Source organism: Saccharibacillus sacchari, from assembly GCF_037722395.1.
Taxonomy (GTDB): Bacteria; Bacillota; Bacilli; order Paenibacillales; family Paenibacillaceae; genus Saccharibacillus; species Saccharibacillus sacchari_A.
Map to the genome: position 1 here is coordinate 230686 of NZ_JBBKAR010000045.1, position 57671 is coordinate 288356.

The window sequence follows — 57671 nt, forward strand, 5'->3', positions numbered from 1 at the left end:
TCCGAGCCGTTCGGCGAGCCGCTGCACCGCTTCGTTGGCTTGGGCGAGCGTTCTGTTGTTGCGGCGCGAAAAAAATTCGGCGGCTCCCGCAGGATCGACGCCGGGAAACTCCGCTTCCGCGTTGACCGGATAATACTTCAGCAAAGCGATGCGACAATCGGGCAGCCACTCTTGTACCCGCCGCAAAATCTCCTCGTAACGCTCGACCAGTCCGGCAACCGTATAATCCGGTTCGCCGAGGTCGTTGGTTCCGATATTGATAAATAGACGCGACGGCTCCAGCTCCAAAATACAGGCGTCGAGCGAAGCCGACAGCTCCCGTGTCACAAATCCGGCAACGCCGCGATTGTATACCGTAAACGGCTTGCCGGACGCCTGCTGAAGCTCATGAATCGGAAAAAATTCCATCAGCGAAGACCCCGCGAACACTGTCTGTCCTTTGACGGCATAGCGGTTGAGAATGCGGTAGGCTTGGATTTTGGCTTGTTTGTCGGGTGCGAGTTCCGGTTGGTCGGTCGGGAGATTCGAGGTCATGGGAATTCCTCCTTTGGGTTGGAAAACTATAAGGATCAATAGATTTACAAGAAAAAACTTTAATTTTTCTAAAAAAAAATCATTTCTAAAATCAGTAGTATGCTTTAAACTATGGGTAGCTTTTGAGTCCAATTATGATCGGAGCGATTGAGATGGATCAGTACAGATTTAATCCAGAGCATAGCCAGATGATCGTCAATGCAATTGTAGAAGGATACCACGACTATATCGAACACCGCAAAGATCGTAAAGCCGCGATGAAGATTAGCTCTGCATTTGCTTGGACAAAGGGTAATTTTATTGAAAGTCGCATTGCCGAAGATTCTGCGGGTGAAGGTTTCACTTATAAAAAATCGAAAGCAGGCCTGACCTGGGACTACTTGCAGTTTATTCACCGCGAGTCCAAGATTCTTTTTTTAGTGAAAAACGCAAGTTACTTTAACGAGAACGCTTTTTCGCTGGCTACGCTTCCCGGCGAGACTCGGCCAAGCGGCAAACGGCGTACCTACTTGCACGAACTTTCCAAAATCAATGATGCGTTGGAGTTTCCGGACATCCCTCCTGCAAGGAAAGGCAAAGAAAAAGTGGAACAACTCACTTTATTTATGCCGGAAGAACAAATCAAAGATGAATTGGCAAGCTTCAAATCCTCCTATCAAGAATTCCACATCTTGACTTATAAGTTGGACGAAGCTTATCAAGTCGCCGAAATTATTCATTACCTTCCTAACCCCAAAGACAATGTTGCTTATATGGTAGAAGATCTCTCTGGATTGATCTCCGGAGCTACTCTGACGGATGAAGATCTCGAAGTATTTGCCAAAGAATCCAGCGAAGAGATCGTGGACCCGGCAGCATTCGATATCGGAATTTGGGAAGAAGAACAAACAAACGATTAAAAAGGAGCCTGTGGAAGTTCCAAAACTAGGAGGGAACAGGCATGTTCATTGGTGATAACTTAGCCAATCTACGAATCATGCATGGGTATTCGAGAAAACAGCTCTCCGAAATGCTAGGGGTTACCGAGCAGACGATTTGGCAATATGAGAATGGTTATACGTCTCCTAAAATACAAATGGTGAACGAGCTAAAACGAATTTTCAATGTGAGAAGCAAGTACTTTTATGAACAAGATATGCTTTTGAGCCACAAACATTCTACGAATATCGACATCACAAACATCGCGTATCGTTCCAAACTTTTAAATACGATATCCAAAACTCAATCCGAGGCGAAACATATTGAATTTTTGGATGCCTTTATTGATTATATGACCGCCAAAATCCGAATGCCGTTACTCAAGATTATCCAACTGCGAGATGAAATCATTGACGATCTACAGCATTCTACAGAAGAACGGGTCGTTCAGATCAGAAAAGCAGCCCGTATCGCACGCGAAAAACTGGAGCTTGCGCCCGATCACAATGACGACTTGTTGTTTGCGATTGAGAAAAGCGGCGTTTTTGTTTTTGAAAAAGCGATCGGCGAAGAGATTGATGCCTATAGCCTGTGGACTCAAAATAATCGCCCGTATATCATTCTCGGTAATTTAAAATACTCAGCGGCCCGACGTAACTTTGATATTGCGCATGAACTGGGTCATTTACTGCTGCATTATCGACTGGAATTCAGTAACCTGGATCGAAAAGAGCACAAGATTATCGAAAATGAAGCCAACACCTTCGCCTGTGCTTTTTTGCTTCCGAAAGAAGAATTCTCACGAGACATGGGTAGAATCGCTCGAATCACTAACCCGGATAGCTACCTGGATCTGAAGCAAAAGTGGAAAACATCGCTGCAAGTATTAGGCTATCGGGCTGCGCAGTTGGAATTTATGGAGTCCAAGGAGCACCGGAACTTTTATGCTGCGCTTCATCGAAAAGGATACTTGCAATTGGAGCCATTGGATAGTGACATTTCTGTGCAAAGACCGATGAAAATGAAAAGTATTATTGATTTGGTCGCCACCAAAGACATCATTGATATTCGAAAAATGCTTGATCGGGATTGGAAAGTAGACATCGCATTCTTCTACAAACTGACCGGCATCGAATTTAACTTTTTCAATAAATATCTACGCGCAGAGCAAGATTTCGAATTATTTAGTGTTGCTGACTTTCCGAGAAAATCATCTTATGGAACAAATTAAGCATTCTTTTTGAATGTCCCCACTCCGCTAATTTGGAAGTGGGGATTTTTGCATGAACCTATATACGCATCCTTTGAAGCTGACGCTGAAAAGAAAGTTCCATTTTAAACTTAATTTCTTCGCTCTTCGCAACCTTTTCCGAAAACGGTTCGTCTGGGTAGGCAAGAAAAAGAAAATGACGCTTTCAATCTACTGATCCCATAGGAGGTTTTATCCATGAAAAAGAAATTCGCCGCTTCCCTCATGTCCGTGTCGATCCTGACTGCTTCGCTCGGCGGTTCGATCTTTGCTGCCGCACCTACGGCGTTTAAGGATCTGAAAAACGTAGCCGGACAAGAAAAAATCCAATCGCTGCAAGAGCAAGGTATTATCAAAGGCGTAAGCGCAAGCTCTTTCGCTCCGAATGCTCCGGTGACGCAAGCTCAAGCCGTTCAGTTCATCTCGACCGGTCTTGATCTGGCTTCGCTCGACATCTCGGATATGGACCCGAACGAAACCGCGAACGACTTGTTCCCCGCCGTAAAAAATGACGCTTGGTACGCGGACGCTTTCCTCAAAGCGGCGCAAATCGGCGCAAGCATCCCGGCAGACGTCGATCCGTCGGCCAAAATCACGCGCGAAGCGTACGTCGACTACCTGATGGACACGTTGAAAATAGCGGGCAATCTGCCGATGATCAATATTCTCGTACCGGAGATCGCAGACGAAAGCGACTTCGACATCTCTTCGCTCGGTTCGACGCAACTGGCGATCGCGCTGGACATCGTGCAATTGGACGCCGACAAAAAGTTCCATCCGCAAGAAGAAATCACGCGCGCCGAAGCCGCCGTTATGCTGTATAACGCGATCGGTTACATGAACCAACTGAAACAGCCGATCACGATTCAACCGATCGAAGAAGACGGCGAAATGCACATCCTGCCTATCCCGGTCGAAAAGTAAACTTGACTACCTACACGCCGGATAGCCAGATTGATCGGCATTCTTTCTTATAGCGCTACAAAAAAACGACCGATGCGTCCTTACCCTCGCATCGGTCGTTTTTTGTGCGCTTGCCCGTTTTGTCCTAAAATACAGGTATTCAGTATTCTGCGAAAAGGCGGGTTCTTCATGACAAACAATCGTTCATCCTCTGCGCTTGGCGAATTCATCAAATCGCGTCGTCAGCGGCTTCAGCCTGAAGACTCCGGTATCGACCCGCTTCCCGGACGCCGGCGCACGCCGGGGCTTCGTCGGGAAGAAGTCGCGTATCTGGCGAATATGAGCGTCACCTATTACACCTGGTTGGAACAAGGCAAAGACCTCAATCCGTCCCAGGAAATCCTGCTCAATATCGGCCGCGCGCTGAAGCTTGGCGATTCGGAGCAGAATTACCTTTTTTCATTGGCTGAATCGTCATTGGCTCCGGCCTATGTCGCGGATGCCCGAACCGACATTCCGCTATTGCAGGCATTGGCGAACCAACTGGTCTATCCGTGCTTTATTACGAACGACAGCACGGATGTGCTCGCATGGAACCGCTCCGCCGAACTGCTGATGGCGGACTTCGGCAACACTCCCGAGCCGGATCGGCATGTGATGAACATGGTTTTTTCGAATCCGGGATTTCGGGAACGGCTGTTGAATTGGGATCAGTTTGCCCGTTATACGGCGGCTTGGGTACGTACGAATTTCGAACGCAACAAGCACAATCCGCGGTATATGGAACGATTCGAGCGGCTGAGCCGGGACAGCGGGGAGTTCCGGCGCTGCTGGGATCTGTTCGAGGTCAAAGAAAACCATGTGTGCCCGATGCACTTCCGTCTGCCGGATGGTCAGCGGCTGGATTTCGATATCCACTCCGCCTCGCAGATCGATCAGGACCCGAGTCTGGTCTGGTCGATCCTCGTTCCCGCGCCCGGCACGGATACCGAACAGCGGCTGACCGATTTGCTGAAGCAAAATACCGAATAGCCTTTTTTCTGCTGCCGAACGGGCTTTATTCACGCAAGCGTTTCTTGTAAGGAATAAGCTACGACCCGACAATGCGTATTTTTTGCCGTCTTTTCGCCTTTGCCTTCTGTCGGGCTTGGATCGCGCGGTCCGGCGCCGAGCCTATTAACGCCGTTACCCGTATCAGCCTGCTCTGGTTGGCTTTTCTGCATGGCGGTATGCTGGGCAGGAGTTCAACTACGAGAGGATGATACAGATGCAAACCTGGTTCATTACGGGCGCTTCGGGCGGCCTGGCTATTCATATGACGCGCAAACTGCTGGAACGGGGCGACCGGGTCGCGGCAACCGTACGCAAAGACGGAGTATTGGACGAGTTGAAAAACACGCACGGGGATCGGCTATGGTCCGCGCATCTGGATCTGACGGATGCGGCGCAGATCGAAGAAGTGATCTCGCGCGCTTTTGCCGAGTTGGGAACGATCGACGTGTTCGTCAACAACGCCGCTTACGGCTTATACGGCGCGGTCGAGGAAGCGAGCGACGCGCAACTGAAGCACCAGTTCGATACCAACGTGCTCGGCTCGCTCCGGGCCGCGAGAGCCGCCATGCCTTATTTGCGAAAACAGGGACATGGACATCTGGTGCAGATCTCCAGCTCGGCCGGACATTATTCGATTCCGGGCATGGGCCTGTATTGTTCGACCAAATGGGCGGTGGAAGGCGCCTTTGAAGCCCTTGCCAAAGAAGCCGCGCCGCTGGGCATCCGCTCCACGATGGTCGAGCCGGGCGGCATACGCACCGGATTCCTCGGCGGCAACGCCGCGTACGGCGAACCGATGGACGCCTACCGCGAGCAGGAAGCCGGCCAATTCACCCGCATGATGAAAGGCGAGCTGCCCGGCATGGACACGCCCGAAGCTTTCAACCGCGCCGTCGTCGGCGATCCCGAGAAGATGGCGCAAGCGATCCTCGACCGCTCTGATGCGGGCGAAGGCCCGCTGCGTCTTGCGCTCGGCAGCGACGCCTACGCGGTCATTCGCCAGTCCCTGCTGGAACGGCTGGCGACGCTGGAAGCGCAAAAGGAGCTGGCGTATTCGACGGATGCGGACGATGCGGGGGCGTGAAAGATTGGTGGGAAAACGGAATCGGAACAGACAAAAAAGCGGCCCGGAACGCTCCGGACCGCTTTTTCTCAATAGCATAACTTGAAAAAATCAGATTACGCATGATCGGAAATATTCAAATTTTCCAAAGTCTTTTTCACCGTTTTGCCTTCTTCGACTTGCCGGATCGATTCTTTCAGCCTTTTCATGTTGGTCGGATTATAGAAAGAATCGGTCTGTGTGGTGATATCAAAAGGAATACCGCCTTGACGGATCGACTGTCGGATAAAGATATTGACGGCGGTCGTCATATTTAACCCAAGCTCAGAAAAAAGAAGTTCGGCTTCTTTTTTGACTTCTTCGTCCACTCGAATATTGATATTGGCTTGTGCCATGCTTGTACCTCCTTGAACTGTTTTCTTCTTAATTATAGCAAAAAATATAACGATGTAACAAAAAATGCGCACATGGTAAATACCCTGTGCGCATTTAAAAAGTTAATTCAGTTAAACGATGTTCACTCTGCCGCTGCCGCGATATCCGCCAGCGCCCAGTGCCCGGACGGAACGTCCGGCCAGCGGGAAGCTTCCGGGGCGGTCGGCAGCGCCCGGCCCAATACCCGGTTGAAGACCGCCGCCGCTTCCGCGCGGCTCAGGGCGCGGTCCGGCTCGAAGCGGCCGTCCGGCAAGCCGAGCAGATAGCCGGCTTGCCGCGCGCGGGCAATATCGCCCGCGGCCCAGTGATCGGCCGTGTCGGTGAACGCGGCCGCTCGAAGCGCGGCATCGTCTGCCGCGTTCAGCGCTTTCCAGCGCGCCAACACCGCGGCCAGTTCGCCCCGGGTCACGGGCCGGTTCGGGCCGAAAGCGTCCGCGCCCGTGCCGCGCATCCAGCCGGCTTCGCTGGCGGCGCGCACCGCTTCGGCCGCCCAACTTGCGGCCGCCACGTCGCGGTAGCCGCTGCCGCTCGCAGCTTCGCCGCCGGAAGCTTGCGCGGCTGCGCCTGCGGCTTCTCCCGCGTTTGCTATCGCGTCTGCCCCGGCCGAGGCCGTTCCGGCGGCGCTTTGCCCGCCGCTCAGACGCAGCAGCATGGCAGCCAGCTCTGCCCGCGTAACCGCTTTGCCGGGACGGAAGCTGCCGTCCGGGTAGCCCTGCATATACGATTTGCCGGCCGTGGCCGGATCTTCGCCCGGCGCGCCGTTATGTTGCCCGCCCGAAGCGGCCGGATCGGAAGGTTGAACGGTTCCGTTGCCGCCCGTTGCCGGGTTCGGAGAAGCCGGAACCGAAGGCTGCGAACCCGAAACCGACGGATTTTGCGGCGCCGACGGCGAAGGTGTCGGCGCCGGCGCGTTCCCTCCCGTCGAACCGCCGTTTTCCACGCCTTCTCCCGGCGGCGTCGTGTCCAAAGGGCGGACGAACGTCAGCGTAAAGTCGTCCAGCGTTCCCCACGCTCCGGCATTCGCTTGCACCGAAGCGCCGACGGTCAGGCTGCCGTTTTCCACGCGGATATCCGCGATCTTCGGCTCGTTCCACTGCGCCCAGCCTTTGACCCCGGTCAAGGCTTCGCGTTCCTGCCCTCCGCTCGACGCCAGCAGTTTCATCTCGCTTTGCGTCACGTCGCCGCCCTGGATCGACATAGACAGATCGTAATAACCCGGTTCCAGTCCTTCCACCACCTGCCGTACCCGGAAATTCACGCCTTCGGACGAATAGAAGTGCAGCGAATAATTGCCCGATTTGGCGTCGGAAGCTTTGTTCTGATAAGCCGTATGCGGCACGCTTCCTTCGCCGTACGCGATGGTCCACATGCTGCGGTCGTTATTTTCGAAGCTGCCGTTCAGCAGCAGATTCCGTTTGCGGATCTCCAGCGTAGCTTGCACCGGAATCCCTCCTTCCGCCAGACCGTCGATGCTATACGTGCCCGGTCCTTTTTCCATAGCCGCTTGAAGCGCCGCCTCATTCCAGCTCACGCCGAGCGAACCGGTTGTTCCGTCGTTGTACACGGCTTGCACCACGGTCGGCAGCGTTGCGGGTTCGCCGGCATTGACCGTCACGCGAACCGGAGTAATGCCGTCAACCTTCAGCGGCGCCGTCGCGCCGGTCTTCACGTACTTGAACACGTTGAGCGAAGCCAAAGGCTTGCCCGAAAAATCGAACAACGCCTGGTTATCGACCGCGCTGCCTCCGTACCATTGTCCGGCGTCATGCGGATCGTATTCGGCCGCGAAGCTGGACGCCCAGCCCGATCCGTACGTTTCCCACAGCGTCTTGTTGGCTTCCGCGTTCGACGCAGAACCGACAGGCAGCCAGGCCGGTTCCCAATAAAACACGCCGAGGCCCGCATCCCCGACTTTGGCGACCGCGTCGATCACGTTGCGCACCGACGTGGCCTGCCCTTGCACGCTGACCGGGTAATCGAGCGTTTGACCCGAAGCCTGCGGAGCCGTGTTGCCGTGACCGTCGCCGTCTTCCGAGGTGTACGCGTAGGACGTCTCGGCGACCATGACCTTTTTGCCCGTCGTGTCGGCCACCTGCTTGAGCACGCTCGTCAGATTGCCGAGCGTACCGTGCCAGAACGGATAATACGAACTCGCGAATACGTCGTAATCGACGCCGTATTTCGTCAGTTCCGCCGCGTAACTTGCGTAACGGCCCGCCGATTCCGGATTGGTAAAATGCAGCGCGACGAGGATCGACGGATCGACTTCGCGCACCGCTCCGCTGCCCGCGTTGAACAGCGCCGCGATCGACGCCCAATCTTTTTCGCCGACAAAAAAGCCGTTCGTTTCGTTGCCGATCTGCACCATGCCCACGTCGACGCCCGCCTGGATCAACTGCTCCAAACTGCTTTTCGTATAGTCATGCAGCGCTTGTTCTTTCTGCTCGACCGTGTAGGCTTTCCAAGCTTTCGGCGCCTGCTGTTTGGCCGGATCGGCCCAAAAGTCGGAGTAATGGAAATCGACCAGCACTTTCATGCCGTTGTCCGTGGCGCGCTTGCCGATCTGGATCGCTTTCGCCAGATCGTTGTCTCCGCCGCCGTAGCCGCGTCCTTGCGAATCGTACGGATCGTTCCAAACGCGCACGCGCACATAGTTGACGCCGGACTCATGCAGCGTGGCGAACAAGTCTTTCGGCGCTCCCTGTTCGTCCCGGAACACGACGCCGCTTTGTTCGAGCGCGATCACGCTGGACACGTCGACGCCTTTGATAAACTCATCGCTCAGCCCGTCCACTTTTTGCACGAAAATATCCGCCGCGACCGGCTGGGACGTATCGCTGCCGATTCGCGTCAAACGCACGTCGTCCAAATACCCCCAAGCCGCCGCTTTGCCGCCGAGGGTAGCGCCGACCGCCAATTTATCGACCGGATCGGGCAGCACAAATTTCACGGAGACTGTGCCCCAGTTGTTGTATCCGGTCGTCGGAGCGACAGCCGCCGATTGTTCCGTGCCCGCGAACAGCGCCACCTGACCGGCTTCGTCGCCCGATCCGCCCATCGATTGAGCGGTCAGCTCGTAGCTGCCTGCCGGAAGGTCGTACACGTTCTGACTGACCGTGATCGACTGCGGCGCGGGCGCCGAACTTTTGATCCAATATTTGAACGCATGACCGCCTTCGACCGGATTGATCCAGCTATCGTCGGCATACGCGAAACGGCTGATCTCTACCTGATCCCAGTCCGACGGCGCCACGTTCCAGGATAACCCGTCCCAAAAATCCGCTTCGAACCCTCCGTTGACGACCTGCGGTTCGATCGAAGACGCGGCCGGATCGGCGTTCGCTTTCGACGGTTGGAACGGCAGGCTGCCGAGTATCGTCACCACAGCCAGCAGCAACGGCCAAACCCGTTTTTTTCTACCCATTTCACTCATCTCCCCTCTGTCTATGAAGCGTTTACATTTTAGACTGTGATCACTATATCAACTGCCGCAGGGAAGCGGATACGGGATTATTGCAACATTTCGTGTGTTTCGGAAAGGGATTGCGCTTTTCGGAGAGGATCGCTATAATCGTCATAATCCATGCTGAAGGAGTCGGTTGCCATGCAGGCCATCTTATTTACTCAACTTCATCATCACAAGCAGCGTTAGCACCCCCGAGCAGAAAATCCGGGGCGGGCTAACGCTTCTCGCGTTGGCCTCCCTGCGGCATAGCAACACGCGCAGGACCAAGAGGTCCTGCGCGTTTTTTTGTTTTCCGGCATCACCTATCACAATCACGGAGAGGACGAACCCCTATGCAAAACGTAAAAGGCACGTATGATTTTTTCGGTAACGAGCAGGCGATCCGCCGCAAAGTCGAGACGACGCTTCGGACGCTTTTCGAAAGCTACGATTTTGACGAGATGAATTCCACGATTCTGAACGAACTGGAGCTGCTGGCCTCGAAATACGCGGGCGGCGATGAAATTCTGAAAGAAATGTACCAACTGACCGATCAGGGACAGCGCAAACTGGGACTCCGCTACGATCTGACGATTCCTTTTGCCAAAGTCATCGCGCTGAATCCCGGTATCGAACTGCCGTACAAACGCTACGAGATCGGCAAAGTGTTCCGCGACGGCCCGGTCAAAAAAGGACGCCTGCGCGAATTTCTGCAATGCGACGCGGACGTGGTAGGGATTGCCGGGCCGCAGGCGGAAGCCGAATTGATGCAGCTCGCCGCCGAAGCTTTTCGCAGGTTGGAGATTCCGGTCGTGATTCGCTGGAACAACCGCAAGCTGCTCGGCGAGACGCTGGAATCGCTCGGCGTGCCGGCGGAATCGCGCTCCTCGGTCATGCTGACGTTGGACAAGCTCGACAAGATCGGGCGGGAAGGCGTGCTGCGGGAATTGGCGGGAAAAGAACTATCCGCCTCCGCCGCCGAGTCGATCGTTCGCCTGACCGAAGCGCCTGTCGGGAATTTCGAAGCCTGGGTGACAGCCTGCGGCATAGCAAACGGCGACGGGGCAAACGAAGCTCGTGCGCTCGCCAAACTACTGGAACGCCTGGGACTACACTCCGTTTGCCGCTTCGATCCTTTTCTTGCCCGGGGGCTGTCTTTTTACACGGGTACGGTGTACGAAATCTTCGACGCTTCCGGCCGTTTCACGTCCAGTCTGGGCGGCGGCGGACGGTACGACAATATCATCGGACAGCTCGTGGAACGACCGGACATCGCGTACCCGACCGTCGGCCTGTCGTTCGGAATGGAGTCGATCATGGCGATGCTGGCGGAACGGCCGGCGACCCTCCCTCAACCAAGCGTGCTGGTGGTGCCGATCGGCGAAGATATGCTCGCTCCCGCGCTGGAAACGGCTGCTTTGCTGCGTGCGGACGGGATTCGGACAGCCGTCGAACCGATCGGACGCAAGTTGAAAAAATCGTTGGCTTCGGCGTCGGTGCGCGGGATTCGCTGGGTGGTTCTGATCGGAGAGAACGAAGCGGCGGCAAGGCAGGTTCAGCTCAAAGATATGACGGAAAAAAGCGAGCAACGGCTGACGCCGGCGCAAGCGCTGGACTGGGTCAAAGGCGCAGCAGCGCCGAACGGCGAGGATACAAGCAGGTAACGAGTCTTCCCGATCGGCGCTCCCCGCCGCTTCGGCCCCGCCGGTTCCGAGTTCCTTTTCGAGCCGAATACGGATTGAGCGCCACGCCACAGAAGGGGTAAAATAGGGATCAGCAAGCAAAAGCCTACAAATCCGAAAAGGAGACGGTTGCCGCTATGAAAGTCACTCTCCGCATGATCGACCGACAGCTCAGGATAAAAGGCGTCATCATGAAAGCTCTCACGCAAAAATCGACCGAAGCCAAGTACATCGCGTCGGCCAAAAGCGCCAAAAAAGCGCTGGAATCGCGAAAAGGCAAAAAGATCGACGGGCTGCGCTGCGACGAGCTATGGATTCCCGGCCGCGACGGCGGGCAGATTCGCGTTCGGATCTATCGTCCGCTGCACGAAGCCGCGAATATGCCGGGCATTCTGTGGCTGCACGGCGGCGGTTATTCGCTGGGCCTGCCCGAGTTGAACACGGATATGTACAAAAACCTGATCGCTACCCGGGATTGCGTCATCATCGCGCCGGATTACCGGCTGTCGATCGACGCTCCTTATCCGGCCGCGCTGCACGATGCCTACGACACGCTGCTGTGGATGCAAAAAAACGCGGCCGCTTTCGGTATCCGCGCCGATCAGCTGATGGTCGGCGGCGAAAGCGCGGGCGGCGGTCTGAGCGCGGCTTTGGCGTTGTACGCCCGCGATCTCGGCGAAGTGAAGCTGGCGTTCCAGATGCCGCTTTATCCCATGATCGACGACCGGATGCAAGGACAATCGGCGAAGGACAACAATGCCCCGATCTGGGATTCGCGTTCCAACGAATGGGCTTGGAGATTGTATCTGGGCGAATGGTACTGTCGGGACGACGTTCCGCCGTACGCCGCCGCGGCCCGGGCAACGGACTACACCGGATTGCCGCCCGCCGTGACGTTCGCCGGAGAGTTGGAGCCGTTTCGCGACGAAACGATTCGGTACGTGGAACATTTGCGCGCAGCGGGCGTAACGGCGGAGTTCGAGCTGTATCCGGGGTGCTATCATGCGTTCGACATGATGTGTCCGAAAGCGGAGGTGAGTAAACGGGCGACGGCGTTTTTGATGCGGGCGTTCGGGGAGGCGGCGTATCGGTATTTTGCGGCGCAGCCGCCGGACTTTTCCTTTTCCGCGACTGGACGGATCGACGCAAGCCGGGAATGAAGAGGTCGACGCAAATGAAGGGATTGGATAGAAGCATGATGAAATAAGTGCGTTTGTGCAACTATTTCGCTTCATTTTTTCGCAAATTCTAAATTAAGTGCTCAGATACAACTATTTGAGCAAAAAAGACGTAAATCGGCGTCAGATCGAGAAAATAGATGTATATACGCACTTATTTGATTTAGATCGCTAAAATCGAAGAAAATAAGTGTACTTTTGCACTTATTCGCAAAAATCATGTCTGCTATCGGATACGTGATTGGCGAATGCCTAACCTGACCCAAACTCCTTCTCTTTCAACAGAAAAGGCTGTTCCGCAACCGAGTAACGGTTTCGCGGACAGCCTTTTTTCAAATCCTGCTTTCTTGTTAAGCACTTATTCTAATCTTGTTCGTTACCGGTTCGCCGCGATCGGACGCTAGCTTCGCACTTCCGCGATCTTCTCCAACCCCAGCGCCTCCGCCGTCGAATCAAAGATCTCCTTAAACAACTCCGGCTCGTCCGACAAGCGCACGCCGTAAGAAGGAATCATCGCCTTGATCTTCTCCTGCCACTGCGGCATCTGATCCGGGAAGCAGCGCTGCATCACTTCGAGCATGACATGGACCGCCGTCGAAGCGCCCGGCGAAGCGCCGAGCAAAGCCGAGACCGAACCGTCCGCGGCGCTGACGACTTCGGTGCCGAATTGCAGCGTGCCTTTGCCTTGCGGCGTGTCTTTGATGACCTGCACGCGCTGGCCCGCTACGACGACTTCCCAATCTTCGTCTTTCACATCCGGGATAAACTCGCGCAACTCCGCGATCCGCTGGGCGTTCGAGAGCATGAGCTGCTGCACCAGATATTTGGTCAGCCCCATTTCTTTCGCGCCGGCCGCCAGCATCGTCAGCAGATTGCTCGGCTTGACCGAACCGATCAGGTCCATGTTGGAACCGGTCTTCAGGAACTTCGGCGTGAAGCCCGCGAACGGGCCGAACAGCAGCGCTTTTTTTCCGTCGATATAACGCGTGTCCAAGTGAGGCACGGACATCGGCGGCGCGCCCAGCTTGGCTTTGCCGTATACTTTCGCATGATGCTTTTCCGCGATCGCCTGGTTTTTGCAAACCATGAACAGACCGCTAACCGGGAATCCGCCGATATGCTTGGATTCCGGAATGCCCGTTTTTTGCAGCAAAGGCAGACTGGCGCCCCCCGCCCCGATAAATAGGAACCGCGCCTCGTGCTGCTCGACCTGATTGTTGTTCAGATTCTGCACCTTCACGCGCCAACCGCCGCCTTCCGCGCGTTTGATGTCTTTGACCGCGTAGCGGTAGTGCACCTCGACGCCTTGCGTTTTGAGGTGATCGAACAGCAAACGGGTAAGCGCGCCGAAGTTCACGTCCGTGCCGGAATCGATCTTGGTCGCCGCGACTTTTTCCGACGCTTCCCGGCCCTGCATCATCAGCGGAATCCATTCCTGAAGCTGACGGTGATCCTCCGAATAGTCCATGCCCTGGAACAACGGATTTTCTGATAGCGCTTTAAATCGCTTGCTAAGGAATTCGACATCCTTGTCTCCGGCCACCCAGCTCATATGCGGAATCGGACGGATAAATTCGCCTGGATTGCGCAGCAAGCCTTGTCGCACCAGATGCGTCCAGAACTGCCGGGATAGCTGGAACTGCTCGTTGATATTGACGGCTTTCGTGATATCGATCGAGCCGTCCGCTTTTTCCGTCGTATAGTTGAGTTCGCATAATGCCGCATGGCCCGTGCCCGCATTGTTCCATTCGTTGGAGCTTTCTTCGCCGGCGCTCGGCAATTTCTCGAACGTTTTGATTTCCCATTCCGGCGACAGTTCTTTCAGCAAGGTTCCGAGCGTCGCGCTCATGACTCCGGCCCCGATTAAGATCACGTCTGTTTTTTTCACTACGCTGCTCATCACAAAACCTGCCTTATCCAGTATATTTGCCAAGGGAGCATTCTCATTTTCAAAAAAATCGTGTCTATGTTTACTATAAACCAAAATCCAGCCAAATCCTATTGCTTTACCGTATAAAAGTGCGCAGTCTCTTTTCCATTGTACACCATTTCCGCCAGCGCCTTGAACGCATTTCCTTTTCAACCCCATGAATGAAACCGATGCCCGCCGCGCTGCGTATCAGCAGGGATACTATCTTTCCGAAGGAGACTTCCTTAATGATGCTCAAAAAACACAACCGTTCCATCCTCCGCTTTGTACTGGCTATTCTTATGATTGTGGTGGGCATTCTGATGTCAAAAGATAACCTGATCGCCGGCATTTTCAGCTTGGCCGTGGCGACTTACGCGCTGGTTAGCGGCATCCTGTGGCTGCGGGTAGAAAGACGCCCTCAAGTCAGCACGAATCCCAGCAAACCTGTCAAACGCAAAAAGTAATCCTCCTTGCACCCAAACCATAGATTCCATACGAAAACCGGACAGGAACGGCGAGCCTTTCGCCGACTCTTGCCCGGTTTTTTGGGCTGTTACTCAGCCAGTCCGAACCGGTCGCCCAGATCCTGGATCGGATATACGTAACCACGCGAATCCGGCATTTGGAACGGACGATGCAGGATCAACCGCCAATCGCCTTCAAAAGTACGGAAGAACATTCCATGCCCGCTGTCTTCTTTGACCAACGGATCAAGCTGTTCCCACGGGCCTTCCAGCTTGCCGCTCGTCGAGCGTGCGATCGTCTGCACATAGCTGCCGTGCTCGTAGCTGGACCAGAGCATATTCAGACTGCCGTCCGATGTGCGGTACAATTGGCAACCGTCCGTGACATAGACGAGCGGTTCGGCATCGGCGGACGGCTCGCTTTTTTCCGCTTCGTCCGTCGTTTCCGATACCAGCCACGGCGCCGCCGAACCTTTCAGCAGCAGAATCGGCTCGCCGACTGCGGAAGACAGATCGTCACTCAACCGAACCGCCTCGATCGTTCCGTCCAGCGTCTGCACCCATTCATGGCAATACACCATCCACGGATGGCCTTCCTCGTCGAGATACAGCGTCCCATCCAGCGTCATATAATCGGAAGGCACCACCGGACTTTCCGGATTCAGCAGCTCGAAAGGCCCTTCCGGCGAATCGCTCACAGCCGTCGCGGTCCCCCGCCAATGCTTCGCATAACCTTGCACCGGATCGCCTTCCAGCGGACGGCCTTCGTTATGCAGCGTCACGAACAAATAATACCGGCCGTTATGCTCATGCACCTCCGGCGCCCATGCCCCATGCTGCGGGTCCGCCCAGCAATCGTCCGGGATCGCGAATACGACGTAGGGACCTTCCCATTCTTCCAGGTCTTTGCTCTTGTAAACCAGTACGCCGTGGCGGTCGACCCCGTTCAATCGGGGAGCCGCTCCGCTGTACAGATAGTAGGTACCGCTGTTCGGATCGGCAAGGACAAACGGGTCATGAACCGGCATATCGGCAAGGCGATGGCCTCCCTGCGGATTCTGCACGTCGGAAGCGGCATTGTGGGCGGGCTGGACAGACATGGGATCAGCTCCTTCGGAATTTTGTTTACGCTTACAATTATCTCTACTATAACGGTGAAGTTTCTTGGGATGCAAGTCCGGAACATCAACCTAACCTTTTTTAGAAAAATGGTTTCCAAATCGAATACCAATTTCTTTATTAAAGATAATAATGATTGAAATTATCTGTTTAGTTGAATATAATTTAAATGCTAGATTGCTAGGTTATTTAAACCTTTATTGTCATGAACAACTACTTCATTGAACGCTTCGTATTTGATATACTGAATCGTTTTAATAGATAAAAAAAGAGGGATGATCGACTTGAAAAATGCTTTGAAAAAATCTTTTCTGGCTCTGCTCGTCGTTTTATTTTGTAGTGTTGGCTTTAACAATTCCGCGTATGCCGCCAGTGTAGGCCAAAAACTTACAGCGCCGGAAAGTGGCTGGCAGCGATACGACTCTATTCATCAAAATATTAAATACTCGGAAAACTGGGGCAATCACAGCGTGGCCACATATTACCAAGGTTCCATTCGGGCAACGACAACGCCAGGCAGCACAGCTTCTTTCAAATTCGAAGGCTCCAAGCTCAGAATTATTTCCGATTCTACGGACGATGGAACGCATAGCGATAAAATAGAAGTTAAAATTGATGGTAACGTTGAATATTTTTCAGTTTGGCGTAGACTCGGTCATCAGTACCTGGTATATGAAAAAACAGGCTTGACTCCTGGTGTTCACGAAGTCGTGATCACATCGTTGGATAGCCGAAACGCTACGCTGGACGCTTTCGACATCGACGGTACGATATTGCCGATTGAAGAACAACAGCCGCCGCAAGAGGAGCAACCCCCGCAGGAACAGCCTCCTCAAGAACAACCTAGCAACGAGCGTGCGATTTTGACGGTTACATTGACTACCGGTTTGGAAAAAGAATTCGACCTGTCTAAACAAGAAGTGGACGATTTCATCAACTGGTATAGCCAAAAAGGGCAAGGCGTTGGATTGAACCAATACGCAATCAGCAAACACGACAATAACAAAGGTCCGTTCAAAAACAGGAAGACTTATATCATTTTTGATAAAGTTCTTACTTTCGAAGTCGACGAATATACCCCAGACGACGATAATTAATCTTTCAAAATAAAAATGACTGCTCCCAAAGCCGTAAAACGACTTTAGAGCAGTCATTTTTTGATTTAAAATAAACTAAAAATCGAACCATTTCACAAAGGAGCCCTCCCCCATGAACATGCGCAGAATCCGTTACCTTATCGATCTGATCGAATGCCGCAGCTTTACCGAGACCGCCCGGAAAAATTTCGTATCGCAGACCACCGTCAGCCAGCAGATCGCGACGCTGGAAGACGAATTCGGCGTGCTGTTGATCGACCGGAAGCAGACCCCGATCGAGCCGACGGAAGCGGGACGCGTTTTTTACCGGGAAGCCGTGCTGCTATGGAAGCAATACGCGCGGATGCAGACCAGCATGGACAACTATCGCCAGCATCGTACCCGTTCGCTCAGCATCCAATATTCGGCGGTGACGGATATGCAAACCCTGCTTCGACGCATTCCTTCGTTTCGGGAAAAGTATCCGGACATCCGGCTTGAACTCAACAAAGTGCTGCTCAAGGATGCCGCCGACTATCTGCTCAAAGGCATCTGCGACGTCGCGATCGCGTTCGATTCGGAATTTGCCAACCGTCCGGAAATCCGTACCTTTTCGCTGTATCACGGACGCTACTGCGCGGCAGTCGGTCCCGGTCATCCGCTGCATACTTATTCCACGCTTTCAAAAAAAGAACTTTATCGCTACCCGCTCGTCATGCTCAATCCCGACGCGATCGGCGGCTCGTACGAGCTGATGATCGAACATGCGGCGCAGGACGGTTACCGCCCGGATATTGCGCGCAGCGTGGACGATGTGGAGACCGAGCTTTTTTATATCGTGACGGAGCAGTTGATCGGCTTTTTCCCTGAACATTACAAGCTGCCCGCGCTCAGCGAAGAGATTGCCCTGATCCCGATCGAAGACTCTCACCACACTTTTCGAATCGAGGCCGGGTATCTGAAGCATAGCGAAAATCCGGCGCTTGAGGCATTTTTGACCCATTTGCGAGAACCGATCTAATTCTGCATTGCGTTCTCCAATAGGTCATTATGTTTTCGCGTTAGACTTTGTTATTTTTTTCACATATCATGAACTCATAAGAACCCCAGCGGTTCCGCAAGCGAAAATTCCGAAGGAGTGACGATGGAGATGGGTAAACTTTTGCTGACAGGCGTAGACGGTAATCTGGGCGGGCAAGCGGCTGAATATTTGGTAAATCTGGTGGATCGCGATCGTCTGATCTTTTGTGCATACAATCCGGCTTCGCTGCAAAAATACGCGGAGATGGGCATCGAGACGCATGTGACCAACTTCAATCATATCGACGGATTGGCCGAAGCTTTCGCGAAGGCGGAAAAAGTGGCGCTGATCTCCATGCCGTTCGTCGGCGAGAAACGCCAGGCGGCGCACCGCAATGTCGTGGACGCGGCCAAACAAGCGGGCGTAAAGCAGCTCGTGTACACGTCGCTGGTGAACGCGGCCGACGAGACGAATCCGAGCGTGGAAAAGCTGGACCATGTGTACACCGAAGATTATGTCAAAGCCGCCGGATTGGACTACATCTTCCTGCGCAACTCGCAGTACGCGGAAGCGATGGTCACCAACTACTTTACGTACGCGAAAAGCGACGGCGTGTTGAAAAACAACCAGGGCGACGGCAAGATGGCCTACATTTCGCGCAAAGACTGTGCCAAAGCCGTCGCGTATGCGCTGGCTTCCACCGATTACAGCCAAGCGACATTGAACATCAACGGTCCCGAGCTGATGACAATGACAGACTTTATCCATATCGGCAACGAGGTCACGGGCAGCGCGGTCACGTATCAGGAAACGACGGACGAAGAAAACTACGCCGTATTCGACGCAATGGGCGTGCCGAGAACGACGGACGGCGTATTCGCGAAAGGCTCGGAAGCTCCTTTCTCGTCTGAAGGCATGGTCACGTTCGGCCAAGCGATCCGGATGGGCAAAATGGACGCGTTTACGGATGATTTCAAAAAGCTAACCGGGCAAGATGCGTTGACGGTACGGCATATGTTCGAACACGCGGACGAGTTTCAGGTCGGAGAACGGCATTCGCAAGATCAGTAACAGACAGGTTGAAAAAGGCCGACGTTCCGCATAAGGAACGTCGGCCTTAAGTTGTCGAGAAAGTCACGCAAGTGCGGGATGCGCGGGGAGCAAGGGATACGCATCAAGCGCGTCAAACGGGAAAAGCTAAGCCCGAAAAGCTCAAATTCAGACCATCCATAATTTGATTTTTGAGAATAAGTGCGAATATACACTTATTTTCTTCGTATTTTTCTATTTCGAGAGAATAGATGCAGATATGCACTTAATTCCTCTGTATTCTACTCTTTTACGCGTTTTTTCTTCAAATAAGTGTATATACGTACTTATTTGAAAATTCGGGAGCGAATCGGACGAAATAAGTGTATTTGTGCACTTATTTCAACAAATCCCGCTCCCGTCGGGATTCCGCAGCGCTTCCAGCACCAACTGTGCTTCGTACCCGTCGCGGAAATCGTACACCGTCCCTTGTTCCCCGTTCAAAATCCGCAAAATCTGTCCGAAAATCGGTAGATGCGCGCCTTCTTCATCGTCTGCATCCACCGGGACGGCTTGCGGTTCTTCGCCCGCTGTTCCGACGAACAAATTCCCCCAGTTTTCCAATGCGACCGTTCCTTCCGATCCCTGAACGACCAGCGATACGCGCTCTTCGCCTTCGCGACGATCCGTGCCGGACAGGTGAATCTCCAGCCCGCTATCCAACCGCAGCACCGCCTTCGCGACCGTCTCGCACAAGTTCTCGTCAGCCGGGAATTCCACTTCGCTGCGCACCGCCACGATCGGGCCGAACGTCTGCTGGATCATGTTGATCCAATGAATGCCGACTTCCAGCAGATAGCCGCCTTCGCGACGCGTGCCGATCCAATCGTTCTGCTGCCAGGCTCTCGGCCAGCTCGGAAACTCCAGATACAGATCGGCGCGTTCGATGTCTCCGGCTACGCCTTGCTCGATCAGCTCCCGAAACTTCAATGCGGCCGGTTCCAGCGGGAACGAGAAATGGACCACATTCAACCGATCCGACTTTTTCGCCCACTCCGCCATTTCTTTCGCTTCTTCCAGACTGTTCGCTAACGGCTTTTCGCAAAAAATATGGATGCCCCGCTCGAAAGCCAGCTTTACCGCTTCGTAGTGCATGGACGGCGGAACCGCGATATACACCAGATCCGCGTCCGTTTCCGCCAATAGCGTCCGGTAATCCGTATACAATTTCGGCGCGCCGATCACGGTCTCGCTTTCGCGCCGCAAATTCTCTTCGCCGCTGTCGCACAGCGCGACCAATTCCACCTGCTCCGCATAACGCGGCACAAGCCGGTGAATCATGTTGCGTCCCATGTTGCCGAGGCCGATCACGGCCAGTTTGATCGTATTCATCCCTGTAAGTCCCTTCTGTTTCCGATTCAAAAAATCACCCGGTCAAAATAAAACCCGGTTCTCCAGCATCTTTTTCAAACTAACATGCAGCTTCGACGGTCCGAACACGACCAACCGTTCCTGAAAGGCCGTCAGTTCCTCGATCGAAGACGTACGCACCGTAATCAAATAATTGAAGTCCCCGCCGATCCGGTGCAGATCCGTCACTTCCGAAGCAGCCAGGCAAAAATCCGCCAGCTCTTTGCAGCGTTCCGTGTTCAACAGCACAAAAGCAGTCGTGCCGCGATGCAGCTCGGACATCCCAAGTACCGCCGCGTAACCGCCCAGGATGCCTTTGTCTTCGAGCTTCGCGATGCGTTCTTTGACCGAAGGCTGCGACATCGACACCTCGCGGCCGATCTGCGCGATCGTCATTCTCGCGTTTTCGCGCAGCAACTGCATAATGCGGCGGTCCGTATCGTCGATCGGCAATCCTTTCATGTTCATCCTCCGTTTCCACGAACTAAAGCTTTTGTTTCCGAATTCCTTACTTTCCTTCCCTATTGTACGCCAAAGACCTTCGTTATCCGATTTTTTTCGCGCCGTCGAATTTTTATAATTAAACCTGTTCACTCATTCTACATTCCACTTATAAAAGGAGCCGATCCCTATGACCGTTCACGGACTTGCCCATGCGGCGATTCAAGCCCAAGACTATGCAGCCACGCTCGAATTTTATATCCAGGTTCTCGATTTCCGCCTCGGACATCACTGGAGCCTTCCCGCCTTCAATCTGGAACAAGCCACGATGCTGGTCTCCGCCGACGGCCGTACTTGTCTCGAAATTTTCGATCCGCAAGCGGAAATTCCGGCTCAAGGGCGAAAAGCTCGCGCAGCGGACGAAATCGCTCACGGCGCGCTGCTGCATTTGGCTTTTTACGTCGACGATGTTCAAGAAACATACGAAAAGGCTCTTGCCCACGGGGCAAGAACCTATGTAGCGCCCGCCACGATGCAGCTCGGCGAGCCGCCGCTGACCGTACGCAACGCTGTCGTGCATAGTCCGAACGGCGAAGTGATCGAGTTTTTGGAAGCTGCCGACTTCACGCGAAAAGAAAGCTGAAGCGCCGTACGCCGACGCTCCCAGCGTTCAATCTTCAGTCCTCGACCAAAAACCCGGCTTTTTGCAGCGCGGCGCAGGCTTTATCCAATCGGCTTTCGTCCGGCGCGGAGATCGTATGCAGATGAATGCCGTCCGTCAGTTCCGACAAATACGAGGCCCCGGTCGCCGTGATCCGTTCGATAAACTCGTAGACTTCGCTGCGCGTGCTGACGCGAATCAACGCCGTCAACTGGCCGTACACCGGATGCTCGATGATGACGTCGTCGACGCTGACCCCGTAATCCACCAAGAGCAGCAGTTCTTCTTCCGTACGGGAAGGATCATGCTTGCAGGCGATGATGCGTTCGGATCGCGGCTCTTTGTTTTCCGTGAGATAAATATAGCCTTGGCTGGTCGCCAGAATGGCATGGTTTTTGGCTTTGAGCAGCGTCATGTCCTGAACGATGACCTGACGGGATACGGACGCCCGGCGCGCCAGCTCGCTTCCGGTCAGCGGCGAAGATTCTTGCAGCCAGGACAGCAGCTTCTGCCGCCGCTGGTCGCCCGTTAATTTGATTTCTTCCATAGGGATGCGGGACTCCCTTCTCTATTTGGTTTGCGCAAGCTCATGCAACGCCTGCACCAGCCGATCCAAATGCTGCGTCGTCGTATGCGGACCGAAGGAAATGCGGAAAAACGAATGTCCTTCTCCCGCCGACAGGCCGAGTGCGGTTAAGGTATCGGGAATGTCTTGATGACCCGAGGAACAGGCGCTGCCCGTGGAGATGCACAGCCCTTTACGGTTGCATTCCAGCATAACATATTGGCCCTCGTAGCCCAACCCGGCGCAGCCGGCGATATGGGGCAAAATATTCCGTTCGTTTCCGGGCAGGCGATCCGTGACCACATAAGCAGGCAGCTCATATTCGCGAAAACGTTCCGTCAGGTATGTTCGAAGGGACACGTATTGCTCCGTCCGCTGCTCGATCAATCCGCATGTATGCACGGCGGAGGCAGCGAAAGCCGCAATCGCCGGCACATTGACCGTTCCCGGACGGAAGCCGCCTTCGTGCAAGGATTCCGGGTATACCGAAGCATAAGTCGCGCCGGGACGAATATAAACCGCGCCGACGCCTTTCGGCCCCTGCACTTTATGCGACGAAATCGACAACGCGTCCACACCCAGCTCGTCGACCGAAAATCCTATTTTTCCGAACGATTGAACCGCGTCCGTATGCAGCAAAATTCCCTTTTCGCGCAAAAAGGTTCCGATCTCCGCCAACGGCTGCACCAGCCCCGTTTCCGAGTTCGCATGCTGCACCGACACCAATCCGGTATCCGGTCGCAGCAGCGGCTCGATCCGCTCCGGCGTGATCCGCCCCCGGGCATCCGGCCAGATCAGCTCGACTTCGTATCCCAGCTCGACCAACCCGTTTGCGGCCAGCTTGACCGAATGGTGCTCCAGCGCCGAAACCAGCACATGCCTGCGCTCCGCAGGCAAGCTTCGTGCCAATCCCTGGATGGCCAGCAGATTCGATTCGGTGCCTCCGCTCGTGAAAAACAGCCTGTCCGGCTCTCCCCCGATCAATCCGGCGACAAACGCCCGGCTTCGTTCCAAAATATGCGCGGCTTGTCCGCCTCCGTCATGCAAACTGCTCGCGTTGGCGTATACGTCCCGGCTCATCGTCATTAAAGTTTGCAAAGCTTCCTCGCACAGGGGCGAAGACGCGGCGTAATCCAAATAAATCATCTCAAACTCCTTTTCCGGCATAAATCCGGCCAATGTTGTCGTTACACTTGAGTTTAGTTTATGTTTGTGTAAATATAGGTGTCAAGACACCTGTACGTTAATTTGTAAACATTCTGAAGAAGAGAGTGGATCGATCTTGCCCAAGCCATCTGTAATCGTCATCGGAGCCGGAGCGGCAGCCCTTTCGCTGATCGCGTCTTTGCCGGAAGGCTGCTCTGTTCGGCTTCTCACCAAAGCTTCCGTGCGCAGCGGCAACTCCATGCTGGCTCAAGGCGGCATTGCCGCCGTTCATTTGCCGCAAGATTCCGTGGCTTCGCATATCGAAGACACGTTAACGGCCGGAGACGGCCATACCGATGTCGCTGTCGTAGCCGATCTGTTGGCGGAAGGCAGCGCATACGTACATCGTTTGGCGGAAAACGGCTTTCCTTTCGATCGCGACGCGCAGCAGCAAATCCGGCTCGGTCTGGAAGGCGCCCATTCGTTCAACCGGATCTTCCACGCGGGCGGCGACGCTACGGGACGCATATTGACCGAGCATCTGCTTGCAAGCATTCCGGGTGACGTCTCGATTCTGGAGCACACCCATGTTTTGAAACTGATCGTGGAAAAAGGGCGCTGCACTGGAGTGATTGCGCGGCACGAAGGGAAATTGGCTACGTTCCACGCCGATTCCGTCATCATCGCCAGCGGCGGCTGCGGAAGTCTCTATGCCAACCACAGCGGCGATGCCGGCATTACGGGAGACGGCCTGATGCTCGCCTACGAAGCGGGAGCGGAATTGTGCGATCTGGAATTCATGCAGTTTCATCCGACCTTATTGGTGAAAAAGGGCACAACCTACGGCCTGATTTCCGAAGCGGTACGGGGAGAAGGCGGGGTGCTGCGCGATGAAAGCGGCCTCGCGATCATGGACGGCAAGCATCCGCTCGGCGATCTGGCTCCGCGCGATATCGTCGCCCGGGCGATTCACGAACAGATCCAGAGCGGACATGACGTGCATCTGGATATCCGCGATTGCGCGAACTTCACGGAGCGTTTTCCGACGATCACGGGCATTTTGAACAAAGCGGGCATCGAACTTGAAGCGCAAAAAATCCCGGTCGTGCCGGGCATGCACTTCATGATGGGCGGAATCAAGGTCGATACGCACGGCTGCACCGCGGTTCCCGGATTGTACGCGATTGGCGAAGCGGCCTGCACCGGTCTGCACGGCGCGAACCGTCTGGCCAGCAACTCGCTGCTTGAAGCACTGGTTCTGGGGCAACGGGCGGCGCGGCACGGCTTTGACCATTCGCTACGTAACGGTGCGATAAGCCGTGAGCCTGACCTATCCAGCGATTCGGTAAGCAACGAAAGTAGCGACCCCCATGATCTGCTAACCTGCAACTCCGATGCTCCCGGCTCTACGCCGACAATCGGAAATCTTGCATGGACGGTGCCGCATACCACGCTACCCGAGCTTCAGCGGCAGATGAGCCGGCACGCTTCGATCGTGCGCCATGCCGAAGGACTGAAGCAGTTGGAACACTGGCTGAACGATCTGCCTAGCGAAGAAGTACCGCTATCGGACCTCACCCGGGAACAAGCGGAATTGGCCCGACTCTGGCAGCTCGCCCGTCTGGTCGTGGCTTCGGCGCTACTGCGCACGGAAAGCCGCGGCGCGCATTATCGGGCCGATTATCCGACGCGCCTCGATTCGCAGTGGTCGGGACGCACGGTCACGCATATCCGGTCGACTGCCCCCATTTTGCATAACGAAAGGACAACCGAAGCATGCAGCGTATCGCGTTAAGAAAAATGTTGGAACGGTTTTATATGGAAGATATCGGCAGCGGGGATCTGAGCGCGCAACTGATCTCGGACCGTGACAATCAGCAGGCGGTCATTTATGCCAAGCAAGACGGGATCGTGGCCGGGGTCGATGTGATTGTCGAAGCCTGTTCCCTGCTGGATGGTCAGGTGCGCGTTTCTCTGTTAAAAAAAGACGGCGACTCTATCGCATACGGCGAGCCGATCGCCACGCTGTCGGGCAACCCTTCGATTCTGCTGACGGGCGAGCGCGTGGTCTTGAATCTGCTTCAGCGCATGTCGGGTATCGCCACGGCGACACGCAACGCCGTCGAGACGCTGAACGACCCGACCATTCGCGTCTGCGATACCCGCAAAACGACGCCGGGACTGCGCATGCTGGAAAAATACGCGGTCACGGCCGGCGGCGGCTACAACCACCGGTTCGGCTTGTACGACGGCATCATGATCAAAGACAACCATATCGCCGCGGAAGGCTCGATTACGGCCGCCGTCGCCAAAGCGAAAGCCAAACACGGGCATATGGTCAAAATCGAGGTCGAGATCGAGGACGAAGAGCAACTTCGCGAAGCGATTGCCGCAGGCCCGGACATCATCATGTTCGACAACTGCGATCCCGATACGGTCAGGCATTTTGCAAAAATAACGCCGCCGCAGATCGTCACGGAAGCTTCCGGCGGTATCGATATGCGCACGCTGCACGCCTATAAAGGCACAGGCGTGCATTATATCTCGCTCGGATTTTTAACCCATTCGGTGTCCAGCCTGGATATCAGCATGGACATCGTAGCCAGTCACGAACGCATGCAAAGCGCAGAAAGGTAGGAAAACAGATGTCGATATTCAATGAAGTCATGCCGCAGTATCCTATGATGCCGCCCGCGTACCGCGAACTCCCGACAGAGGAAATGGAGCGTCGGGTCCGGGAAATCAAGCAAAAGCACGGCGACGAGCTGCTTATTCCCGGACACCATTACCAGCGCGACGAAGTGATCCGGTTTGCCGATATGACCGGAGATTCGCTGGAGCTGGCGCGTCTGTCCGCCCAAAACACCCAAGCGCGCCATATCGTGTTTTGCGGCGTGCATTTTATGGCCGAAACGTGCGATATCCTTACCCAGCCGCAGCAAAAAGTCATTTTGCCCGATATGCGCGCAGGCTGTTCGATGGCGGACATGGCGAATATGGCCCAGACCGAGATCGCCTGGCGCCTGCTGACCGAGCAAGTCGGAGATAGCATTTTGCCGCTTACGTACGTCAATTCCACCGCCGAGATCAAAGCGTTCGTGGGACGTCACGGCGGCGCGACCGTCACCTCGTCCAATGCCCGGCAAGTCATCGCTTGGGCGCTCAAGCAGCGCAAACGCATCCTGTTTCTGCCGGATCAGCATTTGGGGCGCAATACGGCGTTCCAGCTCGGCATTCCGCTGGACGAGATGGCGGTGTGGGACCCGTATGCGCAGCGTCTGCTCACCGACCGGGACCCGGAAGACATCCGTATCCTGTTATGGAAAGGACACTGCTCGGTACACGAGAAATTCACCGTCGCGCAGATCGAAGAAACCAAGCGTCTCGACCCGGAAGTCCGCGTGATCGTCCATCCGGAATGCACGCATGACGTGGTGATCGCGGCCGACGATGCCGGTTCCACCAAATACATCATCGACCGGATCAACGAAGCGCCTCCCGGCAGCAAATGGTCGGTCGGCACGGAAATGAATCTGGTTCGCCGCCTTGCCGCGCAGCACCCGGAGCAGCAGATCGTCTCGCTCAACCCGGATCTGTGCCCGTGCCTGACCATGAACCGGATCGATCTGCCGCATCTGCTCTGGTCGCTGGAATGTATCGACCGCGGCGAACCGATCGGCATTATCCAAGTGCCGGGCGAGATCGCCGAAGACGCCAAAAGCGCGCTTGAACGCATGTTCGAGCACGTGTGACGCCCCTTTTCCGATCAGCGGATACAAAATTACGGATACAGGGTTAGGATCAAGCCGCCGCGGTTATCGCCTGACAGGGCATAGTCGCGGCCTTTTGGTATTTTCAACTCGGACAGACGTTCGGGCGCGTAATAGCAGACCTCGTACTTTTGGCCGTTCACGGTCGTGGAGATCGCTTCTTTTTCCTCCAACATGTCCAGATATTCTTCCAGCACCCAATTGTTTTTCTTCATCAACACGCTGTGCGGCAAACCGACGTAACGAAAATGCCACGGCTCGAACGAGATGCCCGTAATCTCCGTTTTATCCGCCGGATAGCGTAACACGAAGCCGTAGCGGGCCGCGTTTTTCTCCAGCCACTTACCTTCCTTCGCTTCGGCCATCGGGCCTTCCGTCGAACCGATATCCAGCGCCAAGCCCAGATGATGCTCGCTGTAGCCGGGCGGGAGCGCGTAATCGGAACCTTTTTCCTTATACAACCGGCTTTGTTCCAGTTCGTCCCGATACCCGCTGCTGATCATAAAATGCTCGATCCCTTCATTCGCGGCCGCATCCACCATGACCACGAATTTCAACGCTACCCCGCGCGACAGCCGAATATCGCGCTCGAGCAGCGACGCCGGCCCCGTCAACTCCGAATGGCCGAACAGCTCCGTCACGTCCGGCTGCGTCCCTTGCGGCCGGATCGGCGAATCGCTATTCACCAGCAGCAGATCCCCCGTATACAGCTGCTCCTCCATGACCTGCAACGATTGGCCGCTGCTCCGCAGCGCAATCTCCTGAATCAGTCCGTCCGCCGACTCTGCCGAACCGCTCCTTTGCTCCACCAGCTTGGATACGGCAATGATCAACAGCAATATGATAATCAGCGTAGTGAACCCCCACTTTTTCATGCGACTAAATCCTCCCCATCCCTCTTCTCCCTTAACCATAGAAGAAGACGTTTAAGAAAAAGCACGCACGAACCTAAAGTTTTTCTTAAAACGGGGGGTCGGCTAGGGCGTGTCTTCAAACCTCGATGGAAGCAGATTTGGACGAATTTTCGTTCTCGGCAAGGAACTTTTTCGAAGGCGTGCCGGGGCACATCAAGGGAAAGTGACGAAGCCATTGGTGGATAGCGACACGCTTCAAGTCGATATCCGCAGAGGACGAAAAGGCGGCAAAAGATGCACATTGGCAGGTTTGAAGACACGCCCTAGGCAGATTGCGCGGAGGTTCGATGCCGCACGCGATCCGCACCCGTCTACCGCCACGCCGTTCCGGGTCTGGGCTACATATTGCGATCGTCCATAGGCAAACTGCTCGTACTCTGTATCAAATGAAGGTACGGTTACGCTCGTCCGAAACGCACTAGACCCACGTGCGGTTCCGTCGGAGACTTCGTACACGGAATCTCGGCCAAGCGTAAACCTACTGTTTGAGGTGATACAGAGTACTAGGTAAGCGAACTTCGAACGAAGTCCGCACGACGTCGCTTTGCGCGGAAATCTTGCCTTTATGGCGTTCCACGATATTTTTGGCAATAAACAGTCCCAGTCCCGTACCGCCGCCCTGATGACTTTGCACCCGTGCGCGGTCCCCGGTGTAGAACATCTCGAACAGATGCGGCAGCTCATGCTCCGGGATCGAGTCGCCGTAATTCGTGACCGTCACGACGGCTTCTCCGGCCTCGATCCGACAAGCGATATCGATATGCTGGCCGTCTTCCCCGTAACGCGCCGCATTGATCAACAGATTTTCGAACACCCGCGCCAGCAACTCGCCATCGCCTTGAATGATTACGTCCGGCTGGATATCGGTTCGGGCGGTCAGTCCGTTTTGCTCGAATACCGGATATAGTTCTTCGTTCATCTGCACCAATAGCTCGCCGAGATCCAGCGTCTGCGTATCGAGCGTCAGCATGCCGTAATTCATCCGCGTAATCTCGAACAATTCGTCGACCAGACGCTCCAGCCTTTTCGACTTGGTAAAAGCGATCGTGGTGTAATGCTTGATCTGCTCCGGCGTCAGCTCGTCGCTGCGCAAAATGACGTCCAGATAACCGAGCACGGACGTCAGCGGCGTACGCAGATCATGGGCGAGATTCAGCACGAGCTGGTCTTTGCTGCTTTCGGCGAAGTCGCCGCGCTCTACCGCTTTTTTGAGTTTGTCGCCCGCCGCGTTCATGTCTGCCGCGATGCTGCCGAACTCGTCGTTCGATTCGATCCGCACTTTCCCTTCGAAATCCCCGTTCGCCAGCCGATGGATGCCTGTCGATATCTCGCGGAAATACCGGGAATACGGCTTGGTCAGCAGGAAAAAGAACAGGATTGCCAGCGGCACGAAAAAGATCAGGAAGAAGTTCAGGTCGCCGAAATCCCGGACCACTTTGCGGAATTGGGCCATCGCGTCGCCGAGCTTGGCATTTTCCACGTAGTAGAGCTGAAGAAGTTTGTAGATCAGGAACGTGACGCCGCCGGACAACAGCATGCTCAAGCCCAGTAACAGAATCATCCGCATCCGGAAACTGCTTGTCAGCCTAGCCATTGAACGCGTACCCGACGCCCCACACGGTCTTGATCCATTTGTTTTTCTCGACGTCCTCTCCCAGCTTGCGGCGCAACGTGCGGATATGGACCATCACCGTATTGCCGCTCTCGAAATAGTCGTCTTCCCACACATGGCGGAAAATATTTTCGGCGCTGAAGACTTTTTTCGGATGGCTGGCGAGCAGATGGAGGATGTCGAATTCTTTCGGCGTCAGCTCGACTACTTTACCGTATACCTTCACTTCGCGCTGCTCCGGGTCGATCGTCAGTCCGTTGACTTCGAGCACGGAGCTGCGTTTTTCCGGTACATTCAACTGCGTCGAACGGCGAATCTGCGCGTTCACCCGGGCGACCAGCTCCATCGGGTTGAACGGCTTGGTCATATAATCGTCCGCGCCGATCACCAGCCCCGTGATTTTGTCGAGGTCCGACGTTTTGGCGCTAAGAAAAATGATCGGCATCCGGTGCTGCTCCCGAATCTGCCGCGTCACCTCGTACCCGTCCATATGCGGCATCATGATATCCAAAATAACCAGATCGACCTGCTGCGACTGCACGATCCGCACGGCTTCCCGCCCGTCCTGCGTCGTCAGCGTCCGATACCCTTCCTTTTCCAAATGCAACGCGACCAGATCGGCGATTTCTTTCTCGTCGTCCGCGATTAGAATCGTGGCACCTTTCATTGTGTGTTCTCTCCTTGTATAAAAGCCGCGCGGAACCCACGTCCCCGGGCCATGAATTTGGGTAAAAGCACTCGCGTGCCGCGAAAGCGGCCGGGACCTTTCATCGCTGAAAGTACCGGAGCGGCCTCTATTCATTTTACGCGGAAAAGGAGTGGATAGAAAAGATGCGCAAATTCGACACCAACCAACCGCATCGAAATGAGGTGTTGGGCTGGGCGATCTGGGCGATCTGGGCGATCTGGGCGATCTGGGCGATCTGGGCGATCTGGGCGATCTGGGCGATCTGGGCGATCTGGGCGATCTGGGCGATCTGGGCGATCTGGATTAATGGTCCTCGCCGCGACTGAGCAAAAAGCAAGAATGGTAAACGAATAAGTACAGATATACACTTATTTTCTTCGAATTCAGCTTTTTTTCTAAAATAAATGCGAATATACACTTAATTACTCCTATTTACTGATTATATCTCTCTCTTACTCCAATTAAATGTATATACGCACTTATTTCGATTTTCGCCAAAAACAAAAGCAAAATAGTTGCACATTTGCACTTAATCTGCGATATTTCCCTACACTCATAGCGGTACAGGCGGATCAATCAGCGCAGTGATCTGGTTCGATTGGGGCTGTTGCATAGACATGCCGGATGCCAAAGTAGGTGGAGAAGTTGAAAAGTAGCGATGCCGCGAGCCTGCTTGGATGCCCGAAACAGGCTCGCGGCATGCCTTCGCCGTTAAGCTTGAACCGCGTCAACGCAAGCCAAGTCCTGCTCCGGCGTCTGCGGCGAAGGCGCCGAACCGTTCCGGCCGAAACGCCGCATGCCACGGCTGCGGCGCATAGCCTTCGGCGCAGTCCGCGACCATCTTCGCGGTCACGGGACTGAGCAGAATGCCGTTGCGGTAATGTCCCGCAGCGAAGATCACGCGCTCTGCGCGTTCCAGCCGCCCGATCAGCGGGCGGCCGTCGAGCGTCGCCGGGCGCAGTCCCGCCCAGCGGTGAAACGGCTGCGCCTGCTCAAGCGCGGGCAGCACCCGCTTGTTCCAGCGCAGCAGGCGCGAGATGCCGCGCTCGGTAACGCTTGTATCAAAGCCCGCGACGTCTTCGGACGCGCCGCAAACCAATGTCCCGTTCGCTTTTTGCACCAGGTAGCCCTGGCTGCCGAAGATCATATGCCGTACCGGCACATGATCTTGCTCTCCGGCGCCCCATTCATAGGCGCAGATCTGCCCGCGTATCGGCTGCACGGGCAGGCGAAGCCCCAATGGGCCGGACAGCTTCCCGGCCCAAGCCCCGGTGCAGACCACCAGCCGGTCCGCACGGAACACGGCTTGGCCCGACCGGCTCCGCGCGCTCGAAGCCAAAGCCTGCCCTTCGCGCCAGCCGCCCGCCTCGACGGAACCGCTTTTCCCGCTTGCGACATCCGGCCTGTACCCGGCTGGCCGCTCACGCACGCTCGATGCTTCCGGCGCAAGCGCCTCTTCGTGCCTTTCCGCATCGAACCCGCTGCCCCCGCGCACTTCCACCCCGCGTTCCCACTCCGTCGGCTCAAGCTCGCCGAGCCGCTCCCGCACAACAACCCCCGCCTTCAAGCAGGCGACTTTAAGCGCTTCGACGAAGTCCGGCGCGTAAATATGGCTCTCCTCCGGCGTGCGCAGCGCCGCCACCGCTTCGCGCGACAGCCCCGGCTCCGCCGCGAACAGCTCCGCGCCGCGCAAAATCTCGCCGCTCGAACCGTGTTCCCGCTGCCAGCGCAGCCGGCTTTCCAGCGCCAGCAGATCCGCTTCGTGATAGGCGACGCACAGGCTGCCGCACTTCGTGTACTCGAAATCCAGGCCGGACAATTCCCGGACCCTGCGCTGCCACTGCGCATACAGCTCCAGGCTTTCCCGGCAAAGCCGGAAAAATTCGTCCGGATATTCCGGATTTTCCGAATACGGCGCCAGCATCCCGGCCGCCGCCCCGGAAGCCTGTCCGCCGCATTCCCCGGCTTCCAGCACCGTCACGTCGGCGCCGCGCAGCCGCAGCTCCAACGCGCAAGACAAGCCTATGATCCCTCCGCCCAGCACGATAAAAGACTCGTTCATGCGCCTGTCTCCCCTTTTTCAAGCTTCAAAGTCCGACGGAATGCCCCGACTGATCCGCTTGTTTTTTCGCGCCTAATACTCTGTACCAGACAAAGGTAAGGTTACGCCTGTCCGAAACGCACTAGACCCCTGTGCGTTTCGGACAGGCGTAAACCCATTGTTTGAGGTGGTACAGAGTACTAATTCACTTTGAAACCGTCAAACCGGCTGCTCGCGGAAGCATATTTCTTTTTCCCCATCCGCCCCGACAAATAAGCCAACCTCCCGCCTTCGATCGCCAGCTTCATCGCGAGCGCCATGCCGACCGGGTCTTGAGCTTTGGCAACGGGAGTGTTCATCAGAATCGCGGCCGCGCCAAGCTCCATCGCCAGCGCCGCGTCGCTTGCCGTACCCAGCCCCGCATCGACGATCACGGGTACGTTCGCTTCTTCGACGATCAGCCCGATATTGTATGGATTAAGGATACCCAATCCGGTTCCGATCGGTGCGCCGCCAGGCATGATCGCCGCCGCGCCCGCTTCTTCCAGCTTACGGCAGATCACCGGGTCGTCCGAGATGTAGGGCAGCACCGTAAAGCCTTCCCGGACCAATATATCCGTCGCCCGCAGCGTCTCGATCGGATCGGGCAGCAGCGTTCGCCCGTCCGCGCTGATCTCGACTTTGATCCAATCGCTAAGTCCCGATGCCCGCGCCAATCTTGCGATACGCACGGCTTCTTCCGCCGTACGCGAACCCGACGTATTCGGCAAAAACCGAAACTTCCCCGGTTCCAAGTGCTGAAGGATCGAATCGTCTTCCGCCGACTCCAGATCCACGCGCCGGATCGCAAACGTCAGCACTTCCGCGCCGGAGGCGGCAATCGCTTCGTTTTGCACGAACGGATTCGGAAACAGTCCGGTGCCGAGGAAAAAGCGCGACGTCATCTCAGTGCTTCCGACCCGCCACGTGTCCTGCGTGATCCGGGAAACCCCGTTCCCTCTCGCATCGCTTACTGTTGCATCGCTTTTGTTTTCAAATCGCATACTCTTCAGCCTCCTCCCACAAAATGAACCAACTCGATCGTCATTCCGCTTGCCACTGTTGTCTTTGCCCATTTTTCCGCCGCGACGACTTCCCCGTTCAGCTCGGCCACGACCGGACGGCCGTTCAGGCCGAGCAGACCGACTACATCCGACAGCGTATCGGCATCCAATTCTTTCCGGCTGCCGTTAATCGTCAATTCGACCATCCGCTATCCACGCTCCTTTTGCTCCAGCTTGTCGATAAAAGCCCGGCACGCGCCGGCGGGATCTTCGCTGCCGACGATCTCGCTGATCGCGCACAGTCTCGTCGCACCGGCTTCGATCACCTCGTCCGCATTATGAAGCTTGATCCCGCCGATCGCCACGAACGGAATCCGAATCCGGCGCGATACTTCGCGGATATAATCCAGCCCGACCGGAGCTACCGCGTCCAGCTTCGTCTGCGTCGCATACACCGGACCGGCGCCGATATAATCCGCTCCCTGCTTTTGCGCGGCCAGCGCTTCTTCGATAGCGTGCGTGGAAATGCCGATGATCTTGTTGCCCACGATTCGCCGCGCTTCGGTCAGCGACAGATCGCCCTGCCCCAGATGAATGCCGTCCGCATCGACTTCAAGCGCCAATTGCACATGGTCGTTGATGATCAAAGGAACGCCGTACCGCCGGGTCAACTCCCGCAGCGCTCTTGCTTTGGCAAGCCGCTCCTCCGGGCCGCTATGCTTATCCCGGAACTGAATGATATCCGCGCCTCCCAAAATCGCCTGCTCCATCACTTCTGTCAGTTCGCGGCGCGGATGAAAATTTTCTCCGGTGATCGCGTATAATCTGAACTCTTTCATCATTAAATCTCTCCTTTGTTTGTGGGTTGACGGTCCGTCAGTTTCCGATATACCTCGCATACAGGCTGCGTGCGCGAACCGGATCGTCCGTCCCCTGCACCAGCACCCGCCCGTCTTCGAACAGCACAAGCCTCCCGCCTTCGTTCAATTCGGCGCGAACCAGATACGGATTGGCTTTCACCTTGCGGGTCGCCGGAGCGAGCTTTTCCGCCCACAGGCTCAGATCGAACGGCGCGTGCCCCGCAATCTGGATCGATTCCCGCCCGCATAGCGACAGCAACGTTTCTTCTTCGCGCCGCAGCGCCGGATACGTTTTCAGACCGCAGCAAGGACAATCCGCCTTGGCCGGAACCGGCTTCAACTCATGCCCATGATTGTTCCATATATCGAATGACAGCAGCGTCTCCCGCCGCGACTGCGTATCTCCGACCAGAAGCTTGAGCGCTTCGACCGATTGATACGACGCGACAATATCGACGGTCGGCGAGATCACGCCTACCGTGTCGCATGTTTCCCCGCCGGAGTCGGCTGACGGGATCAAGCAGCGCAGGCACGGCGTGCTTCCGGGAACGAATACGGCGCTCATTCCCCGCGAACCGACCGCCCCTCCGTAGATCAAAGGAATTCCGGAACTGTAGCAGGCATCATTCAACAAAAATCGCGTCTGAAAATTATCCGTTCCGTCCAACACGAGATCCATATTTTCCAACAAACGTTCCACGTTGCCGGGCGTGACATCGACAAAAGCTTTTTCCAGCTTCACGTCCGAATTGATTTTCCTCAGCTTGTTCCCGGCCGCTACCACTTTGGGGAGAGACTGCGCGGCATCGTCCTCGTCGTACAGCATCTGCCGTTGCAAATTGCTGCGCTCTACGTAATCCCGGTCAACGAGACGGACCCGGCCGACTCCCGCGCGTACCATATGGCTCGCCAGCACGGTGCCAAGCGCGCCCATGCCCACGATGCAAACGGCGCTGCCGGCAAGCTTCCGCTGACCTTTTTGGCCGATCGGAGCGAACAATGTCTGCCTGGAGTAGCGTTCTGCTTGTTCGGTACTTTTTTCCTCGTTCGTTACACGGTTAGTCATCGCTGTTCTCCTTGTTTCCAGATGCCCGCTTTCTCTACGAATATGCAAAAAAGCCATTCGAGAATACACGAATGGCTTGAACAATTCGAATGAGGTTCTCTACGCCAGCATTACCTGGATCAGATTAACGGTCCGGACACACAAGGTCTCCATCTCAGCCGGACTTCATCCAGCACCCGCATTCTTATTCGGTTTGGAACTAGCATAGCGAAGAGAATAGGAAATAGCAACGACAACGCGCGAAAATCTCGTCTTCCTTTTTCGGAAAGACTTTGCCGCCTTGCCTGTTTAACGGGATGTAACCTCGGTTTATTACGAGATATAGCCAAAAACCTGGATAAACTACTCATATTACTGAATCTAAACCTCAGATATTATACATGATTCATTATTCCTTCTGATCGCTGCGCCTATTTGCTTAAAATTCGTGATAACCTGGGCTTACCGTTCCCTTTTTCTATACGATGTCTGTTCGGAATGTTTATTTTTTGGAGGTGCCTTTCTTGCTTAAAACGAGTTATGTCGATGTCATGGACGTTTTGTCCGAGAAATTATATGCTTCCGCCGCGCAGATCGTGGATACGGCCAGCAAGTCCATTCCGGCCAATACGTTCTGCATCGCGCTCAGCGACGAAGCCGAAACGAAAGTGCTGAATACGATTAACCGCAGCGCGGTCATTTTGCAGGAAGGCTTGGTCATCGATCACACCGACTCCTACTGCCATCTGGTGACGGAGAACGGCCCGGAACCGCTGATCATCGACAATAATCTGACCCACCCGCTGACCCGGGATATGGATGTGACGCCGTTCGTCGGCGGATGCTCGTTCATGGGCGTCACGATCAAGAACGCGGACGGGCAGATTTTTGGCTCACTGTGCGCTTTTGACGACCAATTTTATGCGTATCAAGCCCATGACGTGGAGATGCTGCAATCGCTGGCCGCCTTTTTCGAAAATATGCTTGAGTTGGATCAAACCTACCGGTTATGGCGCGCCGCCGAGGAAGAACGTCAGAAGACGATGGAAGAAAAAACGAATCTGCTCGCGATCCTGAGTCACGAGATCCGTACGCCGATGAACGCGATTTTGAATATGGGCGAGATGCTTCAAGCGACGCCGCTGACGGATACGCAATCCCGCTATCTGAGCCTGATCCACTCCAGCGGAACTTCCTTGATCACCATCCTCAATCAGATTCTGGACTACTCGAAGCTGGACTCGGGCAAAATGGAAGTGCTGCGCGAGCCTTTTTCGTTAAGAGGCTGTCTGTTCGACGTGACTCAGCTGTTCCGCGTCGAAGCCGGACGGAAAAACGTCGAGCTGCACGAAATCGTGCCTTTCAGCGTGCCGGATCTATGGATCGGGGACGAAAACAAAATACGGCAAATCATGATTAACCTGCTTTCCAACGCGCTCAAATTCACGGAAGCCGGCGAAATCCGTATCGAAGCTTATGTTTCTTCGAACCGCGAAGCTTCATGCGAACCTTTATCGGAAGTCAAACTCAAGCACTCCGGCGAACAGACTTCGATTACCGGTTCGGACGGCGCTTACCTCAACTTTACCGTCACGGATACGGGCAGCGGCATCGCACCCGACAAACAATCCCAACTCTTCCAGGCCTTTACGCAGCTGCATACCGCCAATTATGTGAACCGCTACGGCGGCACAGGCTTGGGGTTATCCATTTGCAAGCAGCTTGTCGAACTTATGGGCGGCAAACTTCGATTAGAGAGTTCTTCGTCGTCCGGGACCTGCTTCGCGTTCAATCTGCCGATGGCTTTGCCGGAAGCGGCCTGGGGTCATTGAAAAAGGTACGAGATCAAATCGAAACGTTTAACTTTACACAAGAGGATAAAAGGCCTTTTAACATATGTTAAAAGGCCTTTTTTTTGTCGAATTTTTGTCGAATTCTCTTCAAAAACTTAAAATTTCACCGATATAACAAGCACAAACCTTGTAGCTTATCTCAAGGCAAGCTACCGGATAAGGAGCTATGGAATCGTGCGCGAAAAACTACGTATGAAATTGAAGTTAGGTACAAAGATAAATCTGATGTTCCTCGTCTTCATGATTTTGTTCTCCGGCATCGTGGGTCTTCTCGTGCAACAGCAGGTCAGCAAGGGAATCAAACAATTCGCGGTCGAAAAAGCCAAAGGGGATTTGGCGCTGGCCTACCGGTATATCGATAGCGCGAATCCGGGGGACTGGGCCGTGACTGACGGGAAACTATACAAAGGTACGACTTTAATGAACGAAAACTTCGATCTGGTAGACTCCATTGGCGCAGACAGCGGCGGCACGGTGACGATCTTTCAGGGCGACACGCGCGTTGCGACCAACGTTCAGGTAAACGGCAGTCGCGCGGTCGGTACAAAAGTATCCGACACCGTGAAGCAAGCCGTTCTGGATCGTGGCGAATTCTACACAGGCGAAGCCAATGTCGCAGGAAATACGTATCAGTCCGCCTACATGCCTATTCTCGGCGCAGACGGTCAAGTGATCGGTATCTTTTACGTCGGTGCTCCGCAGAGTATCATCGAGAAGATTCTGTCTGACTTTTTCACCCTGTTCATCATCGTCTTGGCAGGTGTACTGATCGTATCGACAACAGCCGTATTGCTGTTTACGCGCCGGATCAGAAAACGTCTTGGCGCTGTCGCGGCCTCGCTTAAGCTGGCTGGCGAAGGAGATTTCACGCACCCTGTAACTGACAAGTCGGGCGATGAACTCACTACGCTCGCAGACAGCTTCAACGATATGACCGGCAATCTGCGTAAGCTATTCAATGAAGTTATCGATACCTCCCAGCAGGTTGCCGCGTCCTCCGAAGAACTGTCCGCAAGCGCGGAGCAGAGCAGCCTGGCTACCGAGACGATTGCGATGTCCATTCAAGATGTTGCTCAGGGCGCGGAAAAATCGGCACACCGCCTGAACGATAGCAACTCCGCGCTGGACGAAGTCGTCGCCGGGGTACGCTCCATCTCGGACAATGCAATAACGGTACTGAACGTCAGCGACCAGACCATCCACAAAGCCTCCGAAGGCGATCGCCTGGTGGATGAGACGGTCGTTCAGATTCAACAGATCGACCGCTCCGTTCACGAAAGCGGCAGAGTCATTCAATCGTTGGATGGCCGTTCCAAAGAAATCGAAGAAATCTCGCAATTCATCTCTTCGATTGCTTCGCAAACCAATCTACTGGCACTGAATGCGGCGATCGAAGCGGCCAGAGCCGGCGAACATGGCAAAGGGTTCGCCGTTGTCGCAGACGAAGTTCGTAAGCTGGCTGAGCAATCCCAACAGTCTTCCGCCCAAATCTCGGGACTGATCCATGAGATCCAAACGGATATGGAGCGTTCCAACCAATCGATCGAGCAAGTGGGAACGGAAGTTCAAGCCGGACTTGAGGTCGTGAGACGCACGCAAACCAACTTCAAAGAAATTCTGGAACTGATGAACACACTCACCGGCCGGGTGGATCGGATGTCTTCGGCTACGCAAGATGTTTCTTCCCGTGTACAAAATGCTTCCTCCAACCTATCCGGCATTCTGCATATTGCAGGCGAGACGTCCGACCATTCGCAAAATGTCGCCGCCGCTGCCGAGCAGCAGCTTGCTTCGATGGAAGAAATCTCGTCTTCTTCGGCCGCTTTGTCCCATCTGGCAGAAAATCTGCATAGCGTTGTCGGCACGTTCAAAATCTAAAGCTCTTGATGATCGCTACAGTGATGCGAAACTCCTGGATTTCTCACAGGAGTTTCTTTTTTTATCCCTCCCATCTACCTATGCAACCTGAAGGTTTTCCCGATGATTATGCCCGATTTTTATGAAAATACATACTGATGCACCCAATTTTTTGTAAAGTTTTCGTTGACATTTCATCAAGGTAGTCGATATATTAAATGAAGTTGATAATCATTATCATGTTTAGCGATATCCGCTTTGCTGTATTTTTATTCATTTTGGATTGACGGCATTACCAAATACGCTTCACGATTTAGAGAGGGGACCATCATGAACGCAAAAAGAAAATTTTCACTGCTTAGCATCGTCTCGCTGATCCTGATCTTGGCACTTGTCGGCTGCGGCGCGGCAAACAACGCTTCGACAGAAACACCGGCGAGCACAGATTCGGCTACAACCGAAACCGCTCCTGCTACTGACACAACTACGACAGAAGCTACGGACGCTGAAGAACCGGCTGCCGAGGCGGATGCCGCTCAATACCCGGTTACGATCAAGACAGCATTGGGCGAAGCTGTTCTGGAGAAAAAACCGGAGCGCATCGTAACGATCCAATGGGGCAACCAAGACGTTGTACTCGCACTCGGCGTCGTACCGGACGGTTTCTCTGCTGCCAACTTCGGCGTAAGCGAAGAAGACAACGGTCTGCTGCCTTGGACGAAAGCGAAACTTGACGAACTGGGCGCAACAGACCCGAACGTGTTCCAAGACACAGACGGCCTGGACTTCGAAGCGATCTCCGACGCGAACCCGGATGTGATCCTGGCCGCTTACTCGGGCATCACGCAAGAAGACTACGACACGCTGAGCGAAATCGCTCCGGTCGTGGCTTACCCAACGTCGCCGTGGACAACGAAATGGCGCGAACAGATTCAACTGACGGCTGAAGGCATGGGCATGAAAGCCGAAGGCGAACAGTTGATCCAGGATACGGAAAAGCTGATCAGCGACAAATTCGCCGAATACCCACAGCTCAAAGACAAAAAAATCGCTTGGGTAAACTTCTCGGCTGACGATCTGTCCAAGCTGCATATCTACACGCCGGTCGATACCCGCGTATCGTTCCTGGAAGAAATGGGCCTGACGTATCCGGAAAGCATCACTTCCCTGATCACGGACCCGACCAGCTACTCGCTGGAACTGAGCGCCGAAAACGCGCAAGCGCTGAACGATGTCGACATCATCGTCGGCTACGGCGACGACGCGCTGTACGAAGCGCTCAAAGCCGATCCGCTGATCGGCAAAATTCCGGCGATCGAAAGAGGTTCTGTAGCGTTTATCGCATCGGATACTCCGCTGGTTGCCGCAGGCACGCCGACTCCGCTGTCGATCGCTTACACGATTGACGATTACATGACATTGCTCGGCGCTGCTGCCGACAAGGTTCAATAAGACCGATGAGCAATGTTACGGTCTCGAACGGTCGACGTCCGAGCCCGCACATTCCGAAGCATTTCTATACGGTACTGATTGTAAGCCTGGTTTTGCTGGGGGCGAGTATACTCGCCTCTCTGGCATTCGGCTCGCGGTCAGTGCCGTTTCATGATTTGATCGACGGTTTGTTTCGCCCCGAGGTGGATACCTACGAGGCGAACATCATTCGCAAACGGATCTCCCGTACGGTATTCAGTCTGTTCTGCGGAGCGGCACTTGGCGTATCCGGCTCGCTGATGCAGGCTGTGACCCGCAACCCGATTGCCGACCCCAGCATATTGGGCGTAAATACAGGAGCTTCCTTGTTCGTGGTGTGCGGCATGGCCTTTTTCGGTATGACAACAGCAAATCAATATATCTGGCTCGCGATGCTCGGCGCCGCCATCACTGCGGTATTCGTTTTCGGCATCGGCTCACTCGGGCGCGGCGGCGCAACACCGATCAAGCTTGTACTGGCCGGAGCTGCGACCAGCGCAGCCCTCTCCTCGCTGGTAACGGCTATCCTGATTCCCCGTTCGCATGTCATGGACCAGTTCCGGTTCTGGCAAGTGGGCAGTGTAGGCGCGGGAACCTGGGGAAGCGTCACAACATTCATTCCGTTCCTGCTCGTCGGCTTATTGATCGGGTTCCTGACCTCCCCGGCGCTTAATGCGTTGGCGCTCGGCGATGAAGCCGCCAAAGGATTGGGCGTCAAAACAGGCACGCTGCGTCTGGTCGCGGCTCTGGCCGGCGTCATCTTGTGCGGAGCCGCAACCGCGTTGGCTGGCCCGATCGGATTTATCGGCCTATTGTCCACGCATCTGGTTCGGCTTCTGGTAGGGCCGGATCTACGCTTCGTCATTCCGCTGTCGGCTGTAGCCGGAGCGGTCATTCTCACCATATCGGATATTGCCGGACGCTTGATCGGCAGTCCGGGAGAGCTTGAAGTTGGCGTGGTGACCGCTTTCGTCGGAGCTCCGATTCTTATTATTCTCGCTATGCGGGCAAAGGTGCGTTCCCTATGACCATGACAACCCCCCATCTCGATAACGTTTCCTCTTCCATCGCCTTCATTCGCGAAGGACGCCGCCATCGGCAACGCCGCTGGATGCTTGTCACCGGCATCATGGCTTTGCTCGCCGTGGCGCTCTGCTGCGCCATGCTGATGCTCGGCAATACGATCTACCCGCTCGATCAGGTGCTTCGCGCCTTGTCCGGCGAGCAGATCAAAGGCGTGTCTTTTGCCGTCAGCACATTGCGGCTGCCGAGAATGCTGGCCGGACTGTTCGCCGGATTCGCTTTCGGCATAGCCGGATACACCTTCCAGACGCTGCTGCGCAATCCGCTGGCGAATCCGAACGTTATCGGCATCACGTCCGGTTCCAGCGCCGCCGCTGTATTCTGCTTGACGGTGCTGCAAGCCAGCAACGCGTTCACGTCGGTCGCGGCGGTCATCGCGGGTTTGCTGACCGTCGTCGTCATTTACGTATTGTCCCGCGGCAAAATCTTCTCGATCGGCCGGCTGATCCTGATCGGGATCGGGATTCAGGCCATGCTGGACGCGGTCATCTCTTATCTGCTGCTGATCAGCTCGGAAAAGGACGTCCCGTCCGCGATTCAATGGTTGTCCGGCAGCTTGAACGGTTCCAAAATGAACGAATTGCCGCCGCTGGTGCTGATCGTCCTGATCTGTACGCCGATCCTGATGGTTCTCGGCAAGCATCTGCATGTGCTGGAACTGGGCGAACAATCGGCTTCTTCGCTCGGGGTCAGCACGGACAAGACCCGGATCGCCCTGATCGTCGCGGCGGTATTCATCGTCGCCATCGCCACCGCGACGACCGGGCCGATCGCGTTCGTCTCGTTCCTGGCCGGACCGATTGCCAAACGACTGGTCGGAAACGGTTCGTATAATCTGATTCCGGCCGGTCTGGTCGGGATCAATCTCGTCCTCGCCGCCGATCTGGTCGGACAGTTCGCTTTCGTAACCCGATTCCCCGTAGGGGTCATTACCGGATTGCTCGGAGCGCCGTACTTGATCTTCCTGCTCGTCCGCATGAACCAGAAGGGAGAATTGTGATGAAGCCCAATCATACGTTCAAAGCCGAGCAGGTCGTTGCCGGTTATGAAAACAAAACGGTTATCAACGGAGTGGATCTCACCATTCCCAGCAATCAAATCAGCGTGATCGTCGGTTCCAACGGCTGCGGCAAGTCCACGCTGCTTAAGGCGCTTGCCCGTCTGATCAAGCCGACCTCCGGCAATATCACGCTGGACGGCAAGCCGATCGCGCGTTATCCGTCCAAGCAGCTTGCCCGCATCATCGGCCTGCTACCGCAGTCCCCGATCGTGCCGGAAGGCATCTCCGTCGCCGATCTGGTCGGGCGCGGACGCTTCCCGCATCAATCGCTGCTCGGCGGCTGGTCGAAAAAAGATTACGAAGCCGTGGCCGAAGCGATGGACATGATGGACATTACCGAGTTCGCCAACCATAATATCGACGAACTGTCCGGCGGCCAACGCCAACGCGTCTGGATCGCCATGGCGATGGCCCAGCAGACCGATATCCTGTTCCTCGACGAACCGACCACGTTCCTCGATATCACGTATCAAGTCGAAATTCTCGACCTGCTGACCGATCTGAACCGCAAGCACGGCACAACGATCGTCATGGTGCTGCACGACATCAACCTGTCCGCGCGCTACGCCGATCACATCTTCGCGCTGCAAGAAGGCCGCCTGATCGCCGAAGGCACACCCGCCGAGGTCATTACCAGCGAACGGGTCAAAAACGTATTCGGCCTCGACTGCGCCGTCATCCCCGACCCCGTCTCCGGCTCCCCGATGATTGTGCCCAAAGGGCGCTATCACGCGAGTGAAGAGATCGTTTTCTCAAACTGATTGCTCGCAATATGCCAAAAAGACTGCCACCCTCCAAAATCCTTTTCTTTGGATTTCGCGAAGCGGCAGTCTTTTATTTGCGTGCAAGGCCGGATTTGATCCTGTACCCCTATATGCTATTTCCGGATCGACTGAGCAATTTCCCACGCATGTCCGGCCGGATCGGCGAAACTCGCCGTACGAACGCCCCATGGGCGATCCACCGGGCCGTTAAGCAAGGCGACTCCCAGACCGCCAAGCTCCCTGCAAACGGCATCAACATCCTCCACGCGGATCGTAAACAGAAAACGCGAACCGTCAGCCGCATGAGCCACAACCGCCGGGTCCATCAGCCCAGGCGCTTCAGTTGTACGCAGCAAATTGATGCTGATATTAGCAAAATCGAACACCGCGGAATGATCGTCTTCGTACACGGGTTCCAATCCGAACACCTTCCGATAAAACGATACCGTTTCTTCCAGCTCCTCCGCAAAAAGCGTCACGACATCAATCCGGCCCTTCCCCAAATTCGGCCCGCTCATACTCTCGTCTCCACGAGCATCCGATATTCTCCAAACCACTTCTCCCAATTATCCTCGCGAGACTCAATCGCCCGCCCGTCCATCAAAGCTTCGATAACGTCCAGGCATACATGCCAACCGGCGAGGTCTTTCGGCGTATGCGAAGTGACCTGCTTCATCGTTTCGACCAACACAAGCCGGCTTCCGTACGCTTTGGGAGACAGTTCGAACCGAATCTGATCTTCGCCCCAGGTGTACGCCAGCATCGAACACTCGTTGAACCCGATGATCCGCAGTTCTTCGAACGTGCCGTCCTGCATATCGAAACGTATTTTTCCGCCCAAATGAAGATCTTCGATCTGCAATTCGGGAAACCATTGCTTCAGGTGTTCGTTATCCGTGAGATAAGTCCAGGCTTGCTCGGCGGGATGTGTCAGGCGGCGTTCGAATCGGGCTTTATATCCGTTTCCGTTTGACTCGATCATGGCTAGCATCGCGTACCTCCTCCTCGTCGTTCATTTCAGGAAATGGAACGGGTTTACATTTCTTTATTACCCAACGGTTAGTCCTGTGCTCTCGTCTCCATCGCGAAAAAGACGATCTCGGATTTGCTTTCCGGTCGCCTTTTCGCTGCTTGTTATCTGTCTGTATCCGTCGTCACTGCCCCGCATCAATCTCCGCCATAAAAGCACGGAAATCCTTCGCGATCTCCGGTGAATTCGCGTGGTGCAAATAATGTCCGCCGCTCATCCGAAACATCTTGCCGTGCTCCGAATGCTCCGCTTGTTCCTCATGCAATTCGGTCCATCCTTCCTTGGCCGTATCGTCCTGGTTCACAAAAAGAATCACGGGAAGCTCGGCCGGGAACTGCGCATCCGCTTCGCGTGCCACGCGGAAATTTTCCGCAATATGACTCATCTCGTTCAGGATCGTCGAGTTGTTGCTTACGCGATTGGTAATCATGCGAATCTGCTTGGCCATGTCTTCGTCATAGCCCAGCTTCAGATACGGATCGTCGCCAAGCTTGGTCAACAAACGCATCATTCCCGACTCCTTCAAAAAGCGGAACAACCCCTCGGGCAACTCCGTATCCATGTCGCCTTGCTTGGGCACGCTCGTATCAACGCCCGCGAACGCGATGACTTCATCCGGATACCGATTCACATATTCGATGCCGTAAAGTCCCGTGATCGAATGCCCCATCAGCACATACCGATCAACGCCTAGCTGCCGAAGCGCCTCGTGCACCTCGCCCACAATATTCGCCGTCGTGCGCTCTTTGTCCGTCTTATCGCTCAGTCCGTAACCAAAAGGCTCGACCGCGATCACGCGGTAATCGGACTCCAGTTCGCGGATCAGCAACTCGAAGTCACGCGCCGGAACTGCCGTTCCGTAACCGGGCAGCAGCACGACCGTTTCTTCGCCTTTTCCCCGGATCAGCACATTCATCTTTTTGCCGTCCACGGCGACCGTTTGACCGTAAGGCTGAATTTTTCCCGCTTCCGCGCGCAGTGCAATTTTGTCTACCGCAAATACGGTGATGAAGAACAGCGCAATGGCTCCGACGATAATGCCCAAGGTTTTCAGTAAGATGCGCGGCCATTTTTTCTTCTTTTTATGAGGTTGGTCGACTGTATGTTGAAGTGTGTCCATGTCGGTCTCTCCTATTCGTAGTCAGCTTTGCCCCGCTACTTTTGCAGCAGGTACGAATAAGGATAGCAAGCCATCATGGACAGCCCGTGACGACAATATGAACGCAATATGAACTCGAAAAAAAGATCGGCCGGATGCCCTCGCTGCTTGCCCCTACCGATCCGAAGACGTCTCCGGCACATCCAGCGGAAGCGTCACCGTAAAGGCCGTACCGCGCCCCGGTTCGCTCTCTACTTCAATACTTCCGCGATGCAACGACACGATCTGCCGCACAATCGCAAGTCCCATGCCGCTGCCCCCGTATTTGCGGCTTCGGGAACGATCGGCTTTGAAAAAACGTTCGAATACGCGCTCCCGGTCTTCCGGCGCGATTCCGATTCCCCGGTCTGCGATACGGACGACGGCATTCGTCGCATCCCGGGAAAGAGTCACCGCGATTTCCCCGTTATCCGGCGAAAACTTAATCGCGTTGCCGATGATATTCGTCCATACCTGCCCCAACTGATCGGGATCGCCGATTATACGCGCGACAGGCAAATCCAGTTCGAAGCGAATTCCTTTTACCGACCACTGCGGCTGAAGCGCGATAATGACTCTTCGAATTTGCTCGTCCAACCGCAATTCGGCACGCTGCAACTGCGGCTGCGATTCCAGCAAACTCAGCTTCAACAAGCTATCGCTCATGCGCGACATCCGATTGGCTTCAGCCGTAATAATATCCAAATACCGATTGCGCCGATCTTCCGAGAGATTGGATTGCTTGAGCGCCAGCGCATACCCGGAGATGGAAGTCAGCGGCGATTGCACTTCGTGCGACACATTCGATACGAAATCCCGACGCATCTCTTCTTGGCGCCGCAAATCGCTCGACATCGCTTCAAAGCTGCGCGCCAGCTCGCCGAGTTCGCCTTTTTGCCGGATATCCAGTTTGACGTCGAAGTCGCCTGCCGCAATCCGCCTCGTCGCACGGGTGAGCTTGTTGATCGGCCGCACGACGAAAGCCGCGGCTCCCACAAAGACCAAGCTCCCCGCGATCAGCGCGTATATGGCAAAGTTCAACAGCCATTTGGCGACGAAAGGCGCGGAGGCCGAGCCGATCGGCTCGATGAATATCGCCTGAACGCCTTTCTCTGTCGTAAACGGCATCCCGATCAATTCGATGGTAACGCCGTTGGTGTTCACCCGGATCGTCTCGCCGCCTAGCACCCGGCGCACCAGTTCCGGGCGAACCTCGAACGCCGTGCCCGCAGGCTCGCCGTAGACGCGGAAGCGATCAGGCGATTCGTAAATCCGGATGTAATAAGAACCCAATTGGTGCATCCCGCTGACGAACTCGTTCGCCTGCTCGATCGGCATTTGCGCATAAAGGCGTCCGATATCCTGGGCGAACTGGGTTAGCGGAATTTGCAGGTTTTCGTTCATCTGATCGCGAAAAGCCCAGGTCGCGATAAAGAAAGCCAGCACCGTTCCCCCGATCACCGACACCAGAAAGATCAGCACGACCCGCGTATACAGCGAGCGGATCATGCTTCGGCCTCCAATCGGTACCCCAATCCGCGTACCGTCTCGATCGCAAACCCGCCTATATCGGCAAACCTTTCCCGCAGGCGCTTGATATGCACATCCACCGTCCGATTGTCGCCCGCGTAATCCAGTCCCCAGATCCGCTCGATCAACTGCTCCCGCGTGTACACCTGCCCCGGCGTCTCCGCCAGCGTGTACAGCAGTTCGAATTCTTTGAGCGGCAATGTAAAAGTCTCCGCGCCGACGGTCACTTTATACGTGTTCCGATCCAGCGCCAGACTGCCGATCCGTACCGCTTTGTCCGCGCCGATCCGGGATCGCTTGAGCAGCGCGCGAACGCGCGCCGTCAGCTCCAGCGGATCGAAGGGCTTGGTCAGATAATCGTCCGCGCCCAGCTCGAATCCTTTGACCTTTTCCCAAGTCTCGCCCCGCGCCGTCAGCATGAGCAGCGGAAGCTCCGCGCTTCGCCGCCGCAGCTCCCGGCACAACGCCCAGCCGTCGACGCCGGGCATCATGATATCCAGTACGGCCAGATCGACCGGCAGGCGCGCATGCAGATCCAGCGCTTCTTGTCCGTCCGAAGCTTCGATCGTCGCAAATCCGTCATTATGCAAAAACAAGCAGACCAACTCGCGAATATTCGCGTCGTCGTCCGCCACGAGTATGGTCGGCATATCAGTTATTCTCCTTGGTTTCCTTGTTGTCGGCATCGGCCGCTGCTTTCATTATAAAGCAAAACGGCAGGCCGGATCACTTGTCGCCGGATACGGCAAAAAACCGACGCCGCCAAAAGACGGAATCGGTTTGCGGAAAATCGGTTTTCGAACAGGCGCGAAACGCGCGATCAGGCTTCCGGAAGCGGCTTCGGCTTGTAGGCGGAATCCGCTTCAAGCGATTGCACGTCTTGCTCCGCCGAAGCGGCCGGGTCGGGATCGGCCGGGAAATCGGCGACCGTTCCGTGTCCGCTCAACACGCTCATCGCCCGATCGCGGTCAAACAGCCCTTCCCAGCGGGCCACGACGAAAGTGGCGACGACGTAGCCGATAATGTTGACCGTGGTCCGGTAATTGCCCATGATGCGGTCCGGGGCCAGCATCAACGCGACCGCGGCGACCGGAATCGAGCCGGTGCTGGCCGCCGTGGCGGACAAAGCGACGAAAGCCGAACCGGGAATGCCCGCCATGCCTTTGGACGTCAGCAGCAGCACGCCCAGCAGGATCAACTGCTCGGTCAGGCTCAGATTCACGCCGGTCGCTTGCGCCAGGAATACCAGCGCCAATGAGAGATAGATCGACGCTCCGTCCAGATTGAACGAGTATCCCGTCGGCACGACCAGCCCCACGACGGAACGGTGACAGCCGGCCTTTTCCAGCTTGGTCATGATCTGCGGCATGACCGCTTCCGTCGAACCGGTAGCGAACGCAAACATGATCTCTTCGCGCACCAGCTTGATCGCTTTCCATAGCCCGATGCCGACGAAGACGCGCATGATGCCTTCCAGCACCAGCAGGAACAGCAGGCACGCGACGGTCATGGCCAGGAACAGTTTGCCGAACGCGAGCAGCGTCTGCATGCCGTACTGGCTGACGGTGAACGCCATGGCGCCGAAGGTCGCGATCGCCGTGAGTTTCATAATGAAGCCCATGATCTGGAAAATGACGTGGCTAATATGGTCGAACGCTTCGATCAGGAACTCCGACGTGCGGCCGCCGACTTTGACGAGCGCGAAGCCGAATAAGCAGGAGACGAGCAGCACTTGAAGCATCGTGTTGGTCGCGAACGCCGAAACGACGCTTTCCGGGATGATGTTCATGAAGAAGTCGACGCCGTGCGGCAGTTCCGCGTTTTTGGTGACGTTTCCGACCGCTTCGGTCGACAGCGTCGCCGGGTCTACCTTCATGCCCGCGCCTGGCCTCATCACGTTGGCGACGACCAGACCGATAATCAGCGCGACCGTCGTGACGGCCTCGAAATACAGCAGCGCTTTCCCGCCGATCCGGCCGACCGTTTTCATATTGCCGACTTTGGCGATGCCGAGTACGACGACTACGAACACCAGCGGCGAAATAATCATTTTGATTAGCTTGATAAACCCGTCTCCGAGCGGCTTCAGCGCGATGCCGAACGTAGGCCACAAATAACCGACCAAAATCCCCAACACGATCGACGCGATGATTTGCACGAACAGATTTTTGTACAGCGGTTGTCTCGGCTTAACGGCTTGCTCCATGATTTCGTCCCCCTACTCCCGTTTCGGTTAAAGCGATAAAGCACTAAATGATGGAGCGCTTCCTTTTTCTGGAGATCACGCGAACTTTTTTCGGCAGATGTCAGGTTTATTGACTTTTTGATACGTATCGTTCTTTTCTTTCTTCATTATAAAAGAGCGATATGCCGGACGCATTAGTCAACACGTACAAATTCCTCACAAGGTTTTAGCGACATTCACCAATAAATAACGTATATTTGGGGTTTTAATGTCGATATAGAGTTAGATTATCTTCCACACCGAACAAGAATCAAAAGGAGGAAAGGAGCAACAAAAATCCAAGCCGTATGGTAAAACTATTGGGAGTTTAACAAGACGGCGAGACGGACGGAGACGTTTTGAGATCGTATAGATGCGGGTCGATCTGTTCCATAAAAGGAGTCGCGACGCTGTCGGCAAACAAGGTTAGTCGGTGCATGGCACGGGTGCAGGCGGTATAAAATAGCTTGCGTTCGGATTCGCGGTGGTAGGCGGACGCGTCGTAGATCAATACGGCGTCGAACTCGACGCCTTTGGCGAGGTAAACGGGAAGAACCAGCGTCCCTTTTTGAAACTCGGGAGTCGTCTTCGTGATTTCTTTCAGCTCCGGGCATCCCAGAGCGGCAAGTTGTTCCAGCGCTTCGCGGGCTTCGGCGGCGGTGCGGGTGACGATGCCGATCGAGTCGAAGCCTTCGGCTTGAAGTTGCTTGAGATGCGCAGCGATGGACTCGGCCTTTTGCCGGGAAGATGGGGAGTGGATTAGCAGCGGCTTGTTGCCTTCGCGGTCGAAAGGTTCGATCTCCGAGGCTTCCGGCAACAACGCTTTCGTAAACTCCACGATCTGCCGGGTCGAGCGATAGCTGCGATGGAGACGGAATACGCGGGTATGTTCGGCTCCGTACAAATGGACGAGCGGCGAGTCGGTACCAGATAGCTCCGTGGATTGCGTAAAGATCGCCTGGCTGAAGTCGCCGAGCACGGTCATGCGGGCACGCGGAAACATCTGTTTGAAAAACGCATATTGGAACGCCGAATAATCCTGCCCTTCGTCCACGAATACCTGCCGGATATCCGAGCTGCTGCGCAGTCCTTCGACCCGTTCCTTCAAATACAGATAAGGAGTCGCGTCTTCGCCGTATAATTCTCCGCGCTCAAGCTTTGACCGGGTTTGGCGGCTGATCTCGCTCCAATAAGGCGGCAATACGGAGACTTGCGCGTCACCGCAAACAAGAGCAGACTCCGCGCTTTGCTTTTGATCAAATAACTGCATGTACAACCCTGTCACGTCGACGAACGCCATTCGCTTCACGAAACGCTTTAACGGTTCGAACGCTTCGCTCACCAGATCTTTACGCAGCCATGCTTCTTGACGCTCAGAGAAGTCGAAGTCGCCTTCATCCGTACGTCTTGTCCCGTTCAATCTCGCTCTGGCTGCCGCATACTGCTCGGAAAAGTCGAACACATGCCGCTCCTGATGCAGCTCGCCGTACGCTTCTTCACGCTGCTCGGAATCGACGTAATCCAACGCTTCGTCGACCCACTTCGCATAGCGTTCTTCCTGTTCCAGACGCTTCACTTCAGCCAGCAGCCATTCCTGAAGCTTCGCTACGCGATTGGCCGTGCGCAGCGAAGCGTCGTAGCTGTAGAACAGCTCACTCATTCGCCCGGCACTCACCAACTCGCGGCCCTGGAAGGTCAGCGCATGGAACTTCATGCCGCCGCGTTCCAGACTTTCGACGTACCGCTGCATCTCCCGTAAAAAGTCGGACGAAGCTTTATACCGAATCCCGCTCAATCTGGCTTCGTAACCGGGATCGGAAGTTTGCGACAGCACGTATTCCATCTGATCGAACGGATCTTCGAGCGTAAATGTCTGGCTCAAGCGGCGCTCCAAATACTCCTGGAACGTAGTCTGCTTCATGTTCTCTTCGCCAAGCTCCGGCAGAACGGTCGAGACGTAGCCGTTGAACATGGGATTGGGCGAAAAAAGTACCACTTGATCCGCACGCAGACGATCCCGCTGACTGTACAGCAGATACGCGACCCGTTGGAGCGCGGCCGACGTCTTTCCGCTGCCTGCCGCCCCCTGCACGATGACCATCTGACTTTTGTCATCGCGAATGATCGCGTTCTGTTCTTTTTGGATCGTGGCTACGATGCTTTTCATCCGGTTGTCCGCCGCGCCGCCGAGCACCTGTTGGAGCAGCTCGTCGCCGATCGTGTCGCTCGTATCGAACACGTTCAGAATCTGTCGATCCCGTATCCGGTACTGACGCTTCAGCTCCATATTGCCGGAGATGCTGCCGCTTGGCGTCTGATAATCCGCGCGTCCCGGCGAGTGATCGTAATACAGACTGGCGATCGGCGTCCGCCAATCGTAGATCAGAAACTCCAGGCCGTCGGCATCCACGAACGAAGACACCCCGATATAGACCGACTCCGTGAATCCTGTTCCGTCTTCGCGAAAATCGATCCGTCCGAAATACGGAGACGCCAACAACCGTTTCATTTTATGATATTGCCGCACTTTATTCTGATGGCTCCGCTCCCGCTCCGACAACAACGCTTCCTGCTGCTCGATGCTGTAGACGCTCTCTTCGAAGTCTTCGTTCGTGCTTGTGCTGACGCTGACTTCTTCCCAGAACTTGCGCCGAATCTCGATAGCCTGCTCGTTCAGTCCTTCAATCTCCGGTTCGATTTCCCCGATTCTGGCTTCCAACTTGCCGCTGACTTCGCTCAACCGTTCCTGCTCTTGTTTCCAATCTCCCGATTCGATCATTTCCCCATCCACTCCCTTTTTTGATTTTGGAGAAAAACCGTTTGACATCCCGCTCGATCCCGTGCTAGAATTAAAGTATAGATAAGATGCAATATTTATGTTCATTTAAAAATAATCAGAGCGGTCTTCCCATCGTAGCACAGGAAATCGCGGCTTTCAATCTTTATTTCGACTTGTATCCCTCGGCCAAAAGCCGGGGGATTTTCATTTTCAAAACAAGAAAAGCCCGTCATGAATTGACGGGCTCAAGCTGTCGAGAAAGTCTCATGGCCGTGGGAAGCCAGAAGGCTGCGAGAGAAATTCGTTCCGGTCGCGTGTTGAAATCGGGAAATATGATTGAAATTTCAAGTGGAATTTTCCCGATTTCAAAGGCGAACACTATCGTTCCTTCACTGAATTTCTCTCTCCGCCTTCTGGCTTCCAGCTACGTTGGATTTTCTCGACACATTCAGCCCGCCATAACCGACGGGCTTTTCTGATTTTACATTTTTTGTTTTTACTTTCTCTTCCTACCCACCCCAAAGAGCGAGAAGTTCGCCCTTAAAAGCTATAAAAGAAGCGATTCGAACTTAAAAATCTCTTAAGGAGCGAAGCCCAAGCGGAGGGGGAAATTCAGTGAAATACAGGGTTTCGAAGAAAACCTGCGGTAACATATAACGCTATGTTGGCCTTTGAACTCGGAAAAATTCCACTAAAAATTCCAATCAGGTTGTTCCGAGTGAGACAGCGAATTGAACTGAATTTCCCCCGCAGCGCCCCCAGTCAGCTCTCTCACGAACAGTTTTTCATTTACTTCTTCTCGCTCAAAGCCAACACGATTTTTCCGCTCTCGTATTTTAACTTCGCGCTATAATCCCCCGACATGCCCACAACTTCGAGCTTATCGAATTCCCCTTCGATCGATCCGGCCGTAATAAGCGTCAGGTCGCGCTTCGCGAACTCGTAGCCGTCCACGAAGTTCACGCGCAGCGTTCCGTCCGCTTGCAGTTTGCCGGCCACTTCGATTCCGTCATCCGATCCGGTTACGCCGATTTCCAGCACGCCGTTCGCGGCTTGCGTGAAATCTCCGCCGACCGTCAGTAGACGCGGGCCTTCGACGCTCTCGATGATCGTACCGCCGTTGACTACATGGCCTTGGCCGAATGCCGCAGCCGATACGGCTTCGAGCGTGCCTGCCTTGATCTCCGTGCCGCCGGTATAGGTGCTGTTGCCCGCCAGCGCCAGCTTGCCGCTGCCTTGCTTGATTAGCTTGCCCGCACCCGAGATGTCGTTGCGCCATAGGTCTTCCGCGTTGAAACCGCCTTGCGCCGCGTCCATATTGACCGTGACGTTGCTGCTGAATGCGCCGTAGCCATTGGCCGCTTCGAACAGGTTCAGACGTCCCCAGCCTTCCGGATCGTCCAGCAGCGGGTAGCCCGATTCCAGACCCGTCGTAGCCAATACTTCGCGGCGCTGTTCGTCATTCAGGTAAGGAAGGCGTGTCTCCAGCAGCACTTCCGCATGTTCAGGCACGATCATCGGCTTGGTGGTGTCGCCGATTTGCTTGAAGCCGTAAGTCAGGCGCTCCATGTAATCCGCTTTGTTTTGCGCATAGTCAGCGAAGCGGTCTTCGGCTGTGCCGGTTTCTTTTAACAGAACGTCATGCGCCTGGTCGTACGCCTGCTGCTTCAGTTCGGCGTTGTCCGGGTCGGCCAGCGTAGCCGCAGCCAACGCCGTCGCCAGCACGCGTCCGCCCATCACGTCCAGCGGCGAGTGCATCCCGGACACGATACGGCTGTCGCCCATTTCCGAAGCGCGGGTCAGCAACTCCTGGTAACGTTCAGGCACGGCATACGCCAGCGACAACGAAGCGAGGTAAGAAGCGTTCGTGTGACCGCTTGGGAACCCGCCGTCTTTTTCAGGAGTTGTACTAATGGCAGGAACCAGCTTCGGAACGACGATCCGGTTATCGTTCGTGCCCTCCTGCATGTTCACCCACCGATACGGACGCATATATTGGAAAAAGGTTTTGGACGGGTTGGTCGACGCGTAGTTGCCGCGCACCACGCCGATCAGGTCGACCATTTTGCCCAGGGATGATTCCGAATCTCCGCCTTTGTTGGTGCTGTCCTCGTCATCGTATTTTTTCGTCGTTGCATCTGCGGCTACATCTGCGATCGACGTTGTCGTTTTGCTGAGTTCGCGGTACACGTCGGTCAATGCGCCCAGACCTTCGACCGCGCTGTAGGTTTGTCCGCGACGGTCAACCAGATACGCCAGTTCTTCGTCGGCCGCCGTACGCGTTGCAGCCAGATCGACTACATACTGAATATTATAGTCAAGCACGTCCTTTTGCAGCTTGGTTCCATTGTTCCATGTGCTGCCCGGCGTCCACAGCTTCAAGAATTCCGACAGCGTGCCGAGCGCGGCGTTGCTTTCGATGCTTTGATTGTCGCCGCTGTTCGTTTTGTACGAATCGGCGAAGTACCCCCATGCAGGCTGCGAAGGAACCTGGATTTCATAAGCATCCGTAGCCGCGATCGCGGGATGCACGATAGCCGTATTGGACAGGATGGCGAAGCCCATTGCGACGGCCAGCATTTGTTTCATGGTTCTTTTTTTCACGGTAAAGTTGCTCCTCTTCGTTTAGGTATTCGCTTGTGTGTTCGATCTCGAATCGCAGCAAATGTAGCATCCGGCGGCGATTTTGGGCAATGGAACGATTTCGCCTTTATAGCATTTTGGGAGGTTTTCAGCGGAAATCGGCCGGATTTTGTTCATTTAACAATCCCCTTACAAATATCCCGAACAACTCTGCAACCTTGCCTGTATAATCCCACGCGGGAGGAGAGTGTACGATGAAAAAACGAAATGCCGTCTGGGCCCGTCTGGCCGTGTCTTATCTATCTGTCGTTCTGGTTATCGTCCTCTCGCTGTGTTCGGCGTTTTATATCTATGCCTCCAATCGCTACCTGTCCGAGCTGCAAGACCGCAATCAAGCCACGCTCGCCAACACCGCAAAAACGATCGACTCCGAAGTGTTCCAGCGGGTGCAGCAGGTCGTGCTCGGACTGGCGTTGGACCGGACGTCGGATCTGCGGCAGTTCCAGGGCGATTCTTGGAAAAACCATCCGTCCCGCCTGCTTGAGCTGCAACAGCTGCTGAAGTCCGAAGTGTCCGCCCAACCCCATCTGATCGAAGCGATCCATCTTTACGATCCGCAAAGCGGCGCGATGTTATCGTCGCTTCACGGCCTGATCGACCGGGCGGATCGGGAACGCAACATGCCACGGCAAACAGACTGGATTGAAAAGATGTCGACATCGGAAACCGGCGGAATATGGACGGCTTCCCGCGTGATTGCAGAGGATATTTTTTCGGAATTTCCGGATACCGGCGGGCAAAAGCTGATGACGTACGCGCACAGTTATCCGTTCCAGTCTTCCGGCGCGGATAGCGATCTGATCGTCGCCGTCGATGTCAAAGAAGAAGCCGTGCAGGCGATTATCCGCAACATGATGCCTTTTCAATATGAGGAAACGTGGTCGCTTGGCGCTGCGGGAGAATGGGCGATAGATGCGGAAGGCTTGGCGGATATGCGGCAGGAAGTCGCGCAAGCCGAAGCTCGATACGAAACAGGAATGCCGATCGACAGCGATGCGTACACGATCTTCCATGAGCCGCTGCCGACGACGGGATGGACGCTGTACAGCGCAACGCCGCATCGCTTTTTCCAAGAACAATCGCTGGCGGTGCAACGGCTCGTGCTGGCGATCTCCGCGGTGGCGTTGCTGATCGGTCTGCTGCTGTCCGGCGTTATGACCAAGCTGATCTACAGCCCGCTCAAGCGCCTCGTCGCCAATATCCGCCAGTTGACCGGACAGTCCGATACGGACGTCAACGAATACGGGATCATCACCACGGCGGTGCATCACCTGAACGAAAAGGTCAGTACATTGGAAGAGACGCTTCTGGCGACCGGACCGATGGTGAAGCGCAATATGATCTTGAAGCTGCTTCAAAGGGACCAAACGGAGCCGTCTATCAAGGAACGGACGCTGGTCGAAAATCTGTTCGGCGAAGCCGACGGATTCCGCTGTTTGCTGCTGCATAGGCATAGGAAGCCGGAATTCCGCGAAGACTCGAAAAACGGGGCAGCCTCCACACGCACGGACGTTGTCTCGATGCTGGAACGGATGACGATGCCCGGAGTTTTGATCGTGGCGGAAGAGTTGACGGACGGGAAAATCGCAGCCATCCTGGCCCGAACCGCAACTTCCGGTTCAAGCAGCGGCGCCAATCCATCGAACTCTGCAAGCCTCGACGATGAATGGATTCGGACGTTGGCGGATCATCTATTAAAAGTCTGCGGGGAACTGCCGGACGTGAACGTCCAGCTTGCCTGGGGACGCGAAGTGACGAAGCCGCACGAACTGCATGTGAGCCGAACCGATGCGGAAAGCCGGATTAAATACGCCTATTTCTTGCCCGAACGCCCGATGCTGCACGAAGATGATTTGGCGGAACGCGAAGACAGTCAAGGCGAGATTCCGCAGCCGGTCCTCGCACGTTTCCGGGAAAAGCTGCCGGGGCGCCAATTCGACGAGATTGCCGAGGCGATCGACGCGTTAATCGAAGCGATGCGGGAAGGCCGTTACCCGGCGGACTATTGCCACTTTATTTTGTCGAACGCCGTCTTCGCTTTTTCCGATTATCTGAAAAGCATTTGCTACAAGCAGCCGGGCGGCGGTCGTCCGGACTTGCATCGGCAGTATATCGCGCTGTCGCATATCGACGAGTTCCGGGGATGGCTGCTGGATACGGTGCGGACGTTTCTGGCCGAGACGGACAAGCGCAGCAGCGAACGGGCGACGGACACATTGGAATACGCCAAGCAGTACATCGACGAACATCTGCCTGACGATCTTTCGCTTGAAGCCGTATCTTCGAACGTATTTATCAGCGCGAAATATTTGAGCCGACTGTTCAAAGAAGAGCTGGGCGTCACGTACACCGAATATGTCACGAAAAAACGGATGGAGACGGCAAAAGAGCGGATCGAACGCGGCGGAGCGACGATCGAGCAGATTGCCGGAGCGGTCGGGTACAGCACTCCGGCGTATTTTATCAAAAAGTTCAAAGAAGCCTACGGCTGTACGCCGGGCAACTATTTGCGGGAAAACCGGAAGCAGGCGTAGCCGTAGATGGGGGCGATCCGCACAGACAGATTTGGTATGTTGAAAAGGAGGAAGACGATGAACAGTACGCTGCTGCGACGGTTGACGGTTTATATCGCGACGCTAGCCGCCTTGGCCTTATTGGTCGGCTGTGCAAGCCAGACGGACGGATCGATAGAGCAGGCGGCTGCTCAAAAGGATTCCCCCAAACTCAAGATCTCCTGGACCCTGCACCAAAATCTCCCCGTCCCCGAGGATGCGGAGATGATTCGGTATGTGGAACAGAAGCATGACGTCGATCTGGACATCTGGAATCTGGAAAACAACCACTACGAGTCGCTGCTGGACCTGAAGCTGGCTCAAGAAGGCGCGCCGGATCTGCTGCGGATACGCCAGCCTCAGGATTTGCTCAAATACCAGCAGCAAGGGCTGTTGACGGAGATTCCCGAG

General features: G+C 55.2%; 49 protein-coding genes and 1 riboswitch (2 of these 50 only partly in view). Of the genes, 24 read left to right on the forward strand and 25 right to left on the reverse strand.

Features of this window, described 5'->3' with window-relative positions:
* Positions 1 to 534, reverse strand: partial view of a GDSL-type esterase/lipase family protein gene (locus WKI47_RS17770; RefSeq protein ID WP_340228502.1) — the 5' portion only. 135 nt of this gene lie to the left of the window's left edge; 534 of the gene's 669 nt are visible here — the first part of the coding sequence; it begins with the start codon at positions 532 to 534; its stop codon lies beyond the left edge, outside the window.
* A gap of 152 nt (positions 535 to 686) precedes the next feature.
* Between WKI47_RS17770 and WKI47_RS17775 the strand changes: the two genes are divergently transcribed.
* From WKI47_RS17775 to WKI47_RS17795, 5 genes are all read left to right on the forward strand, one after another.
* Entirely contained in the window at positions 687 to 1433 is a 747-nt protein-coding gene (locus WKI47_RS17775) for a hypothetical protein (protein WP_340228503.1), read from the forward strand.
* 41 nt (positions 1434 to 1474) lie between these two features.
* A complete protein-coding gene (locus WKI47_RS17780; RefSeq protein WP_340228504.1) occupies positions 1475 to 2683 on the forward strand; it encodes a helix-turn-helix domain-containing protein in 1209 nt (402 codons plus the stop codon).
* A gap of 216 nt (positions 2684 to 2899) precedes the next feature.
* Positions 2900 to 3625, forward strand: a complete 726-nt coding sequence (locus tag WKI47_RS17785; protein WP_340228505.1) for an S-layer homology domain-containing protein — start codon at positions 2900 to 2902, stop codon at positions 3623 to 3625.
* Positions 3626 to 3793: 168 nt separating this feature from the next.
* Complete coding sequence (locus WKI47_RS17790; RefSeq protein ID WP_340228506.1) at positions 3794 to 4636, forward strand: helix-turn-helix transcriptional regulator; 843 nt, start codon at positions 3794 to 3796, stop codon at positions 4634 to 4636.
* Positions 4637 to 4871: 235 nt separating this feature from the next.
* Entirely contained in the window at positions 4872 to 5741 is an 870-nt protein-coding gene (locus WKI47_RS17795; protein WP_340228507.1) for an SDR family oxidoreductase, read from the forward strand.
* A 95-nt stretch (positions 5742 to 5836) separates the two neighbouring features.
* Here the strand turns inward: WKI47_RS17795 and WKI47_RS17800 are convergent, their stop codons facing one another.
* Positions 5837 to 6115 carry a type II toxin-antitoxin system RelB/DinJ family antitoxin gene (locus WKI47_RS17800; RefSeq protein WP_340228508.1) on the reverse strand — a complete coding sequence of 93 codons (279 nt, stop codon included), beginning with the start codon at positions 6113 to 6115 and terminating at the stop codon, positions 5837 to 5839.
* Between the two features lie 122 nt (positions 6116 to 6237).
* Positions 6238 to 9579: a glycosyl hydrolase 53 family protein gene (locus WKI47_RS17805; protein ID WP_340228509.1), complete on the reverse strand. Its 3342-nt coding sequence runs from the start codon at positions 9577 to 9579 to the stop codon at positions 6238 to 6240.
* A gap of 374 nt (positions 9580 to 9953) precedes the next feature.
* Here WKI47_RS17805 and WKI47_RS17810 point away from each other — a divergent pair, with 374 nt between their 5' ends.
* Positions 9954 to 11264 (forward strand): histidine--tRNA ligase, encoded by a 1311-nt coding sequence (locus WKI47_RS17810; protein WP_340228510.1) that lies wholly within the window; start codon positions 9954 to 9956, stop codon positions 11262 to 11264.
* Between the two features lie 155 nt (positions 11265 to 11419).
* Positions 11420 to 12442 carry an alpha/beta hydrolase gene (locus WKI47_RS17815; protein WP_340228511.1) on the forward strand — a complete coding sequence of 341 codons (1023 nt, stop codon included), beginning with the start codon at positions 11420 to 11422 and terminating at the stop codon, positions 12440 to 12442.
* A 418-nt stretch (positions 12443 to 12860) separates the two neighbouring features.
* Here WKI47_RS17815 and WKI47_RS17820 read toward each other — a convergent pair whose 3' ends face one another.
* Entirely contained in the window at positions 12861 to 14360 is a 1500-nt protein-coding gene (locus tag WKI47_RS17820) for a malate:quinone oxidoreductase (protein WP_340228512.1), read from the reverse strand.
* Between the two features lie 257 nt (positions 14361 to 14617).
* Between WKI47_RS17820 and WKI47_RS17825 the strand changes: the two genes are divergently transcribed.
* Positions 14618 to 14836, forward strand: a complete 219-nt coding sequence (locus tag WKI47_RS17825; RefSeq protein ID WP_340228513.1) for a hypothetical protein — start codon at positions 14618 to 14620, stop codon at positions 14834 to 14836.
* An 89-nt stretch (positions 14837 to 14925) separates the two neighbouring features.
* Here the strand turns inward: WKI47_RS17825 and WKI47_RS17830 are convergent, their stop codons facing one another.
* Complete coding sequence (locus WKI47_RS17830; RefSeq protein WP_340228515.1) at positions 14926 to 15936, reverse strand: glycoside hydrolase family 43 protein; 1011 nt, start codon at positions 15934 to 15936, stop codon at positions 14926 to 14928.
* 303 nt (positions 15937 to 16239) lie between these two features.
* Between WKI47_RS17830 and WKI47_RS17835 the strand changes: the two genes are divergently transcribed.
* From WKI47_RS17835 to WKI47_RS17845, 3 genes are all read left to right on the forward strand, one after another.
* Positions 16240 to 17052, forward strand: coding sequence for a bacterial surface protein (locus tag WKI47_RS17835; RefSeq protein WP_340228517.1), 813 nt, complete (start codon positions 16240 to 16242; stop codon positions 17050 to 17052).
* 112 nt (positions 17053 to 17164) lie between these two features.
* Positions 17165 to 18052, forward strand: a complete 888-nt coding sequence (locus tag WKI47_RS17840; protein WP_340228519.1) for a LysR family transcriptional regulator — start codon at positions 17165 to 17167, stop codon at positions 18050 to 18052.
* Between the two features lie 129 nt (positions 18053 to 18181).
* Complete coding sequence (locus tag WKI47_RS17845; protein ID WP_340228520.1) at positions 18182 to 19123, forward strand: NAD(P)H-binding protein; 942 nt, start codon at positions 18182 to 18184, stop codon at positions 19121 to 19123.
* A gap of 360 nt (positions 19124 to 19483) precedes the next feature.
* On the opposite strand, the gene WKI47_RS17850 is transcribed toward WKI47_RS17845, so the two are convergent.
* Positions 19484 to 20473 carry a Gfo/Idh/MocA family oxidoreductase gene (locus tag WKI47_RS17850; RefSeq protein ID WP_340228521.1) on the reverse strand — a complete coding sequence of 330 codons (990 nt, stop codon included), beginning with the start codon at positions 20471 to 20473 and terminating at the stop codon, positions 19484 to 19486.
* 42 nt (positions 20474 to 20515) lie between these two features.
* Entirely contained in the window at positions 20516 to 20953 is a 438-nt protein-coding gene (locus WKI47_RS17855; protein ID WP_340228522.1) for an Lrp/AsnC family transcriptional regulator, read from the reverse strand.
* Between the two features lie 169 nt (positions 20954 to 21122).
* Between WKI47_RS17855 and WKI47_RS17860 the strand changes: the two genes are divergently transcribed.
* A complete protein-coding gene (locus tag WKI47_RS17860) occupies positions 21123 to 21575 on the forward strand; it encodes a VOC family protein (protein ID WP_340228523.1) in 453 nt (150 codons plus the stop codon).
* Positions 21576 to 21609: 34 nt separating this feature from the next.
* Here WKI47_RS17860 and WKI47_RS17865 read toward each other — a convergent pair whose 3' ends face one another.
* On the reverse strand, positions 21610 to 22140 hold the full coding sequence (locus WKI47_RS17865; protein ID WP_340228524.1) for a transcription repressor NadR: 531 nt from the start codon (positions 22138 to 22140) through the stop codon (positions 21610 to 21612).
* A gap of 21 nt (positions 22141 to 22161) precedes the next feature.
* Complete coding sequence (locus WKI47_RS17870; protein ID WP_340228525.1) at positions 22162 to 23304, reverse strand: IscS subfamily cysteine desulfurase; 1143 nt, start codon at positions 23302 to 23304, stop codon at positions 22162 to 22164.
* A 136-nt stretch (positions 23305 to 23440) separates the two neighbouring features.
* On the opposite strand from WKI47_RS17870, the gene nadB reads away from it, so the two are divergent.
* The 3 genes from nadB to nadA are packed head-to-tail and all read left to right on the forward strand — an operon-like array spanning position 23441 to position 27056.
* Complete coding sequence (gene nadB, locus WKI47_RS17875) at positions 23441 to 25099, forward strand: L-aspartate oxidase (RefSeq protein ID WP_340228526.1); 1659 nt, start codon at positions 23441 to 23443, stop codon at positions 25097 to 25099.
* Positions 25081 to 25941 carry a carboxylating nicotinate-nucleotide diphosphorylase gene (gene nadC / locus WKI47_RS17880; protein ID WP_340228527.1) on the forward strand — a complete coding sequence of 287 codons (861 nt, stop codon included), beginning with the start codon at positions 25081 to 25083 and terminating at the stop codon, positions 25939 to 25941. The genes nadB and nadC overlap by 19 nt, the downstream gene beginning before the upstream one ends.
* A gap of 8 nt (positions 25942 to 25949) precedes the next feature.
* Positions 25950 to 27056, forward strand: a complete 1107-nt coding sequence (nadA, locus tag WKI47_RS17885) for a quinolinate synthase NadA (protein ID WP_340228529.1) — start codon at positions 25950 to 25952, stop codon at positions 27054 to 27056.
* Between the two features lie 29 nt (positions 27057 to 27085).
* Here nadA and WKI47_RS17890 read toward each other — a convergent pair whose 3' ends face one another.
* The 3 genes from WKI47_RS17890 to WKI47_RS17900 form a co-directional block, all read right to left on the reverse strand.
* Positions 27086 to 27949 carry a M15 family metallopeptidase gene (locus tag WKI47_RS17890; protein ID WP_340228530.1) on the reverse strand — a complete coding sequence of 288 codons (864 nt, stop codon included), beginning with the start codon at positions 27947 to 27949 and terminating at the stop codon, positions 27086 to 27088.
* A gap of 517 nt (positions 27950 to 28466) precedes the next feature.
* A complete protein-coding gene (locus WKI47_RS17895; RefSeq protein ID WP_340228531.1) occupies positions 28467 to 29582 on the reverse strand; it encodes a HAMP domain-containing sensor histidine kinase in 1116 nt (371 codons plus the stop codon).
* The gene (locus tag WKI47_RS17900) at positions 29575 to 30267 is read right to left on the reverse strand and encodes a response regulator transcription factor (protein WP_340228532.1); all 693 of its coding nucleotides are present in this window, start codon (positions 30265 to 30267) and stop codon (positions 29575 to 29577) included. Before WKI47_RS17900 ends, WKI47_RS17895 begins: the two co-directional genes overlap by 8 nt.
* 164 nt (positions 30268 to 30431) lie before the next feature.
* Here WKI47_RS17900 and WKI47_RS17905 point away from each other — a divergent pair, with 164 nt between their 5' ends.
* Positions 30432 to 30614, forward strand: coding sequence for a hypothetical protein (locus tag WKI47_RS17905; RefSeq protein WP_340228533.1), 183 nt, complete (start codon positions 30432 to 30434; stop codon positions 30612 to 30614).
* A 401-nt stretch (positions 30615 to 31015) separates the two neighbouring features.
* On the opposite strand, the gene WKI47_RS17910 is transcribed toward WKI47_RS17905, so the two are convergent.
* The 5 genes from WKI47_RS17910 to WKI47_RS17930 form a co-directional block, all read right to left on the reverse strand.
* A complete protein-coding gene (locus tag WKI47_RS17910; RefSeq protein ID WP_340228534.1) occupies positions 31016 to 32350 on the reverse strand; it encodes an FAD-dependent oxidoreductase in 1335 nt (444 codons plus the stop codon).
* A gap of 179 nt (positions 32351 to 32529) precedes the next feature.
* On the reverse strand, positions 32530 to 33372 hold the full coding sequence (locus tag WKI47_RS17915; protein ID WP_340228535.1) for a thiazole synthase: 843 nt from the start codon (positions 33370 to 33372) through the stop codon (positions 32530 to 32532).
* 5 nt (positions 33373 to 33377) lie between these two features.
* Entirely contained in the window at positions 33378 to 33578 is a 201-nt protein-coding gene (thiS, locus tag WKI47_RS17920; RefSeq protein ID WP_340228536.1) for a sulfur carrier protein ThiS, read from the reverse strand.
* A gap of 3 nt (positions 33579 to 33581) precedes the next feature.
* Positions 33582 to 34211, reverse strand: a complete 630-nt coding sequence (thiE, locus tag WKI47_RS17925; protein ID WP_340228561.1) for a thiamine phosphate synthase — start codon at positions 34209 to 34211, stop codon at positions 33582 to 33584.
* Positions 34212 to 34248: 37 nt separating this feature from the next.
* Positions 34249 to 35298, reverse strand: a complete 1050-nt coding sequence (locus WKI47_RS17930) for a ThiF family adenylyltransferase (protein WP_340228537.1) — start codon at positions 35296 to 35298, stop codon at positions 34249 to 34251.
* Between the two features lie 79 nt (positions 35299 to 35377).
* Positions 35378 to 35488: riboswitch (TPP riboswitch) on the reverse strand.
* Positions 35489 to 35801: 313 nt separating this feature from the next.
* On the opposite strand from WKI47_RS17930, the gene WKI47_RS17935 reads away from it, so the two are divergent.
* The 6 genes from WKI47_RS17935 (at position 35802) to WKI47_RS17960 (ending at position 43361) form a co-directional block, all read left to right on the forward strand.
* Positions 35802 to 37109: an ATP-binding protein gene (locus WKI47_RS17935; RefSeq protein ID WP_340228538.1), complete on the forward strand. Its 1308-nt coding sequence runs from the start codon at positions 35802 to 35804 to the stop codon at positions 37107 to 37109.
* A gap of 195 nt (positions 37110 to 37304) precedes the next feature.
* Positions 37305 to 39008 carry a methyl-accepting chemotaxis protein gene (locus WKI47_RS17940; protein ID WP_340228539.1) on the forward strand — a complete coding sequence of 568 codons (1704 nt, stop codon included), beginning with the start codon at positions 37305 to 37307 and terminating at the stop codon, positions 39006 to 39008.
* Between the two features lie 309 nt (positions 39009 to 39317).
* Positions 39318 to 40439 (forward strand): iron-siderophore ABC transporter substrate-binding protein, encoded by a 1122-nt coding sequence (locus WKI47_RS17945; RefSeq protein ID WP_340228540.1) that lies wholly within the window; start codon positions 39318 to 39320, stop codon positions 40437 to 40439.
* 5 nt (positions 40440 to 40444) lie between these two features.
* Positions 40445 to 41485, forward strand: a complete 1041-nt coding sequence (locus WKI47_RS17950) for an iron ABC transporter permease (RefSeq protein WP_340228541.1) — start codon at positions 40445 to 40447, stop codon at positions 41483 to 41485.
* On the forward strand, positions 41482 to 42540 hold the full coding sequence (locus tag WKI47_RS17955; protein ID WP_340228542.1) for a FecCD family ABC transporter permease: 1059 nt from the start codon (positions 41482 to 41484) through the stop codon (positions 42538 to 42540). Before WKI47_RS17950 ends, WKI47_RS17955 begins: the two co-directional genes overlap by 4 nt.
* Complete coding sequence (locus WKI47_RS17960) at positions 42540 to 43361, forward strand: ABC transporter ATP-binding protein (protein ID WP_340228543.1); 822 nt, start codon at positions 42540 to 42542, stop codon at positions 43359 to 43361. Before WKI47_RS17955 ends, WKI47_RS17960 begins: the two co-directional genes overlap by 1 nt.
* Positions 43362 to 43477: 116 nt before the next feature.
* Here the strand turns inward: WKI47_RS17960 and WKI47_RS17965 are convergent, their stop codons facing one another.
* From WKI47_RS17965 to WKI47_RS18000, 8 genes are all read right to left on the reverse strand, one after another.
* Positions 43478 to 43882, reverse strand: coding sequence for a VOC family protein (locus tag WKI47_RS17965; RefSeq protein WP_340228544.1), 405 nt, complete (start codon positions 43880 to 43882; stop codon positions 43478 to 43480).
* Complete coding sequence (locus WKI47_RS17970; protein WP_340228545.1) at positions 43879 to 44355, reverse strand: SRPBCC family protein; 477 nt, start codon at positions 44353 to 44355, stop codon at positions 43879 to 43881. The genes WKI47_RS17965 and WKI47_RS17970 overlap by 4 nt, the downstream gene beginning before the upstream one ends.
* 163 nt (positions 44356 to 44518) lie before the next feature.
* On the reverse strand, positions 44519 to 45514 hold the full coding sequence (locus WKI47_RS17975; protein ID WP_340228546.1) for an alpha/beta hydrolase: 996 nt from the start codon (positions 45512 to 45514) through the stop codon (positions 44519 to 44521).
* Positions 45515 to 45667: 153 nt separating this feature from the next.
* Positions 45668 to 47041 (reverse strand): sensor histidine kinase, encoded by a 1374-nt coding sequence (locus WKI47_RS17980; RefSeq protein ID WP_340228547.1) that lies wholly within the window; start codon positions 47039 to 47041, stop codon positions 45668 to 45670.
* A complete protein-coding gene (locus WKI47_RS17985) occupies positions 47038 to 47712 on the reverse strand; it encodes a response regulator transcription factor (protein ID WP_340228548.1) in 675 nt (224 codons plus the stop codon). The genes WKI47_RS17980 and WKI47_RS17985 overlap by 4 nt, the downstream gene beginning before the upstream one ends.
* Before the next feature lie 170 nt (positions 47713 to 47882).
* The gene (gene dctA, locus WKI47_RS17990; protein ID WP_340228549.1) at positions 47883 to 49268 is read right to left on the reverse strand and encodes a C4-dicarboxylate transporter DctA; all 1386 of its coding nucleotides are present in this window, start codon (positions 49266 to 49268) and stop codon (positions 47883 to 47885) included.
* A gap of 346 nt (positions 49269 to 49614) precedes the next feature.
* The gene (helD, locus tag WKI47_RS17995) at positions 49615 to 52065 is read right to left on the reverse strand and encodes an RNA polymerase recycling motor HelD (protein WP_340228550.1); all 2451 of its coding nucleotides are present in this window, start codon (positions 52063 to 52065) and stop codon (positions 49615 to 49617) included.
* A 789-nt stretch (positions 52066 to 52854) separates the two neighbouring features.
* On the reverse strand, positions 52855 to 54630 hold the full coding sequence (locus WKI47_RS18000; RefSeq protein WP_340228562.1) for an acid phosphatase: 1776 nt from the start codon (positions 54628 to 54630) through the stop codon (positions 52855 to 52857).
* 272 nt (positions 54631 to 54902) lie between these two features.
* Between WKI47_RS18000 and WKI47_RS18005 the strand changes: the two genes are divergently transcribed.
* Together WKI47_RS18005 and WKI47_RS18010 are read left to right on the forward strand one after the other, a co-directional pair.
* Positions 54903 to 57242 carry a helix-turn-helix domain-containing protein gene (locus WKI47_RS18005; protein ID WP_340228551.1) on the forward strand — a complete coding sequence of 780 codons (2340 nt, stop codon included), beginning with the start codon at positions 54903 to 54905 and terminating at the stop codon, positions 57240 to 57242.
* Positions 57243 to 57299: 57 nt separating this feature from the next.
* The coding region annotated (locus WKI47_RS18010) for an extracellular solute-binding protein (RefSeq protein WP_340228552.1) crosses the window boundary (this coding region is incomplete at its 3' end): on the forward strand, positions 57300 to 57671 show 372 of its 1595 nt. The annotated region continues 1223 nt past the right edge of the window.

Excerpts from the sequence above, each read along its gene's own strand:
- WKI47_RS17775 (WP_340228503.1), top strand. The coding sequence starts at position 687 with ATGGATCAGTACAGATTTAATCCAGAGCATAGCCAGATGATCGTCAAT.
- WKI47_RS17780 (WP_340228504.1), top strand. The coding sequence starts at position 1,475 with ATGTTCATTGGTGATAACTTAGCCAATCTACGAATCATGCATGGGTAT.
- WKI47_RS17785 (WP_340228505.1), top strand. The coding sequence starts at position 2,900 with ATGAAAAAGAAATTCGCCGCTTCCCTCATGTCCGTGTCGATCCTGACT.
- WKI47_RS17790 (WP_340228506.1), top strand. The coding sequence starts at position 3,794 with ATGACAAACAATCGTTCATCCTCTGCGCTTGGCGAATTCATCAAATCG.
- WKI47_RS17795 (WP_340228507.1), top strand. The coding sequence starts at position 4,872 with ATGCAAACCTGGTTCATTACGGGCGCTTCGGGCGGCCTGGCTATTCAT.
- WKI47_RS17800 (WP_340228508.1), bottom strand. The coding sequence starts at position 6,115 with ATGGCACAAGCCAATATCAATATTCGAGTGGACGAAGAAGTCAAAAAA.
- WKI47_RS17805 (WP_340228509.1), bottom strand. The coding sequence starts at position 9,579 with ATGGGTAGAAAAAAACGGGTTTGGCCGTTGCTGCTGGCTGTGGTGACG.
- WKI47_RS17810 (WP_340228510.1), top strand. The coding sequence starts at position 9,954 with ATGCAAAACGTAAAAGGCACGTATGATTTTTTCGGTAACGAGCAGGCG.
- WKI47_RS17815 (WP_340228511.1), top strand. The coding sequence starts at position 11,420 with ATGAAAGTCACTCTCCGCATGATCGACCGACAGCTCAGGATAAAAGGC.
- WKI47_RS17820 (WP_340228512.1), bottom strand. The coding sequence starts at position 14,360 with ATGAGCAGCGTAGTGAAAAAAACAGACGTGATCTTAATCGGGGCCGGA.
- WKI47_RS17825 (WP_340228513.1), top strand. The coding sequence starts at position 14,618 with ATGATGCTCAAAAAACACAACCGTTCCATCCTCCGCTTTGTACTGGCT.
- WKI47_RS17830 (WP_340228515.1), bottom strand. The coding sequence starts at position 15,936 with ATGTCTGTCCAGCCCGCCCACAATGCCGCTTCCGACGTGCAGAATCCG.
- WKI47_RS17840 (WP_340228519.1), top strand. The coding sequence starts at position 17,165 with ATGAACATGCGCAGAATCCGTTACCTTATCGATCTGATCGAATGCCGC.
- WKI47_RS17845 (WP_340228520.1), top strand. The coding sequence starts at position 18,182 with ATGGGTAAACTTTTGCTGACAGGCGTAGACGGTAATCTGGGCGGGCAA.
- WKI47_RS17850 (WP_340228521.1), bottom strand. The coding sequence starts at position 20,473 with ATGAATACGATCAAACTGGCCGTGATCGGCCTCGGCAACATGGGACGC.
- WKI47_RS17855 (WP_340228522.1), bottom strand. The coding sequence starts at position 20,953 with ATGAAAGGATTGCCGATCGACGATACGGACCGCCGCATTATGCAGTTG.
- WKI47_RS17860 (WP_340228523.1), top strand. The coding sequence starts at position 21,123 with ATGACCGTTCACGGACTTGCCCATGCGGCGATTCAAGCCCAAGACTAT.
- WKI47_RS17865 (WP_340228524.1), bottom strand. The coding sequence starts at position 22,140 with ATGGAAGAAATCAAATTAACGGGCGACCAGCGGCGGCAGAAGCTGCTG.
- WKI47_RS17870 (WP_340228525.1), bottom strand. The coding sequence starts at position 23,304 with ATGATTTATTTGGATTACGCCGCGTCTTCGCCCCTGTGCGAGGAAGCT.
- nadC (WP_340228527.1), top strand. The coding sequence starts at position 25,081 with ATGCAGCGTATCGCGTTAAGAAAAATGTTGGAACGGTTTTATATGGAA.
- nadA (WP_340228529.1), top strand. The coding sequence starts at position 25,950 with ATGTCGATATTCAATGAAGTCATGCCGCAGTATCCTATGATGCCGCCC.
- WKI47_RS17890 (WP_340228530.1), bottom strand. The coding sequence starts at position 27,949 with ATGAAAAAGTGGGGGTTCACTACGCTGATTATCATATTGCTGTTGATC.
- WKI47_RS17895 (WP_340228531.1), bottom strand. The coding sequence starts at position 29,582 with ATGGCTAGGCTGACAAGCAGTTTCCGGATGCGGATGATTCTGTTACTG.
- WKI47_RS17900 (WP_340228532.1), bottom strand. The coding sequence starts at position 30,267 with ATGAAAGGTGCCACGATTCTAATCGCGGACGACGAGAAAGAAATCGCC.
- WKI47_RS17905 (WP_340228533.1), top strand. The coding sequence starts at position 30,432 with ATGCGCAAATTCGACACCAACCAACCGCATCGAAATGAGGTGTTGGGC.
- WKI47_RS17910 (WP_340228534.1), bottom strand. The coding sequence starts at position 32,350 with ATGAACGAGTCTTTTATCGTGCTGGGCGGAGGGATCATAGGCTTGTCT.
- WKI47_RS17915 (WP_340228535.1), bottom strand. The coding sequence starts at position 33,372 with ATGCGATTTGAAAACAAAAGCGATGCAACAGTAAGCGATGCGAGAGGG.
- thiS (WP_340228536.1), bottom strand. The coding sequence starts at position 33,578 with ATGGTCGAATTGACGATTAACGGCAGCCGGAAAGAATTGGATGCCGAT.
- thiE (WP_340228561.1), bottom strand. The coding sequence starts at position 34,211 with ATGAAAGAGTTCAGATTATACGCGATCACCGGAGAAAATTTTCATCCG.
- WKI47_RS17930 (WP_340228537.1), bottom strand. The coding sequence starts at position 35,298 with ATGACTAACCGTGTAACGAACGAGGAAAAAAGTACCGAACAAGCAGAA.
- WKI47_RS17945 (WP_340228540.1), top strand. The coding sequence starts at position 39,318 with ATGAACGCAAAAAGAAAATTTTCACTGCTTAGCATCGTCTCGCTGATC.
- WKI47_RS17950 (WP_340228541.1), top strand. The coding sequence starts at position 40,445 with ATGAGCAATGTTACGGTCTCGAACGGTCGACGTCCGAGCCCGCACATT.
- WKI47_RS17955 (WP_340228542.1), top strand. The coding sequence starts at position 41,482 with ATGACCATGACAACCCCCCATCTCGATAACGTTTCCTCTTCCATCGCC.
- WKI47_RS17960 (WP_340228543.1), top strand. The coding sequence starts at position 42,540 with ATGAAGCCCAATCATACGTTCAAAGCCGAGCAGGTCGTTGCCGGTTAT.
- WKI47_RS17965 (WP_340228544.1), bottom strand. The coding sequence starts at position 43,882 with ATGAGCGGGCCGAATTTGGGGAAGGGCCGGATTGATGTCGTGACGCTT.
- WKI47_RS17970 (WP_340228545.1), bottom strand. The coding sequence starts at position 44,355 with ATGCTAGCCATGATCGAGTCAAACGGAAACGGATATAAAGCCCGATTC.
- WKI47_RS17975 (WP_340228546.1), bottom strand. The coding sequence starts at position 45,514 with ATGGACACACTTCAACATACAGTCGACCAACCTCATAAAAAGAAGAAA.
- WKI47_RS17980 (WP_340228547.1), bottom strand. The coding sequence starts at position 47,041 with ATGATCCGCTCGCTGTATACGCGGGTCGTGCTGATCTTTCTGGTGTCG.
- WKI47_RS17985 (WP_340228548.1), bottom strand. The coding sequence starts at position 47,712 with ATGCCGACCATACTCGTGGCGGACGACGACGCGAATATTCGCGAGTTG.
- dctA (WP_340228549.1), bottom strand. The coding sequence starts at position 49,268 with ATGGAGCAAGCCGTTAAGCCGAGACAACCGCTGTACAAAAATCTGTTC.
- helD (WP_340228550.1), bottom strand. The coding sequence starts at position 52,065 with ATGATCGAATCGGGAGATTGGAAACAAGAGCAGGAACGGTTGAGCGAA.
- WKI47_RS18000 (WP_340228562.1), bottom strand. The coding sequence starts at position 54,630 with ATGGGCTTCGCCATCCTGTCCAATACGGCTATCGTGCATCCCGCGATC.
- WKI47_RS18005 (WP_340228551.1), top strand. The coding sequence starts at position 54,903 with ATGAAAAAACGAAATGCCGTCTGGGCCCGTCTGGCCGTGTCTTATCTA.